General features: G+C 64.7%; 56 protein-coding genes and 4 pseudogenes (2 of these 60 only partly in view). 32 read left to right on the top strand and 28 right to left on the bottom strand.

The features are described from left to right. The 5 genes from AUC69_RS09445 to AUC69_RS09425 all read right to left on the bottom strand — a co-directional run. On the bottom strand, window positions 1-2,462 hold the start of the coding sequence (locus AUC69_RS09445; RefSeq protein WP_083239275.1) for an ATP-binding protein. 3,445 nt of this gene lie to the left of the window's left edge; only the first 2,462 of its 5,907 coding nucleotides appear in the window; its start codon is at window positions 2,460-2,462; its stop codon lies beyond the left edge, outside the window. Between the two features lie 176 nt (window positions 2,463-2,638). Next, window positions 2,639-3,256 carry a DUF1353 domain-containing protein gene (locus AUC69_RS09440; protein WP_158008066.1) on the bottom strand — a complete coding sequence of 206 codons (618 nt, stop codon included), beginning with the start codon at window positions 3,254-3,256 and terminating at the stop codon, window positions 2,639-2,641. A gap of 17 nt (window positions 3,257-3,273) precedes the next feature. Next, the gene (locus AUC69_RS09435) at window positions 3,274-3,708 is read right to left on the bottom strand and encodes a hypothetical protein (RefSeq protein WP_069441934.1); all 435 of its coding nucleotides are present in this window, start codon (window positions 3,706-3,708) and stop codon (window positions 3,274-3,276) included. Then, window positions 3,660-5,441, bottom strand: coding sequence for a hypothetical protein (locus AUC69_RS09430; RefSeq protein WP_141700706.1), 1,782 nt, complete (start codon window positions 5,439-5,441; stop codon window positions 3,660-3,662). Before AUC69_RS09430 ends, AUC69_RS09435 begins: the two co-directional genes overlap by 49 nt. Window positions 5,442-5,675: 234 nt before the next feature. Continuing rightward, window positions 5,676-6,266: an SGNH/GDSL hydrolase family protein gene (locus AUC69_RS09425; protein ID WP_193427416.1), complete on the bottom strand. Its 591-nt coding sequence runs from the start codon at window positions 6,264-6,266 to the stop codon at window positions 5,676-5,678. A 441-nt stretch (window positions 6,267-6,707) separates the two neighbouring features. Between AUC69_RS09425 and AUC69_RS09420 the strand changes: the two genes are divergently transcribed. From AUC69_RS09420 to AUC69_RS09395, 8 genes are all read left to right on the top strand, one after another. Beyond that, entirely contained in the window at window positions 6,708-8,897 is a 2,190-nt protein-coding gene (locus tag AUC69_RS09420; RefSeq protein ID WP_069441932.1) for a TIR domain-containing protein, read from the top strand. 104 nt (window positions 8,898-9,001) lie between these two features. Continuing rightward, a complete protein-coding gene (locus AUC69_RS17435; RefSeq protein ID WP_158008065.1) occupies window positions 9,002-9,154 on the top strand; it encodes a hypothetical protein in 153 nt (50 codons plus the stop codon). A 107-nt stretch (window positions 9,155-9,261) separates the two neighbouring features. Continuing rightward, window positions 9,262-10,422, top strand: a complete 1,161-nt coding sequence (locus AUC69_RS09415; RefSeq protein ID WP_158008064.1) for a Crp/Fnr family transcriptional regulator — start codon at window positions 9,262-9,264, stop codon at window positions 10,420-10,422. Beyond that, a complete protein-coding gene (locus AUC69_RS18510) occupies window positions 10,419-10,841 on the top strand; it encodes a hypothetical protein (RefSeq protein ID WP_244500194.1) in 423 nt (140 codons plus the stop codon). Before AUC69_RS09415 ends, AUC69_RS18510 begins: the two co-directional genes overlap by 4 nt. Continuing rightward, window positions 10,781-11,518: a hypothetical protein gene (locus tag AUC69_RS09410; RefSeq protein ID WP_069441930.1), complete on the top strand. Its 738-nt coding sequence runs from the start codon at window positions 10,781-10,783 to the stop codon at window positions 11,516-11,518. The genes AUC69_RS18510 and AUC69_RS09410 overlap by 61 nt, the downstream gene beginning before the upstream one ends. Then, window positions 11,443-11,949 carry a hypothetical protein gene (locus AUC69_RS09405; protein WP_069441929.1) on the top strand — a complete coding sequence of 169 codons (507 nt, stop codon included), beginning with the start codon at window positions 11,443-11,445 and terminating at the stop codon, window positions 11,947-11,949. Before AUC69_RS09410 ends, AUC69_RS09405 begins: the two co-directional genes overlap by 76 nt. Before the next feature lie 11 nt (window positions 11,950-11,960). Beyond that, window positions 11,961-12,503: an FHA domain-containing protein gene (locus AUC69_RS18505; RefSeq protein WP_069441928.1), complete on the top strand. Its 543-nt coding sequence runs from the start codon at window positions 11,961-11,963 to the stop codon at window positions 12,501-12,503. Continuing rightward, window positions 12,500-13,741 (top strand): S1 family peptidase, encoded by a 1,242-nt coding sequence (locus tag AUC69_RS09395; protein ID WP_342018567.1) that lies wholly within the window; start codon window positions 12,500-12,502, stop codon window positions 13,739-13,741. The genes AUC69_RS18505 and AUC69_RS09395 overlap by 4 nt, the downstream gene beginning before the upstream one ends. Here AUC69_RS09395 and AUC69_RS09390 read toward each other — a convergent pair. After that, window positions 13,722-14,909: a serine/threonine-protein kinase gene (locus AUC69_RS09390; RefSeq protein WP_069441926.1), complete on the bottom strand. Its 1,188-nt coding sequence runs from the start codon at window positions 14,907-14,909 to the stop codon at window positions 13,722-13,724. The genes AUC69_RS09395 and AUC69_RS09390 overlap by 20 nt on opposite strands. 38 nt (window positions 14,910-14,947) lie before the next feature. On the opposite strand from AUC69_RS09390, the gene AUC69_RS09385 reads away from it, so the two are divergent. The 5 genes from AUC69_RS09385 to AUC69_RS17430 all read left to right on the top strand — a co-directional run bounded on the left by AUC69_RS09385 (window position 14,948) and on the right by AUC69_RS17430 (window position 18,873). Continuing rightward, window positions 14,948-15,277, top strand: a complete 330-nt coding sequence (locus AUC69_RS09385; protein ID WP_069441925.1) for a hypothetical protein — start codon at window positions 14,948-14,950, stop codon at window positions 15,275-15,277. Between the two features lie 483 nt (window positions 15,278-15,760). Then, window positions 15,761-16,642, top strand: a complete 882-nt coding sequence (locus tag AUC69_RS09375; protein WP_069441923.1) for a S1 family peptidase — start codon at window positions 15,761-15,763, stop codon at window positions 16,640-16,642. 36 nt (window positions 16,643-16,678) lie between these two features. Beyond that, the gene (locus AUC69_RS09370) at window positions 16,679-17,611 is read left to right on the top strand and encodes a serine protease (protein WP_069441922.1); all 933 of its coding nucleotides are present in this window, start codon (window positions 16,679-16,681) and stop codon (window positions 17,609-17,611) included. 11 nt (window positions 17,612-17,622) lie between these two features. Beyond that, complete coding sequence (locus AUC69_RS09365) at window positions 17,623-18,621, top strand: S1 family peptidase (RefSeq protein ID WP_083239271.1); 999 nt, start codon at window positions 17,623-17,625, stop codon at window positions 18,619-18,621. A gap of 90 nt (window positions 18,622-18,711) precedes the next feature. Continuing rightward, complete coding sequence (locus tag AUC69_RS17430; RefSeq protein ID WP_158008063.1) at window positions 18,712-18,873, top strand: hypothetical protein; 162 nt, start codon at window positions 18,712-18,714, stop codon at window positions 18,871-18,873. On the opposite strand, the gene AUC69_RS09360 is transcribed toward AUC69_RS17430, so the two are convergent. From AUC69_RS09360 to aat, 3 genes are all read right to left on the bottom strand, one after another. After that, window positions 18,870-19,712, bottom strand: coding sequence for a lipopolysaccharide biosynthesis protein (locus AUC69_RS09360; protein ID WP_069441920.1), 843 nt, complete (start codon window positions 19,710-19,712; stop codon window positions 18,870-18,872). The genes AUC69_RS17430 and AUC69_RS09360 overlap by 4 nt on opposite strands. Beyond that, entirely contained in the window at window positions 19,637-20,068 is a 432-nt protein-coding gene (locus AUC69_RS17035; protein WP_141700704.1) for a hypothetical protein, read from the bottom strand. Before AUC69_RS17035 ends, AUC69_RS09360 begins: the two co-directional genes overlap by 76 nt. A gap of 192 nt (window positions 20,069-20,260) precedes the next feature. Then, on the bottom strand, window positions 20,261-21,220 hold the full coding sequence (gene aat, locus AUC69_RS09355; RefSeq protein WP_069441919.1) for a leucyl/phenylalanyl-tRNA--protein transferase: 960 nt from the start codon (window positions 21,218-21,220) through the stop codon (window positions 20,261-20,263). 191 nt (window positions 21,221-21,411) lie between these two features. Here aat and AUC69_RS09350 point away from each other — a divergent pair. Next, a pseudogene (locus AUC69_RS09350) lies at window positions 21,412-22,457 on the top strand (NADP(H)-dependent aldo-keto reductase). A gap of 31 nt (window positions 22,458-22,488) precedes the next feature. Beyond that, window positions 22,489-23,111, top strand: a pseudogene (thpR, locus tag AUC69_RS09345) (RNA 2',3'-cyclic phosphodiesterase). Window positions 23,112-23,113: 2 nt separating this feature from the next. Here the strand turns inward: thpR and AUC69_RS09340 are convergent. Continuing rightward, window positions 23,114-23,611: a low molecular weight protein-tyrosine-phosphatase gene (locus tag AUC69_RS09340; protein ID WP_069441917.1), complete on the bottom strand. Its 498-nt coding sequence runs from the start codon at window positions 23,609-23,611 to the stop codon at window positions 23,114-23,116. A gap of 130 nt (window positions 23,612-23,741) precedes the next feature. On the opposite strand from AUC69_RS09340, the gene AUC69_RS09335 reads away from it, so the two are divergent. Beyond that, window positions 23,742-24,143: a YkvA family protein gene (locus AUC69_RS09335; RefSeq protein WP_083239295.1), complete on the top strand. Its 402-nt coding sequence runs from the start codon at window positions 23,742-23,744 to the stop codon at window positions 24,141-24,143. A 91-nt stretch (window positions 24,144-24,234) separates the two neighbouring features. On the opposite strand, the gene AUC69_RS09330 is transcribed toward AUC69_RS09335, so the two are convergent. Then, a complete protein-coding gene (locus tag AUC69_RS09330) occupies window positions 24,235-25,590 on the bottom strand; it encodes a ferredoxin reductase family protein (protein WP_069441916.1) in 1,356 nt (451 codons plus the stop codon). 590 nt (window positions 25,591-26,180) lie between these two features. Then, a pseudogene (locus AUC69_RS09325) lies at window positions 26,181-27,155 on the bottom strand (NADPH:quinone oxidoreductase family protein). Window positions 27,156-27,358: 203 nt separating this feature from the next. Between AUC69_RS09325 and AUC69_RS09320 the strand changes: the two are divergent. From AUC69_RS09320 to AUC69_RS09305, 4 genes are all read left to right on the top strand, one after another. Then, window positions 27,359-27,910 carry an RNA methyltransferase gene (locus AUC69_RS09320; protein WP_069441915.1) on the top strand — a complete coding sequence of 184 codons (552 nt, stop codon included), beginning with the start codon at window positions 27,359-27,361 and terminating at the stop codon, window positions 27,908-27,910. Window positions 27,911-27,982: 72 nt separating this feature from the next. Continuing rightward, window positions 27,983-28,486, top strand: a complete 504-nt coding sequence (locus AUC69_RS09315) for an invasion associated locus B family protein (protein ID WP_141700703.1) — start codon at window positions 27,983-27,985, stop codon at window positions 28,484-28,486. Between the two features lie 120 nt (window positions 28,487-28,606). Next, window positions 28,607-29,785 carry a dual-specificity RNA methyltransferase RlmN gene (gene rlmN, locus AUC69_RS09310; protein ID WP_069441913.1) on the top strand — a complete coding sequence of 393 codons (1,179 nt, stop codon included), beginning with the start codon at window positions 28,607-28,609 and terminating at the stop codon, window positions 29,783-29,785. Window positions 29,786-29,861: 76 nt separating this feature from the next. After that, window positions 29,862-30,347 (top strand): peroxiredoxin, encoded by a 486-nt coding sequence (locus tag AUC69_RS09305; protein ID WP_244500189.1) that lies wholly within the window; start codon window positions 29,862-29,864, stop codon window positions 30,345-30,347. Window positions 30,348-30,350: 3 nt separating this feature from the next. Here AUC69_RS09305 and AUC69_RS09300 read toward each other — a convergent pair. Further along, a pseudogene (locus AUC69_RS09300) lies at window positions 30,351-30,958 on the bottom strand (DsbA family protein). Between the two features lie 76 nt (window positions 30,959-31,034). On the opposite strand from AUC69_RS09300, the gene AUC69_RS09295 reads away from it, so the two are divergent. Together AUC69_RS09295 and AUC69_RS09290 are read left to right on the top strand one after the other, a co-directional pair. Beyond that, window positions 31,035-31,478, top strand: coding sequence for a hypothetical protein (locus AUC69_RS09295; protein ID WP_069441912.1), 444 nt, complete (start codon window positions 31,035-31,037; stop codon window positions 31,476-31,478). 423 nt (window positions 31,479-31,901) lie between these two features. Next, entirely contained in the window at window positions 31,902-32,726 is an 825-nt protein-coding gene (locus AUC69_RS09290; protein ID WP_158008062.1) for a phosphatase PAP2 family protein, read from the top strand. Between the two features lie 82 nt (window positions 32,727-32,808). On the opposite strand, the gene AUC69_RS18500 is transcribed toward AUC69_RS09290, so the two are convergent. Next, window positions 32,809-33,147 carry a hypothetical protein gene (locus AUC69_RS18500; RefSeq protein ID WP_244500188.1) on the bottom strand — a complete coding sequence of 113 codons (339 nt, stop codon included), beginning with the start codon at window positions 33,145-33,147 and terminating at the stop codon, window positions 32,809-32,811. A 245-nt stretch (window positions 33,148-33,392) separates the two neighbouring features. Between AUC69_RS18500 and AUC69_RS09280 the strand changes: the two genes are divergently transcribed. Beyond that, a complete protein-coding gene (locus AUC69_RS09280; protein WP_083239266.1) occupies window positions 33,393-34,604 on the top strand; it encodes an argininosuccinate synthase in 1,212 nt (403 codons plus the stop codon). 5 nt (window positions 34,605-34,609) lie between these two features. Beyond that, window positions 34,610-35,686, top strand: coding sequence for an NAD(P)H-dependent flavin oxidoreductase (locus AUC69_RS09275; protein ID WP_069441910.1), 1,077 nt, complete (start codon window positions 34,610-34,612; stop codon window positions 35,684-35,686). A 26-nt stretch (window positions 35,687-35,712) separates the two neighbouring features. Here the strand turns inward: AUC69_RS09275 and AUC69_RS19015 are convergent, their stop codons facing one another. The 5 genes from AUC69_RS19015 to AUC69_RS09250 all read right to left on the bottom strand — a co-directional run bounded on the left by AUC69_RS19015 (window position 35,713) and on the right by AUC69_RS09250 (window position 40,312). Beyond that, a complete protein-coding gene (locus AUC69_RS19015; RefSeq protein WP_342018564.1) occupies window positions 35,713-36,216 on the bottom strand; it encodes an asparagine synthase-related protein in 504 nt (167 codons plus the stop codon). Beyond that, on the bottom strand, window positions 36,170-37,711 hold the full coding sequence (gene asnB, locus AUC69_RS09265; RefSeq protein ID WP_069441908.1) for an asparagine synthase (glutamine-hydrolyzing): 1,542 nt from the start codon (window positions 37,709-37,711) through the stop codon (window positions 36,170-36,172). The genes AUC69_RS19015 and asnB overlap by 47 nt, the downstream gene beginning before the upstream one ends. 252 nt (window positions 37,712-37,963) lie before the next feature. Beyond that, window positions 37,964-39,037 (bottom strand): cupin domain-containing protein, encoded by a 1,074-nt coding sequence (locus tag AUC69_RS09260; protein ID WP_204377306.1) that lies wholly within the window; start codon window positions 39,035-39,037, stop codon window positions 37,964-37,966. Between the two features lie 109 nt (window positions 39,038-39,146). Next, the gene (locus AUC69_RS09255) at window positions 39,147-39,650 is read right to left on the bottom strand and encodes a pyridoxamine 5'-phosphate oxidase family protein (protein WP_069441906.1); all 504 of its coding nucleotides are present in this window, start codon (window positions 39,648-39,650) and stop codon (window positions 39,147-39,149) included. Window positions 39,651-39,814: 164 nt separating this feature from the next. Beyond that, the gene (locus tag AUC69_RS09250) at window positions 39,815-40,312 is read right to left on the bottom strand and encodes a pyridoxamine 5'-phosphate oxidase family protein (RefSeq protein WP_069441905.1); all 498 of its coding nucleotides are present in this window, start codon (window positions 40,310-40,312) and stop codon (window positions 39,815-39,817) included. A gap of 211 nt (window positions 40,313-40,523) precedes the next feature. Between AUC69_RS09250 and typA the strand changes: the two genes are divergently transcribed. The 3 genes from typA to AUC69_RS09235 all read left to right on the top strand — a co-directional run bounded on the left by typA (window position 40,524) and on the right by AUC69_RS09235 (window position 45,100). After that, on the top strand, window positions 40,524-42,353 hold the full coding sequence (gene typA, locus AUC69_RS09245) for a translational GTPase TypA (RefSeq protein ID WP_244500187.1): 1,830 nt from the start codon (window positions 40,524-40,526) through the stop codon (window positions 42,351-42,353). Between the two features lie 68 nt (window positions 42,354-42,421). After that, window positions 42,422-42,928, top strand: a complete 507-nt coding sequence (locus tag AUC69_RS09240; protein WP_069441904.1) for a GNAT family N-acetyltransferase — start codon at window positions 42,422-42,424, stop codon at window positions 42,926-42,928. Window positions 42,929-43,021: 93 nt separating this feature from the next. Beyond that, window positions 43,022-45,100 carry a putative bifunctional diguanylate cyclase/phosphodiesterase gene (locus tag AUC69_RS09235; protein WP_069441903.1) on the top strand — a complete coding sequence of 693 codons (2,079 nt, stop codon included), beginning with the start codon at window positions 43,022-43,024 and terminating at the stop codon, window positions 45,098-45,100. A gap of 12 nt (window positions 45,101-45,112) precedes the next feature. On the opposite strand, the gene AUC69_RS09230 is transcribed toward AUC69_RS09235, so the two are convergent. Continuing rightward, window positions 45,113-45,685: a hypothetical protein gene (locus AUC69_RS09230; protein WP_069441902.1), complete on the bottom strand. Its 573-nt coding sequence runs from the start codon at window positions 45,683-45,685 to the stop codon at window positions 45,113-45,115. A gap of 146 nt (window positions 45,686-45,831) precedes the next feature. On the opposite strand from AUC69_RS09230, the gene dapB reads away from it, so the two are divergent. Beyond that, the gene (gene dapB, locus AUC69_RS09225) at window positions 45,832-46,650 is read left to right on the top strand and encodes a 4-hydroxy-tetrahydrodipicolinate reductase (protein ID WP_193427415.1); all 819 of its coding nucleotides are present in this window, start codon (window positions 45,832-45,834) and stop codon (window positions 46,648-46,650) included. A gap of 209 nt (window positions 46,651-46,859) precedes the next feature. Beyond that, a complete protein-coding gene (locus tag AUC69_RS09220) occupies window positions 46,860-47,513 on the top strand; it encodes a 2,3-bisphosphoglycerate-dependent phosphoglycerate mutase (RefSeq protein WP_069441900.1) in 654 nt (217 codons plus the stop codon). Here the strand turns inward: AUC69_RS09220 and AUC69_RS09215 are convergent. After that, window positions 47,510-47,959, bottom strand: a complete 450-nt coding sequence (locus AUC69_RS09215; RefSeq protein ID WP_069441899.1) for a DUF2244 domain-containing protein — start codon at window positions 47,957-47,959, stop codon at window positions 47,510-47,512. The two genes, AUC69_RS09220 and AUC69_RS09215, sit on opposite strands and share 4 nt — an antisense overlap. 288 nt (window positions 47,960-48,247) lie before the next feature. Between AUC69_RS09215 and nth the strand changes: the two genes are divergently transcribed. Further along, window positions 48,248-48,874 carry an endonuclease III gene (gene nth / locus AUC69_RS09210; RefSeq protein ID WP_244500186.1) on the top strand — a complete coding sequence of 209 codons (627 nt, stop codon included), beginning with the start codon at window positions 48,248-48,250 and terminating at the stop codon, window positions 48,872-48,874. Between the two features lie 180 nt (window positions 48,875-49,054). On the opposite strand, the gene AUC69_RS09205 is transcribed toward nth, so the two are convergent. Then, window positions 49,055-49,741, bottom strand: a complete 687-nt coding sequence (locus tag AUC69_RS09205) for a sulfate transporter family protein (protein WP_280136637.1) — start codon at window positions 49,739-49,741, stop codon at window positions 49,055-49,057. 121 nt (window positions 49,742-49,862) lie between these two features. Here AUC69_RS09205 and AUC69_RS09200 point away from each other — a divergent pair, with 121 nt between their 5' ends. Together AUC69_RS09200 and AUC69_RS09195 are read left to right on the top strand one after the other, a co-directional pair. Then, complete coding sequence (locus AUC69_RS09200) at window positions 49,863-50,861, top strand: adenosine kinase (protein ID WP_069441896.1); 999 nt, start codon at window positions 49,863-49,865, stop codon at window positions 50,859-50,861. A 178-nt stretch (window positions 50,862-51,039) separates the two neighbouring features. Beyond that, entirely contained in the window at window positions 51,040-52,080 is a 1,041-nt protein-coding gene (locus tag AUC69_RS09195) for a hypothetical protein (protein ID WP_069441895.1), read from the top strand. A 6-nt stretch (window positions 52,081-52,086) separates the two neighbouring features. Here AUC69_RS09195 and coaA read toward each other — a convergent pair whose 3' ends face one another. From coaA to AUC69_RS09165, 6 genes are all read right to left on the bottom strand, one after another. Continuing rightward, the gene (coaA, locus tag AUC69_RS09190; protein ID WP_069441894.1) at window positions 52,087-53,040 is read right to left on the bottom strand and encodes a type I pantothenate kinase; all 954 of its coding nucleotides are present in this window, start codon (window positions 53,038-53,040) and stop codon (window positions 52,087-52,089) included. A gap of 25 nt (window positions 53,041-53,065) precedes the next feature. Continuing rightward, window positions 53,066-53,386 carry a phosphoribosyl-ATP diphosphatase gene (gene hisE / locus AUC69_RS09185; RefSeq protein WP_069441997.1) on the bottom strand — a complete coding sequence of 107 codons (321 nt, stop codon included), beginning with the start codon at window positions 53,384-53,386 and terminating at the stop codon, window positions 53,066-53,068. A 105-nt stretch (window positions 53,387-53,491) separates the two neighbouring features. After that, window positions 53,492-54,268, bottom strand: coding sequence for an imidazole glycerol phosphate synthase subunit HisF (gene hisF / locus AUC69_RS09180; protein ID WP_069441893.1), 777 nt, complete (start codon window positions 54,266-54,268; stop codon window positions 53,492-53,494). Window positions 54,269-54,270: 2 nt separating this feature from the next. Further along, window positions 54,271-55,029 carry a 1-(5-phosphoribosyl)-5-[(5-phosphoribosylamino)methylideneamino]imidazole-4-carboxamide isomerase gene (gene hisA, locus AUC69_RS09175; RefSeq protein ID WP_069441892.1) on the bottom strand — a complete coding sequence of 253 codons (759 nt, stop codon included), beginning with the start codon at window positions 55,027-55,029 and terminating at the stop codon, window positions 54,271-54,273. A 16-nt stretch (window positions 55,030-55,045) separates the two neighbouring features. Next, a complete protein-coding gene (gene hisH / locus AUC69_RS09170) occupies window positions 55,046-55,696 on the bottom strand; it encodes an imidazole glycerol phosphate synthase subunit HisH (protein ID WP_069441891.1) in 651 nt (216 codons plus the stop codon). Window positions 55,697-55,702: 6 nt separating this feature from the next. Further along, window positions 55,703-56,057 carry the 3' portion of a DUF2628 domain-containing protein gene (locus tag AUC69_RS09165; RefSeq protein WP_083239264.1) on the bottom strand. The gene runs 170 nt beyond the window's last position, so only the last 355 of its 525 coding nucleotides appear in the window; its start codon lies off the right edge, out of view — the gene reads right to left on this strand; it ends in the stop codon at window positions 55,703-55,705.

The raw sequence follows: 56,057 nt of genomic DNA, 5'->3' as shown, positions 1-56,057 counted from the left end.
TCGGCCAGGCGCAGCTTGATCTCTAGGCTCCTGGCGGTGCTTTCCGCCGCTTGCGCGGATTCCCCCTCGGCCGTGTGTGTCGAGGCAAACTCCTCGAACATGGTGGCCTGCATGCCGAGCAGTTGCGCGTCGTCCGGCGAGGCCCCCACGGCATCGTCGAGCGTCTTGCTCACCTGGGCGAAGATCTTCTTGCGGCTTTGGACGCCCATTCCCTCGACGTTGCGCAAGCCTCGCGCGATGTCGGTCACGAGCGCGCTTGCCACGTCGAAGTTTCGCTTGGCCCGTCGCTCGGCCTGAAGCGCCAGCACACCGGCAACGGTGGCGCCAACCGCCAGCACGGCGAAGACCACCGCCGCGCTGCCAACGAGGCGTTGCCTGAATCGCGCCCGCTTGCCCGAAGCGGCGATGAAGCCAAGCGTCGGGGGTCCCAGCTCGCCGGGATAGCGTTTGGCGATGCTCTCGGCTTCCGCCAACGGTACGCCTTTGGGTATCAGCAGATCGCGCGCCTTGTTGGCGTTCTCCCAGCGGCGGCGCAAGCCATCGACATCGTCGCGGATGCGATAGAACTCCGCGTTGGCGGCGACAATCTCCTGTGCCCGTCGCCAATTCTCCAGCACACGCTGATGCGCCAAGCGGATGGTCGCCTTCTGCTCGCTCCCTGAGGACAACAGGATGCGCGCATCGACCAGCGCGCGAACCAGCCGTTCAGAAGGCGGATCGTAGGCCGCCGCCTCGAACGGCACTGACAAAATGGAAAGCCCCGCATTGGCGCCGCCTCCACCGGGCTCGGCCGTGTGCGCGGGCGTCGCCAATTGCCGCAACAGGCGCGGCAGACGCTCATGCTCCGCCGCGCCAAGGCCGGCGATGGCGCGCTCGCCTTCCCGGTCGATGGCACCGGCCAGCCCTCCGAGTTCGTCGTATGCTTTCAAGGTGAGCGTGGTCTCGCCGTCTTCCGTGACCCGCTTCTCGAACAGGAAGTTGAGCGTGAACTGAAGCAGTGGCAGCATGTCGGGCCGGTCGATGTCGGCAATCAGACGATCGTCGAGCCGGTCGCCGGTCTCGGGGTCCGTCTCGTAGACGAGGCCTGCGGCGGCGGCCGGACCGCGAATGATCTCGTCGATCTCCACCGCACCGGGGGGCGCCAAATCATAGGTCGCCCCCTTGCTCTTCAGGGCAAGCAGATCGGGCTCTTTCAGGAAACGCTCATAGAGATCCGCGCGCAGTGTGGCGATGACCCACACGCGTCCCGTGTCGACGAGAAGGGCAAGGAGTTTGGCGAAACGCGCCCGTTCCTCGGCATTGACTTGCCCGGCGAACAGTTCGTCGAGTTGATCGACCACGATCAGCAGGTCGGCCCGCACCGCCCGGTCGTGCCCGCTCGCTTTCGCCTCCGCCTCGGCAACCCGCTCGAGCGCGCGCAAGATTGGCTTGGCGCAGGTCTCGTCGGCATGGGCGAGCAGGCCCGCCAATTCATCCTCCGACGCATAGTCGCTTTCGGCGATCTCCGGCAACGCTTGGAGCCGGCCCATATCGTCGTCATCGAGATCCTCGCCCCCTTGTAGAAGCGCGGCGGCGAGCCCGGCCACGGGACCGTTTGGATGCTCTCCAGGCCGCATCACCGAGACCCGCCACTGATCGACGGACGGGACGACGCCGGGCGTCGTCAAGCGCGGCTCGAGACCCGCAAGGGCCAGCGAAGATTTGCCCGCACCGCTGGCGCCCACCACGAGCAGGAAGGGCGATCCACGCTCGCCCGCGTCCTTCAGGCCGTCGACGGCTTTGGTGATGTCGCGGGAGCGGCCAAAGAATACCGGCGCATGCTTGGCGCCAAATGCCGCCAGCCCGCGGAAGGGCGAGCCCTTGATATCGACCGGCCACAGAACCGAGCGGCCCTTGAGGATCTTCTCCTCCAGCCAGGTCCTCAGCAGCTTGTCGACATCGGCCTCGAAGGCATCGGTGTTCTGAAAGGTGTGAAAGGCAAGCTTGAACTTGCCGTCCGCCGTCTGGAACCAATTCTTGAAGAAGGTCTTGAGCCGTTCCCATTGATTGGTGACGAGGCGGTTGGTGCTCTCGTCGTCGAGGCGCACGGTCGGCGGCTCGCTGTAGCGGAACACATAGACGTCGGGAACCGACTTTTCCTTGCTCGCTTCGATAGCTGACAGAATTTCATAGGCCGTCCCCGATGGATACGGCTCGCCATTGGGCATGGTCTGAAAGTCTTCCGGCAGTTCCGTGCCCAGGCGGTGGCGCAGGATGGCGACCACGATGTCGCAATCCGATGCTTCGGGAATCTGCTGCTGGAAGGTGGCGTGCGCCTTGTAGTGTTGGCCTTCCCAGCGGATGGCCTCAAGGCGCGCGATGCCGGCGAACTCGCCGTTCAGGCGTTCGACGACCCGCTCGACGCGCATTCTTTCGAAATGCGTGTCGCCCGGGGAGGAGACGAATACTCGAACCGATCGCATGCGAAGACGGTCCCAAGCTGCGGCAACCCAGTAATCGACTAACCGGAAGTATAGTCGCTACCGCCGCCTCCCCCTAGACGTCAGGTTGCAGGTTTTGTCTTCGCTCCTGCAGCCATCTTGTCCGCGAGTATGGCGGCAAAACGGCCTGGAAATTAAAAGCCGTCCACGTTCGACCCTTACTCGCCGTCTTTGCGCAAGGGCATGATGGGGCCACTGCTCATCCGCTTTGCATGAGCCTCGAGGCTGTCGAGATCGGGATTTTCCGTCTCCACGAAGGTCTTGAGCTTTTCGACCATCTCTTCTTGTTGCTCAGGCGTCGCTTTCGGCGCCGCGTTGCGCTGCCCCGGCGCGGTCCCCGGTCCCCAGCGCGGACCGAACAGATAAACCGCGCCATACATGATCTTGGCCGTGTTCTCGTCCACGTCCGCCGCGCGCATGGCGTTGTAGAAGACCTTGTGGGTGTCCTGCCAACTGCGCTGCTTGTTGTCGCAATAATAGTCGTGGATCACCGCGGCCGATCGGTAGGCGCCCGTGAAAGGCGGATACAGCGCCCACAAGGCCGAGGGCACCGAGGCCCCGTCGGTGAGATAGCCGGCGGGCACGTCCCACTGCTCTCCAGCGGGGTCGACATAGCCGTAAGGCTCGATGAGTTTCACCTTGCGGCCGTCGCCGCCAAACTCGGCGACGAACTTGCCGACATAGTGGCCGAATCTCGAATCGGCCCAAGACGCAGATACCCCGGCCCCGGCGGAGATCATGGCGGTGAGCAAGAGATATCGGAGTGTCATCGTCATGGGCATGTGTCCCGGGCTCACGAGGCGGGCTGTTTTCTCTGGCTGATATGCATTGCGGTCGCAACATAGCGGAGGCAGCCGGTCTCAGCGAGGAAGGGTTGCTGCGCCCACATGCTGAAACAGGGCGGCGCGGCATATTTCATCACCATGCTCTTGGCCGGCAGCCGTTCATCCAGTTGGCGGCTATAGAAGCTGCGCTCGACGCTGAGCTTGCCGAGTTCCTCGTCCGCTCGCGCGAGCGCCCGGTCGAACGCGCTTTGTGTCGAAAAGTCCGCGTTCTGCACGATGCTCAAGAAATTCTGATAGGCGGCGACCATCTTGGCCTTGTCCGCCTCGTTGGTGACCTCGTTGAGGCCAGACTTGGCGAGCAGCGAGGCGCGTACCTGCTCGCTGGAAAGCAGCCCTAGCAAGAGACCCGTGGCGGCCTTGGCGGCAAGCCCGGCAAGTGCCACCTGGCCTTCGCGCGTCTGGGGATCGCGCCCGCAAGCAAGCTTTCGACCGTGGCCTTCACGCCTGCATTTCCCTCGGCATGGGCGCGTGTGATATCGGCGGCGACGGCTCGCGCGACCGCATCGCGCGGCATATAGAGGCGCAGCAGCCCCCAAGCCAGCGTGGCAATAGTCATGGGCCGAGCGATCAGCGCTTCGGCATTCTTCGGCCCATAAGCCTGCCAGCCTTTGATGTCCTCGGGGATCCACTCGAGCGCGATGCCGTGCCGGTCGGTCGCCTTCAAGACGAGCGCCTGGCCACCGCTAATGCCGCCCTGCTCGGGCCCGAGCTCCAGCAGATATTCCCAGCCGATCGCCGGATTTTTTCGTCGGTCCTCCGGCCCCATGCCGTTATAGCCGGGCGCCGCCTGGAAATTCTCGATCAGGCGGCCGAGCGGCGTGGCGCCATAGCGGGATTTCTTGAGCAGCGTGCCGCCCGTCTCGTCCTCCTGCGGGCCGAGATTGGCGACGACATATTGGCCTTCGGCGCAATAGAACGCGCCGTGCTCGTCGAGAAAGCCCTTGCTGTCGAGGGTGGCGAGCGAAGCCGCGATCTCACGCGCCGACGCCTGATCGAACACTTCGAGCGGATTATATTGGTAATCGCGGAATTTTGGGTCCGGGTCCTGATCGGCGAACGGCACCAGCATCGCCGCGCAGCAATCCCACATGTCGGCATTGCGGTAATAGGCGGCCAGCGTCTGGTCGGGAATCGGCGCCTCGGTGCCGGCGGCATAGTCTATGGCGATCAGGTGGGCGTTGTAGGTCTTGTTGTTGTTGCCAAGCCATCCGTAACTGCTCGGCCAATCGCTCTTCACGGCGATCGGCTTGCCGTCCAGGCTATAGCCGGCCGCGAAGCCGCCGGCGTGGGTGGAGCCGCCGACGCCGTCGGCGACGATGGCGTCTGGCGTGCCGCCTTGGGACTGCAGGTTGAAATGCACCATCTGCTTGATGAGCCGCAGATTCTTGGACGACAGCGCGGTCACGAGCTTGTCGATATGGCTGTGGCCGAGATCGACCATCTCGCCGTTGATCGAGGTCTCGCCGTAGAACACCACGCGGTTACCGAGACCATTGCCGAGGTGGAATTGATGCGCAGGCGTGCGGATCGCCACCGTCTCGCTCAAACTGGCGAGGAGGGGTTGCGTGGCCTCAGGCGGCAGTCCGGCAGCCTTCAGCATCTGGCCCATGATGAGCCGCACCGGCAGGAACGTCTTGCCCTCGTAGACTTCCCCGCCCTCGTCGAACGGTCCGATCAGCGGCTTGCCGTCGGCACCGACCGGCCCATCGATGAACGGATTGAGGTCCGTGTTGACCGCCTCGAGACTGAGTGCCTCGTCGGCCGGCCGGACGATGTCGGCGACCGCGTCAGGCAGTTCCACCGGATCGCCGACCGGGTCGAGATGCCCGGTCTCGATCGTGCCGCTGCGGCCGACGCGGAGGCCGGCCACGTCGACCGGCGCACCGCCACGTAAGCCCAGCCGCATCTTGGCGGCGAGGCTGCGCTCCACCGTCTGCCATTGCTTCGGCTCGACGAAGGTCCAATCCGCGGGCAAGCCGTGACCATCGCCCGTAAGCGGGATAAGCGGTGGAACATCGGCGGGCTTGGGCGCGGTTTGCGCGATGGCCTGGCGGACGAGCCCGGAGCAAAGAGCTCCGGAAACCGCCAGCGTTTTTAGCACCTTACGACGATCCATAGGGTCTTGCGGCTCCTTCGGCATCCGCGCATCGTCTAGCCTCGGCCCCCGCTCCCATACCTCACCACTATATCGCGGCGTCGCCTTGGGCGAACACCTCCGACCGGCCGCGCTTCCTGTCATACTCGGCGGCGAAATCGGCGATGGCGCGGGCGATTTTCGCCCCGCCTATGACCGACGGCTCGATAGGATTGGCGAGGTCTTCCGCCTTGCAGCAGATGACGCGCAGGTCGATCAGGGCGAAGCCGCGCGCGCGGCCTCTCGCGTGATGCAGTCGTTGAAGATGGTCAGCCCCACCGAGGCAAGCCGCCGCTGCTTCTTGTCGGGAAAGCGGGCGTCGTAGATCGTGCAGCACGCCGCAGGCAGACCCCGCGCGGCGACCGCGTCCAACATCTTGCCGTAGTCGGCCGTAAACCGCTCGCGCACAGCGCCGAGCTTGTCCAGCGCCTCGCTCACAGAGTTGGCTTTCTCTTCGAGGACCTTGGAGTAGTGCAGCGCGTCGTTGCCGCCGGCGCTCACCACGAGATGGGTGGCATCGTCCGGCACGAGTTGCAACTGGACCCGAACGCCGTCGGTGATCGAACCATCGACTGCCTCCAACGTGGCGGTGTCACCCGCCGGCAGCCGCATGCGGAGCTGCTGCGCCACATCGGGTCCGTTGCCCACATAGGCGCCGTTATCGAGCACCGAATCGCCGAGAAGGACGATGTGCTTGGGGCTCTTGGTGGGTTCGGCGCGCGCACCAGCGGTGAACGTCATGGCGGCGGCGGTGGTGGCGATGGCGCCGCCTAGGACGGCACGGCGGCTCTGTGCGTGTTTGAACATGGTCTTGCTCCGGTCTCCCGTTATCTCACCCACGCTCCTTGAAGGAAATCCCATCGTAAGAAGGGCGCGGGCGCAAGGTGGGGGAACCGTTGCGCCCGCCTAGGCTGAAAGGGAGGGATGCTGACAGGCCAGGGCAGGAGCGGACCCGGACCCTTTTCCCCTTTCAGCTCGCCGGTGCTCGGTTGGTGGGACAAGCCTCGCGCCGATCGTGTTCCACGAACCGAACACGTCAGTTTTCGTTGGCCATTGGGAGGAGAGCCCCGTTGGCAAGGACGGAGATAAGGGTGCTTGCGCGCGCGCATTGTGAGCCTCGTCACACAGCGGCGCCGCCCCGATGGCCTATAGCTTCTGGCCCGTAAACGCTGGCGGGCCGGCTGCGGGACCTAGCCCCTCGCGGTCTTGCGACTTAAGGTTGGCCCAGTCGAAGCAGAGAGATGTTCCGTGCCGGTCTACGACGCCTTCATTTCCTACAGCCACGCCAAGGACAAACCGGTCGCCGCGGCGCTGCAATCGGTGATCCAGAAGCTCGGCAAACCCTGGTATCAGCGGCGTGGGCTGCGGGTGTTCCGCGACGACACGAGCCTGTCGGCCACGCCCCAACTTTGGCCGTCGATCGAAGAGGCGCTCAGCCAGTCGCGTTACCTGATTCTGCTGACCTCGCCCGAAGCGGCCGACTCGCCCTGGGTCGGCAAAGAGGTCGAGTATTGGCTCACCCATAAGAGTCCCGACACGCTGTTCATCGGGGTGACCGACGGCGAGATCGATTGGGACAACAAGACCGACGATTTCAGGTGGACGGCGGATACGCCGCTGCCCAGCGTGCTGAAGGGCCGTTTCACGGCCGAGCCGAAATGGATCGACCTCCGCCCCTATCGTGAAGGCGCCGACCCGCGCAAAGCCGCGTTCATCGAACTCGGCGCCGACTTCGCCGCCGCCATTCACGGCATGCCAAAGGAGGATCTCCTGTCGCAGGAGGTCCGCCAGCAGCGGCGCGCCCTTACCCTTGCGGTCAGCGCGTCCGTCCTCCTTTTCGTGCTGGCCATCGGCGCGGTGACCGCCGGCATCATCGCCCGCTACCAGCAGGACAGGGCCGAGAAAAACTTTGCGGCCGCCAAGGACACCGTGAACGGCCTGATCTTCCAGATCGCGCAAGGTCTGCGCGACGTGGAAGGCATCCGCGTCGAAAGTCTCGACAGGATTCTCGGCCAGGCCCGCAGCACGGTCGAGCGTCTTACCGAGACGGATCCTGAGAATCCCGAGCTCGTGCGCAGCAAGATCGCCATGCTCGACGAGTTCGCCCAGACCTATCGCGCCGCCGGCAATCTCGACGCCGCCCTCAAAAATGCCGATGCGGCGCTTGCCGTTTCCAGGAACGCGATCGCCGAGGAGCCGAACGACAGCCACGCAAAGCGGCGACTCTCGGTCGTGCTAGTGCATGTTGGGGACGTCAAGCGCGACATGGGCGAAAGCGCCGAAGCGCTCGCCGCCTATCAGGAGAGCTTGGACATTCGCCAGGCGCTGGCCGCGCGCGATCCGGACAATCCGCAGCTCGAGCTCGACGTCAGCGTGAACTTAGAGCGGATCGGCGACCTCAAGGCGCAAACCGGCGACACGGCAGGTGCCCTCGCCGCCTATGAGGAGAGTCTGGCGGTCCGGCGCCGCCTCGGCGAAACCGACCGCGACACATTCGAATGGCGGCAATACATTCCCGTACCCCTCGGTAAGATTTGCGACCTCAAGCGGGACACCGGCGACGCGGCGGGGGCGCTCGAAGCCTGCAACGAAGCGCTCGACCTGGACCGGCGCCTTGCCGCGTCGGATCTGAGCAACACCGAGTGGCGGCGGGGCGTCGCCATCTCGCTTGAGCGGGTGGGGCATCTGAAGCTGCAGAGCGGCGATGCCAAGGGCGCGCTCGAGGCCTTCCAGGAAAGCTTGGCGATACGCCTCTCACTCGCCGAACTCGACCCGGGCAACACCACCTGGCAGCGCGACGTCGCCTCCATGTACAGCTTGGTCGGTCAGGCGCAACAAGACCTCGGCGATAACGCCGCCGCTCTCGCCGCTCAGGAGAAGGCTCTGGAGATCCTGCGCCGTCTTGCCGAAGGCGACTCCAACAACTCGGTTCTACTCGAGGACATCGCGATCACGCTGAATCGGCTCGGCTACGCCAAGATCGCCATGGGCGATGTCGCTGGCGCACGCGAGGCCTGGGAGGCGCGGGTGAAGATCGCGCGGCGCGTCTCGTCGCTCGACCCGGACAATTTGACCTGGCAGCGCGGCGTCGCGCTGGCCCTCAACACCATGGGCACGCTCCGGCAAGCCGGCGGAGATCCCGCCGGGGCGCTCGCCGCCTATAGGGAAAGCTTGGAAATCTTCCGCAAGATCGCGGCTGCCGACCCCGACAACATCATGGCTCAGCCGGACCTCAATGTGGTCCTGCAAAAGATCGGCGCCATCCGGCTGGGCGCGGGCGATTGGGACGGCGCGATCGCGGCCTATGACGAAGCGCTGGAGATCGCGCGCACGATGGCCGAGGCGTTTCCGGACAAGGCCGTGTGGCGGGACGATGTCGCCGCTACCCGCAACAAGATCGAAGAGATCCGGCGTCAAGCCGAAGCGACCGAGCGCTGATACCGACGCTGCGATCCTCGCCGACAGTGAGGAGCCTCACAGAAGCCCCGTCCCGTCACGTGCCACACTCTGGTTCGATGTTGGTGCAACGCGAGGGTTGGCCCATGAGACAGCTGGACGATCTCCTGATGACCTACCTCGCCGCGGCGGTGATGGTCTCGCCGTTCGCGGGTCTCGAACACCTTTTGGCGCCGCTCGAGGCGCATCGTCTGGCGTGGGTGTTCGCCGTATCCGGATCCGGCACGCTGTGGGGATGACGATGAATATCGCCTTGCATCCCGCGGGGCGGTTGGTGGGAACCGCCGAAATAGACTACCCTCTCGTTCCGTCGGCCAAGATTCCGATAGGCGTTGCTCCTAAAGGCATGAACGAGACCCTCGAAGATCTGGTCGCGCGATCCGCGCTGATGCGTGGGACGAGCGACGCAGCCCGCGCGCATCTCCGCCGCGCACGCCTCTCCATACGCACGCTCGATCCCGGTGAATGTGTGTTCCGCCCGGGGGATGCGGCGGATGCCGTCTATTTTCTCGTTGGCGCACGGGCAAGCGGCGATGGACTCGACGTCGATCCCTTGGTGCAGATCGAGTTGCCGTCCGGTAAGCGCACGCTGCGCTTCGAACGCATCGTGCATGGCGAGATCTTCGGGGAGCTCGAGCTGCTGGAGCAGGGTCTTCTGCCGAAGCCCGTCAAGCGCTCCACTTCGGCCATCGCGCTGACGCCCGCGGCGATCGTGCCACTGCCGCTGTCGCTGCTCACCGATCTCATCGCCGAAGACGCGGTGTTGCGTGCCCGTCTCATCCGCATCGGCTCACAGCGTCTCCTGTCGGCCCTAAAGCAGGAGCACGACAAGGTGCACAGCTTTCCCGATCTGGTCCTGGCCGATTGGCTGGTCGAGCTCTCGGCCGATAGCGGCATTGCCGAAGGTAATCGTGTTCGCTTTCCGCGCAAAATCGCTCAAAGCGATATCGCCGCCGATCTCGGCGTCAGCCGCGAGACGATCAGCCGCCGCCTCAACGAGTGGGAGCGCGCGGGGCTGTTGCGGACCGGCGCGCGCAGCCAGCAGATCGAGATCATCGACTATCAGCGCATCAGCCGGCTCGCGAGCCTGCGCGCCGCCCGGAGCCGCGCGGCGCTGGAACGCACCATCGCCGATATCGACGCGGCGATTGCCCATGGCGATTTGATCCGCGCCCGCAATATCGGCCTCGACATCATGCGCTACTATCCGTCGAGTCCGGAATTGCAGCACCGCACCGCGCTCGCGGCCGCGCGCAGCGGCGACGCCAAAGGCGCGCTCGATCTGCTGACCCGCTCTGGCCTGCCCATGAGCGGCGACTTGAGCGTGCTGGAAGACGCGGTGCGTAGGCCCGGCGCAATCCGTTTCTCCCCATGGACCGCATCATCGCCGATCCCTTCGTCGATGAGGGCTATGGCGAAGACGAGCCGGAGCCTGTTCGCCGTGACGATACCCAATGGGAAGCGCAGCTCGTCGAGGATCTTGCCGCACTCCACGCGCGGGTTCTGAAAGAGCGCGCCTTCGCAGCCGCGACCAAGGACGCCCGGCGCAAGCAGGCAGGCGCATCCTTCGAGGCTTATCACCGTCTCCACCAAGCGAAGCAGGGCTACTACCCCGGCATCAACGCCGCCACCATGGCGCTCTGCGCCGGAGATACCGTCACCGCGCGGAAGATCGCCGCACTCCTCACCGCGACCGTGCCGCAGGATTCGGAGGAGTATTGGCCGCTCGCCACCCTGGCCGAGGCGCTCCTGATCGTGGATCGCGGCGGCGAAGCCAAGGACGTGTTGCTCAAGGCGCGAACCGCGCGCGGCGCCGATGACGGTGCCAAGCGTCCACCATTCTCCAGCTCCGCCGTATCGCCTCCGTGCTCGACAGCAATCTCGACGTGCTCATCGATGCGCTCCATCCGCGCAATGTCGCGGTGATCTCGGGACATCTGTTCAGAGGCTCCGAGCTCGACGCCGCCGCGCAAGACGCCACCGAATCCAAGATCCGGGAAGCGGCCGAGAAGCTGTTCGCCGCGCACAATGTTGGCTTCGTCTATGGGGCGCTCGCCAGCGGCTCCGACATCATTCTCGCCGAGACCGCCCTAAAGATGGGCGCCGAGTTCGAGGCGGTGTTGCCGTTCAACACCGAGCGCTTCGTCGACATGTCGGTCAAGATCGGCGATCCACCGGGCGAGCCTGGCAAATGGGAGAAGCGCTTCCGCGCCATTCTCGATGGAATGCACGGCCCGTGTTCGCTCACCATCATGGATACCCAAGACCCGGCCGAGCGCGATGTGGATGGCTACTTCTTCTATGGCTTTCGCTACGCCGCTGGCTGCGCGCTTCAGCGGGCGGCCATGCTGCAGACCGCGTGCGGGCTTATCGTCGTGTCCGACAACACCGAGCCCGATACGGTCGCCGGCGCCAATCGCGTATTCGCCGATTGCGCGGGGCCGGCCGGCCCTTCGACCTCATTCCCTATCCGCACAAGCGGCCCCCGCGCCCCAAGCGCGGCCGGGGCGAAACTGCGTTCCGGCCCGTGGTGTTTCTGTGGGACGGCGCCCCCGGCGCCAAGGCGGGCAGCGCTACGCTCGACAAGCTGTTCAAGAAGCTGACCAAAGGTCTGGAAAGCATCGAGCGCACCCATCGTGACGGCCGCCGGGGCTGCTGCTTCCTGACCGAGACCACACAGCAGGCGCTGGAGCTTGGCCGCGCCGCGGCCGAAGCGGCGCGCAAGGCCAAGCATCCCTTACGAGTGATCTGCGATTTCGGCCTCGTGCTCGGGACCAATCTCAAGCCTGACAAGAAGCTCATCGCCCGGCTTCAGTCTGCCGACGATCTGCCCGGACTTCCGCTGGACTGTGTGCTGGCCACCGAGGCCTATGCGGCGCAGGCCAAGTTCGACCAAGGGAACGACGTGCGGCTCGTGCCGGTCGGGCGGGCCGAAGCGATCCCGTCCGCTGATGATGGCGAACGCCAGGCCCTCCGGGGCCGCCCGTCGCTACCGATCTTTACCGTAGAACCCGTGAAGCCTGCCAAGACCTGAGAAGAAAGACCATGACGATCACCATCACCCATCTCGATGGACCGCTCAAAGGCGAGACGCAAACCTACGGCGATAACGTCGATGCGGTCGTCTTCGGCCGCGACCGCGAGACGGCGCAAGTCGTCTATCCACCTGAATACGATGTGGTCGGGCGCCGCCATTTCGAACTGCGCCGCACCAAGGCAGGCGACTATTCAGTCGAGCTATTTGGGACCCGCTACGTGGAGATGGACGGCAAGCCCGCCGACAACGGAACGCCGGTGAAGTCGGGCAGCACCTTCCGTCTCGGCCGCAAGGTCGGACCCACCTTCAAGGTCGAGATCGGCGCCCCCTCGGTGGAGGGGCTCCCCGTGACAGCCGACCAAAGCCAGATGACCACCTCCAGCCAGCGGTTGGGCCGCAAGGTCGCGACCGGCGGTGGCCTCCTCGCCGTCTTGCTCATCGGCTTGTTCGGCTATTTCACCTATCTCCATTCCACCCTTGCCGACCAGATCGAGCTGCGCGGGCCGAAGCCGCCGAGCGCGCATCCAAGGAATTTTCGCCGGCGACGCTGAAGACCCTCGAAGAAGCCGTCTATCTGGTCGCCCAGGAAGACGGCGGCGTCGAGAAAGCGCAAGGCACGGCCTTTGCCTTCGCGCCCGGCAAGCTCGCGACCAACGCCCATGTGACCGAGGCGATCAAGGGCAAGGAGAAGGAGTTCTTCCTGGTGGCGCCGAACGGCGACAAGATCGAGATCCAAGGTGTCCTCTCCCACCCCGGCTATCTCGCCTTCAAGGCCTACAAAGCGACGCAAGGAACGACCCGCTGGGGCGAGTTCACCCCGCTCGATCTCATCAACGAATACGATGTCGGCATCATCGAGATCGATTCCGAGATCGCGCTACCCGCCACGCTGTCATTCGCCTCGCAAGAGGAGTTGGAGGATCTCGCCCCCGGCACGCCGGTCGCCTCGGTGGGATTTCCCGTGGAGGGCCTGGCCGGCGGCGCCACCGCCACTAAGGCTCCCGGGACGCTGCATTTCGGCCATATCAGCGCGCTCACCGACGTCTTCATGGTGCGTGCCGACCCCGAGCACCGCCTGCTGATCCAGCATTCCGTGCCGGTGACCGGCGGGGCCTCGGGCAGCCCTCTCATCGATCCGAGCGGCAAAGTCGTCGGCATCGTCAACGGCGGCAACACCACCGTGTTCAAGGACAAGACGGAATCGGCAACAGCCAAGGTGCGGCTGCCGAGCGCGGCGCTGATCAACTTCGCCCAACGCGCCGATCTCCTGCAGGCGCTCGCCGAGGATAAGGCGGAGCAGGAACTCGCCGAGGACGAGCTCTATTGGACCGCGAGCGCGCATGCCTTCGACGACTATTTCGATGTGGCGGTCGACGACTTCGAGGCGCTGGCCAAGAAGCGCTATGCGGTGAGCAAGGCGTCCAATGAGGTGATCGGCGCCGGCAAGCTCGACGCCGGCAAGGTGCAGTCCTTCAAGCTCGTGTCAAAGAGCTACCCGTTCAAAGCCGTGCCAGGAAAAGTCTACGGCTTCATCGCCGATGCGGAGAACGGCGTGCCCATCGGCATCAATGTCAAGAATCAGGCGACGTCGCAGTTCCTGCGCGACGCGAAGGACAAGCGCCAGACGAGCGAACTCGAGCTGGCGCCCACCGCATGGGTCACGGTGACCGAGCCCACAACCCTCGACGTGATCGTGTGGAGCCTCGTTGCCCAACCCGCGAAATACGAGCTTCACGCTTATGAATGGACGGCCCCGAGTGATGAGCCCGCTACCGAGCCTGCGCCCTGAGCATCTCGGCGATCGCCTTGAGGTCGCTCAACCGGCGTGCCGGATCTGGCAGCAGCATCCGGCGCACCAGCTCGGCGATCTCGTGCGGCATCCCGCCCGGCGCATTTCTCTTCCACAACTTGCCGATCCTGTAATGAGCGGGAAGTTCTCCCCCCCAGATCTCAGCGATCATCTGACCAAGCGCATAAATGTCAGCCCGCGCATCGACCGCTGCACCGGCCGCCTGCTCCGGCGCCACATAGGGGGCCGTACCGAAATGCTTGAGCGCATCGGGGCGTCCCGCCACCAGCGCGATGCCGAGATCGATCAGCACGGGCATCTCGCCGCCGCGCCCATCGCGCGCGACGATGACATTCTCCGGCTTGAGATCGCGATGGACGATTCCACGGGCGTGTAGCACGGCCAGCGCGTCCGCGGTCCCCGCCAGCAGGGCCAGCAGACGTTGCGGCGTCGCGCCGGACTCATAGACCTCGCGCAAGGTCGGGCCGGCAACGAAACGCTGCACGATATAGAGCGCGCCTCCCGGCGCCATACGCAGATCGAGCACGCGGGCGAAGCGCGGATCGTCGAGCGATCCGGCCGCTGCATACTCGGTCTTGATCGTGTTGATGACGGCTTGCCGCTGATCCGGGGCGTGTCCTCTGAGATCGATCGTCTTCAGCGCCACATGGCGTCCGTCGCCGAGGTCGATGGCGCGGCAGACGTCGCCCATGCCGCCTTTGCCGAGCGGGCACACCCGGATGAAGCGGCGCTCGAGCGCTGTGCCGCCACCGATGAGGTCGATCGCCTCCGCCAGCTCCTCGAGGTGATCGGCGCCGGCACTCTTCAGCATGTCGGCGCGGATATCGTCCGCAACCTCCACGAGATTGTTGCGCAGCGCCTTGCGCAATCCCTGCGCCAGGACGTCCCGTGCCCGGTCGTTCTCGTCGAGCTGGAACAGGGCGCTGGCCAATGCCCGCCGCGCCACGGCCTCCCGCACCACCAGATTCTGCTCGTCATATTCGGAGATGAGGTGTTCGAGACTCTTGACCGCGGGCGGTCCGCCTTTGACCTCCTGCAGCTCGGTCACCGCCTGAATGAACTCGGCATGCTCGAAGGCGCTGTCCTTCGCCGGCAGCAGCGCCTCGGCATCCAACAGCGCGCGCTCCGCCTCATCGAAACGGCGCAAGCGGCGAGAGCCTTGGCCTCCTCGAGCCGTGTCAAGAAATGCAGGCGCGTCTCCGACTCCGGCAGATCGTCGCGCAAGGCGGCTACGTGGTGCAGCACTTCGTCATGGGAGCCGAGCCGATTGAGCGCCTGGCAAAGATTGATGCGGATGCGCTGCGCCTCGCGGAAGGACAATTTGCTGCTGTCGCCCTGGGCCACGAGATGGCGGAACAGCATTGCGACGTTGCGGAAACGGTGCGCCTCGAGCTCGATCCGGCCGAACTCGGCGATGATCTTGGCGGCTTCACGGTCATCGCCGGCGAGCGTGGCGAAGGCCAGCGCCGGCAGGAGCTCGGCCGCCGCGGCTTATCGTCGCCGCGCCAAGCATAAACGACCGCGGTCTCTCGCCCGATCTTGGCGAGTTCGCCGAAATTCGGCGGCGTGACAGCCTCTGCCAAGGCCTTGGCTTCGCGCAACAAGCGCAGCGCATCTCGGTCGAGCTTCAGGCGGTTATGCACCACACCCATCAGCCGGTGCACGCGCGGGCGATAGATCGAGTCTCCCTGAAGGCTCAGGAGCACGGTCGCGAGCTTCGGCATCAGCACATCGGGATCGGCGCGCCTAAGCTCGACGTCCTTCTCGATGGCGTCGAGCGCCGCTTGCGCGTCCTGGGGTTCAGTGGTCATCCCGGTGGGTATCCCAGTGCCTCGATGAACAACTCGCGACAACGGCGTAAGATGCGGCGGGAGTTCTCGTTATCTCAACAAAGTTTAATGTACAGCGCAATTGAGCATAGTTAAAATGGCGGCAAAACAAACCGAGCGGTCAAGAGATCGAATCTCACATAACAACAAAAACGAGCGGAGAAGTTAGATGAAGCGCATCCAACTGCTTGTTTCCAATTGTTTGTTGGCCGTCTCGCTTCTGTTCGGCCCGACCGCGCAGGCCGAGACCGACACGGAAATGATCGTCGGCGGGCAGCCGGCGGCACAGGGCAAGTATCCCTGGCAGGTGCGTCTCTATGAATCGATGGACGACGAAATCGGCTTTTGCGGCGGTTCGATCATCGCGCCGCAATGGGTGCTGACCGCCGCCCACTGCCTGGTCGACACCGATAAGGTCATCATTGGCTTCGGCGACGTCGACCGCACTCAGACGACGAAGATCGCCAGCGAGAAAGTCATCGTGCATCCGGCCTATCTCGAGGGCAAGAAGGCCGACCTCGCGCTGGTCAAGCTGGCCGAACCGATCGACGACGCGCCTGCCGTCCCGATTGCCGAACCCGGCGCCTCGCGCAGCCTGCTGAAAGCTGGCGCCAAGGCGACGGTGACCGGCTGGGGCGCCATTTGGGACTTCCAGGCCTTCAACAACGCCATGGACGTAATGGCGGGCCGGCGCAGCCTGTCCGAACGCCGCCTGCTGAATGACGAGGAATTGCAGGCGCCGCGCAAATTGCATGAGGTCGACATCGAGGTGATCGATCCCGGCGAATGCAAGGCGATCTACGACTCGTTGCAAGTCTCCGCCTTCACCATCGGCGACACGGAGATCTGCGCCACGGGGCCGAGCGGCGGCAAGGACTCCTGCTTCGGCGATAGCGGCGGTCCCCTCGTGGTTCCGTCCGGCGGCGATGGCTATGTCCAGGTCGGCATCGTCAGTTGGGGGCCGCAATGCGGCAATCCGCTGTTCCCCGGGGTTTACACCCGCGTGTCTTCTTTCTCGGACTGGATCGACGGCACCATGGAGTCGAACTAAGCTCGATTTTAACCGTCCCCGCACGGAGTCCTAAAGATGAAACAGATTCTTCTTCTGACCTTGGTGTTTATCGGCGCGATGTCCGCAGGCGGTCTCGTTCTCGCCGAGGAGGACACCGAGATGATCGTCAATGGCAAGCTCGCGCCGGAAGGGAAGTTCCCCTACCAGGTTCGCCTTTACGCGTCACCCGAGGACGAGAAGGGCTTTTGCGGCGGTTCGATCATCGACCCGCAATGGATCCTGACCGCGGGTCACTGCGTCGTTGCCGACAGCAGCGTGGCCGAGAATCTTCAGCCGGCGGAGACCGTCTTTGTCGGCTACGGCAGCACCGACCGCACCAAGACCACGAAGATCGAGGCGGAGGAGATCGTCGTTCATCCCCGCTATCTCGCAAAGGCGCTCGCCGGCGGCGGTGACGTCGCCCTCATCAAGCTGAAAGAACCGATCCCCGAAGCCAAGACGATCGAGATCGCCGATGACGATGCCGAGCAGAAGCTCGTGACACGCGGCGTCAAGGTCACCGTCACCGGTTGGGGCGCCATCTGGGATCCTCAAGACAAAGAGGTGGTCGCGCTCTTGTCGAAGATTGACCCGCAAGCCGACATCTCCGAGAAGCTGAATTTCCCGAAGAAGCTCTACGAGGCGGACATCCACGTCATGGACCGCGAGGAATGCCGCTCCGTCTACGGGCCGCAACAGCTCAACATCGCCGACAGCGAGATTTGCGCCATGAAGCCTCGTTCGGCGTCGAACTCCTGCTACGGCGACAGCGGCGGCCCGCTCGTCATCCAAGCCGACGACCCAAAGCGCTATGTGCAGATCGGCGTGGTGAGCTGGGGCGATCGTTGCGGCCGCGCCGGAAATCCCAACGTTTTCGCGCGGGTGTCGAGCTTCTCCGACTGGATTGCAGACACCATGGAATCGCATGCCGGTCCGTCCGAGGCGCCCGCGGCCATGACGGCCGAATAGGCGGGTTCGTCATGGCACGTACAGCAATCGTTCTGGCTGGTCTCTTATCGCTCGGTTCGTTTGGCGTGCAGCACACGGCTTTCGCCGGCGACGACACCGAGATGATCGTGGACGGGAAACCCGCGCCGGAAGGTAAATATCCGTATCAGGTGCGCCTCTACGATTCCCTTGAGGATGAGAAGGGTAGCTGCGGCGGCTCGCTCATCGCCGCGCAATGGGTGCTCACTGCCGCGCACTGCATGTATGCGGGCCGGGGCGATGATAAGCGTGCCATCGAGGCGGGCGAAGTGGTGATCGGCTACGGCAGCAACGACCGCAAGGAGACTGCCAAGGTCGAGGTCGCCGAGATTTTCGTCCATCCGAAATACGCGGCTTGCGCGGGCGACACGCAATGCGCCGACGAGTCCAAGGCGGACATCGCGCTCCTCAAGCTGGCCGAGCCGGTCGCCGATCCCCAGACCGTGGCGCTGGTCGAGCCGGAGACGGAGAAAGCGCTCCTCGTTCCCGGCGCCAAGGTGGTAGTCACTGGCTGGGGCGCCATGTGGGACCCCTACGATGAGGATGTCGGCAAGCTGTTGACGGCCTTCGGCGGCGGCGACGCGCTGAAGGACAAGGTGAACTACCCGCGCAAGCTGCACGAGGTCGAGGTCGACTGGGTCGACAACGCCACCTGCGCCGCGGCCTTCGACGCGGGCGACGCTGGCAATATTGCCGACACGGAGATCTGCGCCATGCGTCAAGGCACGCGTAAGGACTCCTGCCAAGGCGACAGCGGCGGCCCGCTTGTGGTGCCGGCAAAGGATGGCCATGGCTTCGTTCAGGTCGGCGTGGTGAGTTGGGGCCGCGGCTGCGGCGGCGCACTTCCGGGCGTCTATTCGCGGGTCGCCGCTTTCTCTGACTGGATCCACGAGACGATCGACACGGGTGGCGCGGCCACCCCAGAATCTCCCGCCCCGGCCGCCGAATCTCCTGCGCCGGACGAGCCTCCGGCCCCGGCGCCGGAGGAGTAGCGGCCAGCTTGCTCCTCGCCCAATTCAATTGATCGGAAGGGCCCCTTTGGCTACGGTCGCCGCCTCGGCAAATCGCTCAAGGGGAATCGCATGCCTCTGTCTTTCGGCATATTCGGCAAAACCGTCGCGGTTCTCATCGCCGTGGCCTTCGCACTGTGGCTGATCTTCACTTATGTGTTCGCCACCGAGGAGGTTGCGGACGAAGAAGCGGAGCGCGTCGGCGCGATCGAGATGATTGTCGACACCGCTTAGGCTTTCGCCTGACGCGCCGCGATGAGCCGGCCAAGAAGATAGACCGCGTCCGTCCTGAGCCCGCTTAGGCGCGCCAGCACGATCGAGCAGGCCCCAAGCCAGAAGACCGTGGCGACGGCCACCGCGAGTGCTGCCCCGAGCACTCCATAGAGAGGCGCCAGCACCAGATTGCTGAGCCCAAGCACGACGAGCGCCGCGACCGCGAGAGCGGCGTTCTGGCGTTGCGCCCCGATCACCGTCAGCAGCGGCACGTTCGGACCGAACACGGCGCGGGCAAGCTGGCAGACGAGCAGGATGAGCAGCGGCAACTTGGCGCTGGTGAACTCGGGCCCAAACAGCGACAGGATCGTCTCGCCCCACAGCGCCACGATGACGATCGCGGCGATTGTCACGGCGAGCGGAAAGGCGAGTGCCTTGAGCACCACGTCGCGGATGATGCTGTGATCTTTACGCGCGTGCGCGTCCGCAAGATCTGGCACCACCACCTGATGCGCCACTTGAACGGCAAAGCCAACTAGCAGTGCCAGTTTCAGGCACAGCCCGACGATGGCCGTGTCGGCGCTGGCAAGCAGCGGCGTGACCATGAGGATGTCGACGTCGGCGAAGAAATAGGTGAACAGCGCCACCACGATCAGCGGTGTCGCCTCGCGGCGCCAAATCCTGACGAGGCGCGGCGGCGCCACTGGAGCGGCCCCTGCCCTGACCGGCACGTCCTTGCGCAGCAAAAGATACTGGGTGAGCGCCAAGCCGGTGAACACGACGGTCAGCAGAAGCGTGACATTGCTCGCCGTGAGCGTGACGCCCGCCGCGATGAGCAACAGCACGCCACCGAGCAGCACGAACGGCCTGAAGCAGGTGTCGGGCAGATAAGCCAGCGCGAAGCGTCTGATGGCGGCGGCGAGCGAGCCGTTGAGACGGAGCGCGGCGTAGCTGGAATGGACAAGGCCGCGGCAGCCGTAGCCAGCCGCGCCTCAAACGAAAGCGAGGGCCACCAAAGCGCAATGGCAAGCACGCCCGCCGTGGCGAATGCGACATAGACCGCCGCGTCCTTACGCGCCCGCGCCACGAAGGCGGCAATCAGCCGGTCCTTGCCTTGCTCGCGATAGCGCGACATGAAGCGCGGCGCGATGGCAGGATAGCCGTGGGCGGCGACGAGACCGACCACGGCGGCGAGACTGGTCACCGAGTAGAACACACCGAGCGCCGAGGCTGGAGCGTCCGTGCCAGCACGACCTGGGTGACGAACCCGGCGAGCGCGCCGGCACGCGCGCCAGCGACAGCAGTGAGGATGTGGTGACCAAGCGTCCCGCCTGTGCCAAGGCCAAGGAGAGCCAGGCGCTTCCTTGCGCGCTCATACGGCTTGCGGAAGAGGACATCTTGAATAGCCTCAAGCGACCTTCAGCGACGCGGACTCACGCGAGGTCGAGCCTTCCGCCGCCTTCTCCCGCACATCGGCCAGCTCGAGCGTCGGGTCGACGTCCCAGCGTCCGACATGCCCCGGTTCGTCGACATACCACTGCAGCAAGGAGCGGAATTCGTCGCGCGGCATCACCTTGAAGCCGAGGCTGGCAAGGTCCGGCGTCATCCACTTGGCGTCGCAGAGCTTGTAGCCCCACGCGGCGAGGTGGCGATGAAGAACCGCCGTGGCCACCTTCGAGGCATCCCGCACGGCGGAGAATTTCGACTCGCCGAAATAGACTTGGCCGATGGCGACTCCGAACATCCCGCCGACCAGATTCCCCTGCTCGTCCCAGACCTCGACCGAATGGGCGTAGCCCGCCTTGTAGGCGGCCCAGAAGGCTCGCATGATTCGCGGCGTGATCCAGGTGAGCGGCACCTTGCCCGGCCGCGGACGCGCGCAGGCCTCCATCACGCCGGCAAAGTCGTGGTCCATGGTGACGGTGAATTTGTGCCGGCGGAGCAGGCGCTGGATGTTGCGGCTGACGTGACTATGCGCCGGATCGATGACGGCGCGCTCTTCCGGGCACCACCATTTCATCGGCCCCATATGGCAGACCGGGAAGAAGCCGCGCTTGTAATTGGCGACGAGGGAAGGGACCGAGAGATCATCGCTGATCCCGACCAGTCCGCGCTCACTGTAGAACCGCGGCAGCGCGGGCAGCATGTCGCGCTGGGATTTCGGCGCAAGAGCGTGGACGAGGGCGAGGCGCCACAGGCTGGGCAGCAACGCGATGCGGTTTGGCCTGAGCGCGTAGGCCGTCCCGAGGAGCCAGCGCTTGAGCCGCTGGGTCAACGTCTCATGGAAATCCGGCGGCGCCGTCTCGGACCCATTCTCGGTCGAAGAGGCCTCGGCCGCACCTTTCCTAGGATCGGTCATCACGCCCATGCACTGCATCCCGTCCGGCTAATGAACCCCCCCATCGCGCGGCATTCGCTGCGGGCGATGCTCATGGGGTTGCGGTTTTCCTCTTACATCCCCACTCCTTAACAACACGGATAAGCGCCATGGCGGGTAGCGATCTGTTAACCTTGCTCGATCGTTAAGCGCCTTTACGCGCAAGAAAAATCGGAGGACTGATGGAGTATCGCGAGCTTGGCCGCACGGGCGTGAACGTGAGCGCCCTCACCCTCGGGACGATGACCTTCGGCGAGCAGAACACCGAAGCCGAAGGCCATGCGCAGATGGACTACGCGGTCGATAGCGGCATCAACATCTTCGATGCCGCCGAGATCTACCCGATCCCGCCCAAGCCAGAGACGCAAGGGCGCACCGAGGAGGTCATCGGCACTTGGCTTGCGACGCGCAAGAACCGCGACAAGGTCCTCGTCGCCACCAAGGTCGCCGGACGCAGTACGACGATCGACTGGCTGCGCCATAAGCCCGCGACGCTGTCCCGGCAAAGTCCGGCCCAGATCCTGGAGGCGGTCGACAAGAGCCTCGCCCGGCTCAAGACCGATTATATTGACCTCTATCAGCTCCATTGGCCCGACCGGCCCATGCGCATCTTTGAGGGGCTCGAATATGTCCGGCTGCCCGGGGATGCCCACCCAATTCACGACATTCTGTCGACGCTGGGCAAGCTCGTGGCCGACGGCAAGGTCCGCTTCATCGGACTGTCCAACGAGACGCCGTGGGGTGTGATGACCTACTTGAGGCTCGCCGAGCAGCACGGCCTGCCGCGCCGGCCTCGATCCAGAACGCCTTCAACCTCGTCAACCGGTCATTCGAGGTGGGTCTGTCGGAGATTTTCTATCAGGAGCAGGTGAGCCTTCTCGCCTATTCCCCGCTCGGCCAAGGCTATCTCACCGGCAAATACGAGAACGGCGCGCTCCCGCCGGGCTCCCGCAAGACCCTGTTCGACCGGCTTGGCCGCTACGAGAAAGGCAACGGCCCGCGCGCCGTCTCGGCTTACGTGGCGCTGGCCAAGAAGCACGGCCTCGACCCGGCGCAAATGGCGATTCGCTACGCGGTTTCCCGGCCATTCGTGACCAGTTGCATCATCGGCGCGACCTCGATGGCGCAACTCGAGAGCGACATCGAGGCGATAAACATCACGCTATCGGACGATGTGCTTGAGGACATCGATCAAATCCACCTTGACTACCCCAACCCCTGCCCCTGATTGTTGACATGCGGGAAGTGAGTCGCTTGACATGCCACGGCTTTTCTCAGCTATCGAGATACCGCGCAGCGTCGCCGAGCGACTCACTGTGCTGCGGGCCGGTTTGAGCGGCGCGCGCTGGATCGATCGGAAAATTATCATCTGACTTTGCGCTTCATCGGCGACGTCGATAGCGCCACCGCGCGCGACTTCACCTTCGCGCTTGGCAAGATCGACATGCCGCCATTCGAGTTGCGCCTGAATGGTCTCGGCAGTTTTGGCGGCAACAAACCGCGCGCCTTGTTCGCCAGTATCGTGCCGTCGGAAGATCTCGATGCCTTGCACCGGGCCAATGAACGCGCCGCGCGCGAGGCGGGCTTGCCGCCCGAGGGCCGCAACTACAAGCCGCATGTCACGCTCGCGCGCTTGAGAGGCACACGCCCGGGCGCCGTCGCCACCTATCTCGAGCATCAAGGCGGCGTGGCCGGCGAGACCTTCACCGTCAATCGCTTCGTGCTCTATTCGTCGCGGGATTCCGTTGGCGGCGGGCCCTACGTCATCGAGGCGGCCTACGACCTGGATGACGCCGGCGATCATGAGGACAGCTACGACTCCGGAGACCACTACGTCTTCGGGGACGCCGACTCCGAGGACGCCTACAACTTCGGAAAGTAGGCTTACGTCTTGGCCGACTTTTCCGAGGTTTCCGCCGTGAGATCGGCGAGCAGACCTTGCGCCGCCGCCTCGATCAGATCGAGCGCGTGGTCGAAACCCTCCGGCCCGCCAAAATACGGATCGGGCACATCGTACGTCTCCCCATACGGCGCGTATTCGAGGAAGCGGCGGATCTTGTGGCGCGCGGCGTGGGGCGCGATGTCGTAAAGATCGGCCACATTCGAGGCGTCCATGGCGAGTACAAGATCGAACGCGTCGAAGTCCTCAATCTCCACCTTGCGCGCGGCTTGACCGGAAATATCGATGCCGCGGGCGCGGGCCGCTTTCTGCGCGCGATGGTCGGGCGGCTCGCCCTTATGCCAATCCCCCATCCCCGCCGATTCGATCTCGAACAGATGAAGCAGACCGGCCTCCTCGGCGGCACGGCGGAACACGCCCTCGGCCATGGGCGAGCGGCAGATATTGCCGAGACACACAAAGAGGAGACGATGCTTTGCCATGGCGGCTCCTTCGCATGGGCGGGCCGCCTGGCGCAAGCCGAAGGCGTTCGCCGCCTTGCAGGAGGCCTTCCCTCTCCCTATGTTTATCAAGGGCTTGAGCGCCCATGAGACCGTCACAAGGTGGAGACCGATGATCGCCTTCAATGATGCCAGCAGATTGCGGGAAGCGGCCCTTGGGCGGCAACTTTCGTTTAGCGCCTTCGCCGAGCGGGAGCGCAAGGTGCGTCGCGACTTTTGGGCCAAGCTGAAGCGTTTTGCCGGGCGTGTGCCCTTTGTCGACGATTTGGTCGCCGCCTATTATTGCGCGCTCGATCCGGCGACGCCGCTGCGCGTGCGCGCCATGCTGCTCGCCGCCCTGGCCTATTTCATCCTCCCGACGGACTTCATTCCCGACATTTTGGGCGGGCTCGGCTTTGCCGACGACATGGCGCTGCTCACCGCCGTGACGGGCTTGGTCTCCTCGCACATCACCCCGACCCATCGGGCGGCGGCGGCACGGGCGCTCGACAAGGAGCTGCCCAGGTCGACCTAGCGTCGGGCGCCGTGACCAACGTCTCCTCGAGACTTCGGAACCGGTGACGGCTATTCAAGCTCCGCCGTGGTTCGCGCCGACGCGGCCGGTCTTATCGCATCGCGAACAGTTCCCGATGGAAATGCTGCGCCACCGGGTATCCATTCGCCGCGAAATCCTTCTTCAGAGCCTCGCCGAAGCCGGCAGGCCCGCAGAACCAAATGCTGGCGTCGCGCCATTGGGACACCACCTTGCGGATGCGCTCGCCGGTCAAGAAGCCGTCACGCGCGTCGACCAGAAGATGAAGATTGACGTTCGCCGACTTCGCCGTCGCAGCCAGCTTGCCGAAGGCTTCCTCGTCCACATCGGGCGTGCAGTGAAATAGATCGACGGTCTGCGACGCCGCCCCGCCGTCAGCCCTGGCCCGCTGCGCCGCCAAGTGTTTCATGCGCGCGACGAAGGGCGTGATGCCGATGCCGCCCCCGATCCAAATCTGGCGCGGGCGGTCGTCCTCGAAGGTGAAGCAACCATAGGGTCCCTCGATCGTCACCGCCTGGCCGACGGCGAGTTGCTCGCGTAGGTGACTGGTATGATCGCCCAGCTCCTTGGTGATGAAGGTGATCTGGCGGGTCTCGTCATCCCAGCCCGAGGCGATGGTGTAAGGATGCGCCCCTTCGGCAACGTCAGAGGTGGCGAAGGCGAATTGACCGGGCCTGTGGCCGGGCCACCCATGCGGCACCTTGATCCCGATTTCGAGCGCCCTCACGCCCGGATAGTAGTTGAGCGAGGCGATCTCGCCCAACACCTGCCGACCGCTCCCGACCAGACCCAGCAGCACGACGACCGCCGCCCATGTACCCGCGGCGAGCAGCACCGCCATCACCCAACCGATGGGAGAGGCCCAATAGTTGAAATCCATCAGCACGACCGCGTGGAAAGCCAGCACCAGATAGGCTGGCGCGAGGAGCCAGTGCGTCTTGTTGAAGAGGCGATAGGGGAAATAGCGAATGAGCGCGATCACGATCAGCACCACGGCGGCATAGAAGGCCCATTCACCCACGCCTTCCGCCGTGCCACGCAAGCTTCTGAAGAATGCTTCGGCCGGATTGTCGATCGGCGACCGCGCGCCGCGGCGCGGACCCGCGAGCCATCCCCAGCCAACCGCCCATCGCGGTCCTTGCGCCCAAAGCCAATGAACGACCGCAACGGCAAGGGCGGCGATACCGAGCCACTTGTGCAGGCGGTACATCTTGTCGAGGCCGCCAAACCACCGCTCCGGCCAAGGGGGTCGAAGCGCCAGGATCATCGCCATGCTCATGGCCCCCATGGCGATCACACCGCTGTATTGCATCATCGCCGCGCGGAAGGCGCGGAAGCTGGCCGGCTGAAACACCGAGGGCTCGGCGACAAGCCAGAGGATCGTCAGGAGAGCGAAAGCACCCCAAAATGTGCGTTTGATGTTCTGCATGGCGACGTCGCTCTGGATAACGTTATCAACTGTTTAACGTCAGCATGACGCCACGCCGCATGACGGTTTTGACTTGAATCAGCGAATTCTGGCGCGCCTTGTCGCACCGTTCTCATCGACGCCAAGCAGGTCTTTCAGCGGTCTGGGCACCGTGCGTCGCCATGCGTTCCTAGTCGTAAAGCGGCTGACAGCTCAGATACTTACGGAAGACCCACCCAGCTTTGCCCAGGCCTATGGGTGTGATCTTCGCCCATGGTTGGCCACCGACGTAAACCAGTTGCCAAAGAAGCACCCGCGACCCGTTGTGCAGCCCACCCACGATTGGCCCATTTGGCCGGCTGCGTACATTCAGTGGCGTACCAGTCGGGTCGCTGACTGTGCATCTCATTTGCGCCAAGGTCTGGTCGCTCGTGCCGAGAAGGAGGGTAGCAGCGACTGCGAGTATCTTGGCTTTCATCAGGCCCTCCTTGTGCCGAGGGCGTGGCGTATGACCCCGGAAGAGGAGCAGAGGTCTTTCAGACCTTTGAGCGGCAGCATGAGAGTGTGCGCCTTAGCTTCGGGTTTGGGTAGTCGTTATCGAGCGTCGACGCTCACGCTTGCGGGTTGATGATCACCTTGCCAGTGACCTTGCGGCCTTCGATCTCCATCAACGCCTTCGCTGTCTCGGCCAGCGGGTAGGTGCCGTGGATATGGGGGACGATCTTCCCCTCCTTGCACCACTCGAGAAGCTGCGCAGTGTTGGCGCGATGCTGTTCCGGCTCGCGCTCCACGAACGATGTCCAGAACACGCCGATGATCGAGCAGCCTTTCAGCAGGACGAGATTGAGCGGAATGCGCGGTATCTCGCCTGACGCAAAGCCCAGCACGAGATAACGTCCTTCCCACGCCATGGCCCGCAAGGCCGGCTCGGCGCTCGCACCGCCGACGCAGTCGTAAAGCACCTCAACGCCTTTTGGCAGGGTCAGGTTCTTCAGGCGCGCTCAGATCCTCATCCGTGTAGTCGCCCTCGTCGGCGCCATGCGCCTTGGCGAAGGCGAGCTTGTCTTTCGACGAGCGACCGCGATGACCCGCGCGCCCATCAGCTTGGCGAGCTCGACCGCCGCCACGCCGGCGCCGCCCGCCGCGCCCAGCACCGCCACGCTTTCTCCGGGCTTGAGCTGGCCCCTGTCTTTCAGACCGTGCAGCGCCGTGCCGTAAGTGATGACGATGCCCGCCGCTATTTCGTCGCTGACCCCGTCGGGAATCGGAATCGCGTTCTTGACCTTGGTGACCAGACGCTCGCGGCAACCATTGCCGCCGATAAACGCCACCACGCGCTGTCCCACCTTGAATTCGGTCACGCCCTCGCCGATCGCCTCAATGGGCCCGGCGACTTCCGCGCCGGGCGAGAACGGCAACGGCGGCGACACCTGGTATTTGTCGCGCAGCATGAGCGTGTCGAAGAAGTTGAGTCCGACGGCCGTGACCTTGATGAGGATTTCGCCCGGTCCGGGCGTCGGGTCGGCGACCTCTTCCAAGTGCAAGGCCTGGGGTCCGCCAAACTCGCTGAACTGCGCAACACGCATGAAGCCGCTCCTGTGGAGCTGCTCGGGGGTGTCCGCGCGGCAGCTCTCGCTGGTGTCAGGTAAGTGCAGAGGTTTTGCAGTCGTCTTCCGGCGAGCGCAACCTTCAAACCACTCACGGGGCCAACGTTGCTATACGGGCCCCACGTCACTTCACGGGTCCGGCACCGCTTTTTTTCGGACCCAGTCTATGGCAGAGAAAGGTTGTGAAACCTCTACCTCCACACGTTCGCGGCTATTTCGGCATCGGCGCCGAAGGCATCTCCAAATCGGTCAATGTGGGCAATTTGCTGCGCTCGGCCCATGCCTTCGGGGCGAGCTTCATGTTCACGCTCGGCGCCGACGAACGTGCCCTAGAGATGCGCTCCGACACCTCCCGGGCCGAGACCCATTTGCCCGTCTATCACTGGCGGACCCTCGACGAGATGCGGCTGCCCAAGGGGTGCAGCCTCGTCGGCATAGAGATTCTCGACGGCGCGGCCGATCTGCCGAGTTTTCCACACCCTGTGCGGGCCGCCTATGTGTTGGGGCCGGAACGGGGCGAGCTGTCGCCCGAGCTCGTCGCCCGCTGCCAGCACTTGGTCCGAATACCCACAGCCTTCTCTCTCAACGTGGCCACGGCGGGGGCCATAATGATGTATGACCGTGTGCGGACGCTGGGCCGCTTTGCGCCTCGGCCGGTCACCGAGGGGGCGGCCGTGGAGGGACCGGCGCCCCACGTGCAAGGGGCGCCAAAGCGGCGAAGGCCACAGGGTTGACCTAACGGCCTGATGTAGTGAAGATTGGGGACATTCATGCCTAACGCTTGCTCACGAATCGGGGACGGGGAGATGCGCCGAGCCGTTCGAGCTGCTTGCGTGATGCTGGCGTTGAGCACGGCGCCGGCTTTCGCGCAGGAAGTCAAACTTCTCGAGAAATACAAGGACTGGTCGGCCTATACGGCCACCGGGAGCCCGAAGGTGTGCTTCGCCGTGTCCCAGCCTAAGGATTCGAGCCCGAAGAACGTCCGGCGCGGCCCCATCTACTTCTATATCTCCCACTATCCCGCCGATAAGGTCACCGGCGAGATCAGCGTGAAGATGGGCTACCCCTTCGCCGCCGGCGCCAAGGTCACCGTCACGGTGGGCAACGACAAGTTCGAGCTGTTCACCAAGGACGAAGGGGCCTTCGTCGAGAAAACCGAAGACGAGGCCAAGCTGGTCGGCGCCATGAAGGCCGGCAGCGCCATGAAGGTGCAGGGCCGATCGGCCCGCGGCACCGACACGAGCGATAACTACTCCCTGAGTGGCATTTCCGACGCGCTCGACCGCATCGTCAAGGAGTGCGGCAGCTAGATTTGCCGCGTTTCTCGGTCTTTCGGCTCCTGGACTTGGCTTTTCCGCCGTGCCGCATGATATGAGGACGATGGCCCCGGCCCCTTGCCGGTGCTCCCTCTTGAGGTGCCGTGCCATCCCATGACCGTATCGACTCTCATAGGCCTCGAGTCCGAGCCGCTGGCGAACCCGTCAGCCTCCAAAGAGTCCCTCGTCGGGCTCGACCGGTCAGCGCTTGCCGACCGGCTGGCCGGGCTCGGCGTGCCCGAACGCCAGCGCCGCATGCGCGTGAGCCAGCTGTGGAGCTGGATCTATGTGCGGGGGCAGACCGACTTCGCCGCCATGACCGACATCGCCAAGGAACTGCGCGCCGAGCTCGCGAGCCATTTCACCCTTGCGCGGCCGGACATCGTCTCCGAGCAGGTCTCCGTCGACGCACGCGCAAATGGCTGCTCGCCCTTGGCGACGGCAAGGGAGGTGGAGACCGTCTACATCCCCGAGGCGGATCGCGGCACCCTCTGTATTTCGAGCCAAGTCGGCTGCACGCTCACCTGCACCTTCTGCCATACGGGCACGCAGAAGCTCGTGCGCAATCTGACCGCCGGCGAGATCGTCGGCCAGATCATGCTCGCGCGCGATCGCATCGGCGATTGGCCCGGCGCCACGGCCGCCGACACACGCGGACTTCCCGACTCCGAGCGTAAGATCACCAATGTGGTGCTCATGGGCATGGGCGAGCCCCTCTACAATTTCGACAATGTGCGCGATGCCTGCGCCGTCGCCGCCGACGGCGAGGGACTTTCCATCTCCAAACGCCGCATCACGCTCTCGACCTCGGGCGTGGTTCCGGAGATCCCGCGCTGGGGTGAGGAGGCCGGCACCATGCTCGCCATCTCGCTGCACGCGGTGCGTGACGGATTGCGCGACGAGCTCGTCCCCATCAACAAGAAGTGGCCTATTCGTGAATTGCTTCAAGCGTGCCGCGATTATCCCGGCCTGTCCAACGCCAAGCGCATCACGTTCGAGTACGTGATGCTGAAGGGCCTGAACGATTCCGTCGACGACGCCAAGGCTCTGGTGCGGCTGCTGGCCAAGATCCCCGCCAAGATCAATCTCATCCCGTTCAATCCCTGGCCCGGCGCACCATACGAATGCTCCGACTGGGAGCAGATCGAGAAGTTCGCCGAGGTCGTGAACCGCGCCGGCTATGCGAGCCCCGTCCGGAGCCCCCGTGGCCGGGACATCATGGCGGCCTGCGGCCAGCTCAAAAGCGCCAGCATCAAGCAGCGCGCGAGCCAGCGTCTCGCCGCACCGGCGTGACCCGCCTCGACGCGCTGCGCCCGATCTGCCCCGCCCTGCCGACGATGGCGCCTGCGATCATCTCGTCGGGCTCGCCATGCCGCCTGTGCATCTCGCCTCCACCTCGGGCCGCGAGGTCGATGTCGGTGCGTTAGGCAAAGGCCGCACCGTTATCTATTGCTATCCGCGCACCGGCGTGCCCGGCGAAAATTTGCCAGACGGCTGGGATGCCATCCCCGGCGCGCGCGGCTGCACGCCGCAAGCCTGCGCCTTCCGCGACCACGCGGCCGAGCTTGCCGCCCTCGATGCCAGCCTGTTCGGCTTGAGCACGCAATCGACCGCCTATCAACGCGAGCTGGCCGAACGGCTGCATCTTCCCTTTGAGGTGCTAAGCGATGCGGACTTCGAGCTCACGAACGCACTGCGTTTGCCGACCTTCGCGGCGAACGGCATGCGCCTCATCAAGCGGCTGACGCTGGTGGTGCAGGACGACAGGATCGAGCATGTGTTCTATCCCGTGTTTCCGCCGGACGAGAACGCGAGCACCGTCATTGGCTGGCTCCGTGACCATCCTGCGCCCTAGCGCTCAGTGACGCTTCGCCCAAGCCAACGCCGCTTCCAGCCGGTCGTTGCCCCAGAACAGTTCACAGCTGCGCGTGTCGTCAACGGTGAAGGACGGCGCGCCGAACAGTCCGAGCGCCTGCGCCTCTTCCGTTTGCGCTTTGAGCGCCTCTTTGATCTCCGGCGTATTGGATGCAGCCAGCGCGTTGTCGGCGTCGATCCCGAGCCCGTCGAGAATCGCCCGTAACGTGGCCTCGTCGGAAATATCTCTCTGCTCCGCATAGTTCGCGGCGAACACCGCGCGGGTGAAGGCGGGCGCCACCCCTCGCCCTCGCCGGCGAGCGCGAGCCGCGCGGCCTTCAGTCCGTTTTGCGGAAAGCGCACCGGCGGCAGCTTGAGCGGCAGGCCGTCCACCTCGCACACGCGCGCCAGGTCGCGCCACATGTAGCGACCCTTGGCTTCGTAGATGTTGAACGGCGAGTCGTTCCAGCCGAACGCCTGGAAGATCGGCCCGAGCAGGAACGGCCGCCAGCGCACCGTGACGCCTTCCGTCTCGGCCAACGGCTCGATCCGCATGGCCGTCGGATAGGAATAGGTGCTGGCGAACTCGTACCAAAAGTCGATAGAAGTCATGGCGCAACCGTCCGTTCGCTTCGAGCCTTCTTATAGCTCTGATTCAGCCCGGGCCAGCGGGAGGAAAGGGAGAGGCGTGATCTTGCGTTATCTGGGCCGCGTGGTGTGGGTTGTGGTCGCCTTCGTGCTCGCTGCCGTCGTCGCGCTCGCGGTCCTGTACGCACTTGGCGCCATGTGGGTTGGCGATGAGCTTCGCGCCGCAGCCCCGCCCGACGATCCGATCCTCAGTCATGGCGGCGCCACGGTTTTTGGCATCGTGCTGTTCGCCGGCACCGTGACGCCGGCGTTGACAGCGCTGCCGGCCCTGATTGCCGTGGTTGTCGGCGAAGTGATGCGGGTGCGGTCGTGGATCTACTACGTACTCGCCGGCGGAGCGTCGCTGGCGGCCATTCCGGTCCTTGCCGGGCCCGCAAGCACCGGGCTCCCCGAAATTCCGGCCGGCGAATATATGACCATCTTCGCCGCGGCGGGTTTCGCAGGCGGCTTTATCTATTGGCTGCTGGCCGGCGCCCGGGCTTGAACGGCAACCCCGTTCCCTCATGGTCCAACGCCACGAGCCACGGCTCCGGCTTGTAATGGGTCACCGTGCGCCGCCAGGAGTCGGTGACCGACTGGAGCCGCTTCCGCAACACGAAGCCCGCTTCGCGGCGCGGAGCCGGTGTAGCCGAGGTTGGGAGCTCTCGAAGAATGCAGGTCGTCATCGTCCTCTCCTCCAGACAAATCGACGGCCTTGGAGAACGTCCATGTCTCACCCAGGTTCCGCCGATCCGGCGATTGTCTGAAGGATAGCTTCCGTCCACGCGTCCGCACTGACGCGGATCAACGGGTCACGAAACAGTCGGCTGCGTGTCATCGATCTGGCATGGAAACTTCACACTACACTCACGGAACTGTCTTACCCCGCCGCTAGCGTCGAATGCACTTTTGGGGTTTGGGGGTTGCCGTGACTCGCGGCTGGCTGCTTGCATCTGCTGCACTTGGTCTTGTCTTGGGGGCAATCTTCGCCGTTTATCCCCTCATCGACCTCGAAGTGGCCGGTCTGTTCTTCAACGATCAGGCGGCGAAATTCCCCGCTTCCACCACCTACGAATGGAATCTCGTTCGGCAGGTCGCCAACTGGATCCCGTTCCTGCTGGTCGCGCCGGCCCTGTTCGCGCTTCTCCGCAAGATCGTCTTTCCCGGCTCCAAGATGCTGATCGCCCCGTCGGTGGTCGTGTTCCTCATCGCCTCGTTCATCATCGGTCCCGGTCTCACCTCCAATCTCCTGTTGAAGGAGAATTGGGGCCGCCCGCGACCCAACCACGTGCATCAGTTCGCCGGGACCGCCGACTTTCAACCGTGGTGGCGCCCGAGCAGCGAGTGCAAGCGCAACTGCTCCTTCGTCTCCGGCGAGGCAAGCCAAGCCTTCTGGGTGGTCGCGCCGGCTTCGCTCGCGCCGCCTCAGGTGCGGGCGACGGCCATGGGGGCCGCCGTCGTTTTCGGCGCCGCCGTGGGCACCATGCGCGTCATCTTCGGGCGCCATTTTATCAGCGACATCATCTTCGCCGGCATCATCACCATCGCCATTGTCATGGGGCTCTACCGGCTGCTGCTCGACCCTGTCCGGCGCAACGATGCGCGCTTGGAAAAGGCTATCGAACGCACGTCGATCGCGCTCCACCGGGGCACGGCGGCGCTTCTCGCCGGTGCGGGCACGGCTTTAGCCCATGCCGGCGGCACCTTGCGCCATACCGGTCAGCATCTGCACAAGCGCATCGCCTGCCTCTAGGCGGACGAAAAAAAAGGCCCGGCGCCGATGTGACGCCGAGCCCCATGCCTGTTGGCTTGAAGACTGTCAGACGCGCTGGCGCCTAGTAGCAATAATCCCAATAACCCCTGTTCTTCGACGGGTTTGTCCAATACCAGCAGAGATTGTCGGCTGGCGGACGGGGCGCTGCCGTGGCGGCGATAATCGTGCCGAGCGCCACGCCGGCGATGACCGTGCCGTAATACGGCCGCCGGTTCCAGCCGCGTACATAGACGCCGCGCCTGGGGCCCACATAGACGTGATTATTGCGCTTCCAGTTCTTGCCGTTCCAATTCTTGTTCTTCCACTTCTTGACCGGGGTCACGAGCGGCGCGGCGGCTTGCGAGCCGGAGGCCAGCCCGGCCGGCGACACGCCCGCAATCGCCATCTGCGGCAGCGTCACTCCAAAACCAAGAAGGCCCGCCAAAGCGAGCCGAGATGCGAATAAGCTTGTCCGAGAACGATCCTTCATCGTGCTTCCTCCATTTGTACGCCGATCTTATTGTGCTGGAACGGCGGATTTTGGGCGGGCGCGCGCACGCCGATCCCCCCTATGCCCCTTGCGCAACACTTGCACAAGCGCATCGCCTGCCTATAGTCGCGGCGGCTTTAACCCTCTGACCCCGGCCACCCGCGAGGCCTGCTTCCATGAAGACCGACATCAAGAAGGTGGTGCTTGCCTATTCCGGCGGGTTGGACACCTCGATCATCCTCAAATGGCTGCAAGAGACCTATTCTTGCGAGGTCGTGACCTTCACCGCCGATCTCGGCCAGGGCGAGGAGCTCGAGCCGGCGCGGAAAAAAGCCGAAATGCTCGGCATCAAGGAAATCTTCGTCGAGGATCTGCGCGAGGAATTTGTGCGCGATTACGTCTTCCCGATGTTCCGCGCCAACGCGCTCTATGAGGGCGTCTATCTGCTCGGCACGTCCATCGCCCGGCCACTGATCGCCAAGCGGCAGATCGAGATCGCGCGGGAGACCGGCGCCGATGCCGTGTGTCACGGCGCCACCGGCAAGGGCAACGACCAGGTCCGCTTCGAGCTCACCTATTACGCACTCAACCCCGACATCAAGGTGGTGGCGCCCTGGCGCGAATGGGACTTCGTCTCGCGCAGCGACCTCATCGAGTTCGCCGAGAAGCATCAGATCCCCGTCTCCAAGGACAAGCGCGGCGAGGCACCTTTCTCGGTCGACGCCAACCTGCTGCACTCCTCGTCGGAAGGAAAGGTGCTGGAGGACCCGGGCGCGAGCCGCCGCCTTACGTCTATCAGCGCACCATCTCGCCCGAGGAGGCGCCCGACAAAGGCGACCGTCGTCACCATCGGGTTCAAGCACGGCGATCCCATCTCCATCGACGGCAAGGCGATGTCGCCGGCGACCCTGCTCACCAAGCTCAACGAGCTCGGATGCGACAACGGCATCGGCCGTGTCGATCTGGTGGAGAACCGCTTCGTCGGCATGAAGTCGCGCGGTGTTTACGAGACGCCGGGCGGCACCATTCTCTATGCCGCACATCGGGCTATCGAGTCGCTCACGCTCGACCGCGAGGCGATGCATCTAAAAGACTCGCTGATGCCGCGCTATGCCGAGCTGGTCTATTACGGTTTCTGGTTTGCGCCGGAGCGCGAGATGCTGCAGGCGCTTGTCGACAAGAGCCAGGAGCATGTGGAAGGCGAAGTGACGCTCAAGCTCTACAAGGGCAACGTCATCGTCATCGGCCGCACCAGCCCGAAATCGCTTTATTCCAGCGAGATCGTCACTTTCGAGGACGACGCCGGCGCTTACGACCAGAAAGACGCGGAAGGCTTCATCAAGCTCAACGCCCTGCGCCTGCGCCTGCTCGGCAAGCTGCGGGGCTGACCGTCATGTCCTGGCCGGACACGCGTATCATCGACCTATTCGGCGTCGAGGTCCCCATCGTCCAGGCGCCGATGGCCAACTCGACCGGGATCGAGATGGCGATTGCCGTGGCCGAGGCTGGCGGCCTTGGCTCTTTCCCGTGCGCGACCATCGACCCTGAAGCAATGCGCGACGGCGTCGGCGCATTCCGCGCGGCGACGGCCAAGCCACTTCATATGAACTTCTTTTGTCACGAGCCGGAGCCGGCCGATCCGGAACGGGATCGCGCCTGGCTCGCGCACTTGGCGCCGTATTTCGATGAGCTCGGTGTCGTGCCGCCCGCTCTGCCGCTGCCCACGGGTCATGCGCCGTTCGGCGAGACCGATTGTGCGGTGGTCGAGGAGCTTCGCCCCGAGATCGTGAGCTTTCATTTCGGTCTGCCGGCCGAGCCGCTGCTGGCGCGCGTCAAGGCGGCCGGATGCAAGGTGACGAGCACGGCGACGACGCTGCGCGAAGCCAAGCACCTTGCCGGTCGTGGCGTCGATGCGATTATCGCCCAAGGGGCCGAGGCCGGCGCCCATCGCGGCATGTTTATTGAGACCGATGTCTTCTCCCAAGTGGGAACTTTTGCGTTGGTGCGCGCCATCGCCAGCGCCGTCGACGTGCCGGTGATCGCGGCCGGCAGCATTGGCGACGCGCACGCTATCGCCGGCGCTTTCGCGCTCGGTGCCTCGGCCGTGCAGATGGGCACGGCTTATCTCCTCTGCCCCGAGGCCTACACGCCGCCTTTGCACCGGGCCGCCCTCGGCGATCCGATGCGCGAGACCGCCATCACCAACATTCTAACCGGCCGGCCGGCGCGCGGCGTGGTCAACCGCTTCATGCGCGAGCAAGGTCCGATGAATGCCGCCGCACCGGTGTTTCCGTTCGGCAGACCGGCGATCGCGCCGCTACGCGCCAAGGCCGAAGCACAAGGCTCCGGCGACTTCTCGCCGCTCTGGTCGGGGCAAGGGCCCGCGCCCATCGCCGGCGTCGGCGCCAAGGACCTCACGAACCGGCTCGCAGGCGCGGCACTCGGGCTCTTCGACGAGCAACGGTCGTAGTCGACGATGCGTGCCTGCCTGGAGGACTACGGAGCAGCCGCACCGCCGGCGACAGCTCGCGGCTGGCGTGCGGGCGCGACGGCCTTGGGTGCGTAATCGAGATTGGGCAGCTCGCACAAGTCACCGCCGAGATAGAGGTGATGCCAAAGCTGGGTGGCGACCACGCCGCCGAGACCGAGGCTATCGAACGCGCCGAGCTTGTCGCCTTCGCCCCGGGCCACCAGCGCACGGTCCCGCTCCACCGCGGCCACGTCGAAATAGCCGGTCCGCTTCAGACTCTCCGCGCTCAGCAGATCGCGCACGAAGTCGGGCGGATTGACGAGGAAGGTCTCGGCAGTGGGCGCCCGGAACATGTTCTTGGGCCGCCAGGCGACGTCACGGGGCAACCGGCGCAAGGCCGCTTGCCGCAGCAGATATTTGTCCTTGAGAAGCGGACGGAGCTTCCACCGCGGATGCATGCGCGCGGCGAGCGCGATCACGTTCTCATCGAGGAACGGGTAGCGCGTCTCCACGCTGTTCGCCATTGCCACCCGGTCGCTTTGGGCCCAACAGCAGCCCCGACAGATGAACCTTGTATCCAAGATAGAGCGAGCGGTTCAGCGGATGCCAGCGCGCCATGCGTTCCGTATCGAGGTCGAGATCCTCATAGGCCACATGGGCGCCGATCTCTTCCTTCATGCCCGCGCTGTAATAGCGGCCGCGCGAGCGCGCCACGAGATTGTAGAGAATGGACTGGGCGTGCGGTCCGCCGATCATGCCGTCGATGCGGGCAAGCTCGGCGAAGCTTTGATCGCGTGCCGCCCATTTGCGGGCGGCACGGCTGATCGCCGTGCTCGGACGAAAGGCGTCGCCCACATCGAGCCGGCGCGCGATTTCCCTGATCTTGTACCAAACATAGCCGGCGAAAGCCTCGTCGGCGCCTTCGCCGGTGAGCACTACCTTGTAGCCTTGCGCCCGCACCTCGCGCGATAACGCCAACAGTGCGGCGCAGGACGTGTCGAGCACCGGGCATTCCGCCGCGGTGGTCAGTGCCGCGTAATTCTCGGTTATGATGCCGGCGCATGCCTCGACGACTGTCGACTGGCCGCCGATGGCGCCGGAGGCTTCAAGTGCTTCCGTCGTCTCGTCGAGACGCGGATCGGGCACCCGCAAGGTGAAACTCGGCAGCGGCTTGCCGGCAATGCGCGCGGCGGTCGCCAGCACATAGGCCGAGTCCACACCGCCGCTGAGATAGCCGACCACCGGCACGTCGGCGCGCAGCCTGATCTCGACGGCACGCGCGAACGCCTCCTCGAAAGCATCGATGGCCGCCTCTTCGTCCGAAGGATCGTCCTCCTCTCCCCAATCGGGAAAGTCGAAGTCCCAGTATTTGGTCTCGACCGGCGTGGCCGCCTTGTCGTCGCCGCCCCAGGCGATCTTCAAATAATGACCCGGCGCCAGTGCTTGCACGCCGTCGAACGCGGTGCGGCGTCCGCCCAGCGCGAAGAAGGTGAAGAGATGGTCGAGACCGCGCGTGTCCGCCTTGGGGGTGACGCCGCCGGAGGCGAGCAGCGCTTTGATCTCGGAACCGAAATACAGGAAGTCGCCTTGGCGCGACCAGAATAAGGGGCAAATGCCGACCCGGTCTCGCGCCAGCAAGACGATGCGCCGCTTGAAATCCACGAGCGCGAAAGCGAATTGGCCGGTGAGGCGCTCGATGAACCCCTCGCCGTATTCTTCGTAGAGATGGACGATGATCTCGACGTCGCTATGGGTGCGGAACACGTGCCCCTTGGCTTCCAGCTCCGCCCGCCATTCGGGGAACTCGAACAGCTCGCCGTTGCAGACGACGGCGACGCTCTGGTCCTCATTGAAGATCGGCTGCGCGCCGTCGGCCAAACCGACGATGCTGAGGCGCCTGTTGGCGAGGCCGATGCCGGGCGCAACCAGGAAGCCGTCGTCGTCGGGCCCGATGGGTGAGCGCGGCGGCCATGCGTTCCAGCATGGCCTGATCGGGCTTACGCCGGCCTTTGAGGTCGAGCACACCCGCTACGCCGCACATGGAGCCTCCTTCGTGAAAAATGCCAGTCGTGAGCTAGCAATGGGACGCCGCTCGTCGTGGCGGCGGATTAGCAGGCACCCGGGAGAGGCGCCAAGCGGGGAATCGCGCTGAATAGTACCGGCAGATACCAGGATGGGTTGAAAATTATCAAGTTCAATGCCTTGCGCTTACCGGAGGGCGCAGTTTCCCTGGGTAATGGCCACCCTCTAGAGCCCAGCCATGGCCGAAGCAGGGCGCTAATCGGGCATGATCACCGCATCGCCCGGCATGTTCTCGAAAATGCTCTCCTTCACCCCGAAATTGGTGGCAAGCAGGAGGTCCGGCGTACCGGCCATCCAGGCCGTGATCGACACGGATTCATAGGTGCCGTTGTTGAGCACCACGATCACCTCGAGATCGTCCTTGCCCGTGTTCTCGATATAGTGGCCGTAGCCTTGCGGCACGTAGCCGACATCGCCGACGGCGAATTCATCCGTTCGCGCGCGGCCGCCAGAGCCGAACACGGTCATGCGCGCACTGCCCTTCAGATAATATTGCCACTCCGCTGCGTTGGGATGCCAGTGCAGCTCCCGCATGCTGCCGGGCGCGATGGTGAGCAGTGCGCCGGTCATCGTGGTGGAGATGGGGAACTCGACCTCCGAGGCGATGCGCATCTCTCCGCCGGCAAACGGCTCCGGTGCCTGGGCCAGAAGCCGGTAGCGGTGGCTCAACGGCGGCGCGTTCAGCGAGGCCGGTGCCGGATCCTCGGCCAGCGGCGGCGGCACGGGACCCCTCGCGATATAGACTTCCTTCTTGGGAAAATCGGCGAAGTCCGAAGCGGGCAGCCCGAAATTCTTGGCCAGCACCTCTGGCGGCACATGTCCCAACCAATCGGTGATCGAGAACGTGCCGAACTCCGAGAAGTAGCCGTTGTCGAACACGAGGATGAAGGTGCAGCCGCCGTCCAGCCCTTGAATCGAGTGGCCATGACCGCGCGGGAAGTACCAGACATCCCCGGCCCAGAAGTCCACGACCTCCGCTTGGTTCTCCGGATCGATGGTGGTGACGCGCGCGCGCCCATCGATCATATAGGCCCACTCGGCGGCATTGGCGTGCCAATGCAACTCGCGCACCGCGCCCGGCTCGAGCGTCATGTAGACGCCGGCGAGCTTGTCCGATACCGGGAACTGGACGACCGTCGCCTCCTTGGCGGTGCCGCCGTCGAATTGCTTGGTCGGCTGCGCGCCGAGCGGATAGCGAAAGGAAGGAAGCTCCGGCCCAGCGAGCGGCGGCGGCGCGGGCCCGAAGGGCGGCTGCATGGATTCGCTCAATTCATCCCCCAAAACCAACGGCGACACGTTTGCGAGTTTCGCCAATCCGATTGGGCGCAGCAATGATTAGTTCAAAGCCGCCAGATGAAATTTCTTGGAAGCGCGCCGGCTAGAACAGCTCGACGGTGACCTTGTCCGTCTCGCCGAGATTGGCCTTGATGCCGAACAGCCGCGCCTTGGCGAACTGGAAATCGGCCACCGCGCAATTCAACGGGCCGTCCCACATCTCGGCGCGCCACAGCTCGACGCGAATCGCCATGAGGTTCGGATCGTCGGGACCGCTCAGCCATCCGTCCTGCTGCCGGTCCCACAGCGCCCGCGCGCACTCCGGGTCACGGCTGACGAAGGCCTCGCCGGTCAGGGCCAGATAGACGTTCTCGTTGGGGTACACGAAAGTGAGATAGACCTCGGGACGGATTTCGACCTCGTCGTCCTTCAGCCCGCGCTTGTCGGTGAGGAAGTAGATGACGTTCTCGTCCCGCTCCGGCAGGGCTTCCATCGGCCGGACGCGCATGCCCTCGGAGAAATGGGTCGCCATCATGCAGACCCGGGCTTTCTCGATGATCTCCCAGATCCGGTCGATGTTGGCCTGCTCGTTAATGTGCTGGTCCATGAAGCTGGAACCCCCGTTTATGACACAAGCTCCTACCCTGGCCGAACCAAGCCCGCGATGCCGCTCAATCCAAACGTCGTGGTAAATCAAATGCTTGCATCCTCAACGCTGAGTTGCGCGCCGTGGCGCCGCAGCCTGGATACTGCGGATCGGTGTTCGGGCCGTCACCGCATGTCGACTGTCGCCTTGCGGTTTTCGCCGAGATCGGGCTTCTCGCCCGTGACCCGTGCCTTGGCGAATTCAAAGGCGGCAACCGCCGAACTCGCCGGACCGTCCCAGATCTCACCGCGTCGCGGCTCCACCTGAAGCACGAGGAGGTTCGGATCGTCGGGTCCGTTCCACCAGGCCTCCTGCTTTTTGCTCCATAGCGCTTGCGCCTGGGCGGGATCGCGGCGGGCGGATGCTGTGCCTGTGATAGATAGATAGACGCGGTCCTCGGGACAGACGAAGGTGAGGCAGACCTCCGGGCTTGCTTCGATCTCGTCATCCTTCAATCCGCGAATATCCGTGAGGAACCAGATCACGTCCTCCTCGCGGCTGGGCATGGCCTCCATGGGCCGCGCGCGAAGGCCTTCGGCGAAGTGGGTCGTCATCATGCAAATCCGTGCCCGATCGACGACCTCCCACACCCGGTCGACATGAACCTGTTGAGCCTCGGTCATGAGACGCCAACGCGGGCACCGGCCTCGGGTTCCAATTTTCCCTGGAATCTGCTTCCGTTGGCCGGCTGGCGTGCCTATATGCCGGCGATCCGGGCCCGCTTAACCCAGACGGTGCATTGCCCTTCGCGTCGCATTGTGGTTGCAGCCGGAATGAGTATAGTGCGCCGCACAATGAACAGGCCGCCGCGCGGCTGAAAGAACATCTCCGACAATGACGCTTCGCAACATCGCCATCATTGCCCATGTCGATCATGGCAAGACCACCCTCGTCGACCGCTTGCTCCAGCAGTCCGGCTCGTTTCGCGACAATCAGCGGGTCGACGAGCGCGCCATGGACTCCAACGATCTGGAGCGAGAGCGCGGCATCACCATTCTCGCCAAGCTACGTCGATCGTCTGGGACGATAACCCGGATCAATATCGTCGACACGCCGGGCCATGCCGATTTCGGCGGTGAGGTCGAGCGCATCCTGAACATGGTGGACGGCGCACTGGTGCTGGTGGACGCCGCCGAAGGCCCTCTGCCGCAGACCAAGTTCGTGGTGTCGAAGGCGCTCAAGATGGGCCTCAAGCCCATCGTCGTTATCAACAAGGTCGATCGCGCTGACGCGCGCGCCTCCGAGGTCTTGGACGAAGTGTTCGACCTGTTCGCCGCGCTCGACGCTAGCGAGGAGCAGCTCGACTTTCCGATTCTCTACGGCTCGGCCAAGGAAGGCTGGATGGCCGCGAGCCCGAAGGGCCCAAGGACGCCGGCATGCGGCCGCTCTTCGATCTCGTCCTGGAGCATGTGCCGGAGCCGCACGTCGGAGGACGGCCCGTTCCGCTTGCTCGGTACCATTCTCGAGGCCAATCCGTATCTTGGCCGCATCGTCACCGGCCGCATCACCTCGGGCTCCATCGCCCCGAACCAGGCGGTCAAGGTGCTCGACCACGACGGCAATCTCGTGGAGCAGGGCCGCGTCTCCAAGGTTCTCGCATTCCGCGGGCTCGAGCGTGTGGCGCTCGACGAGGCAAGCGCCGGCGACATCGTCTCGCTCGCCGGCCTGCCCAATGCCACGGTGGCCCATACCATCTGCGCGCCCGAGGTCATGACGCCGCTGGCTGCCCATCCCATCGATCCGCCCACCCTGTCCATGACCTTCCGAGTCAACGATTCGCCGCTCGCCGGTACCGAAGGCAGCAAGGTGACGAGCCGGATGATTCGCGACCGCCTGCTGCGCGAGGCGGAAGGCAATGTCGCCCTGAAAGTCACCGAGTCCAAGGAGAAGGATTCGATGGAGGTCGCCGGCCGCGGCGAGCTTCAGCTCGGCATTCTCATCGAGACCATGCGCCGCGAGGGCTTCGAGCTTTCGGTGTCTCGGCCGCGGGTCCTGCTGCGCGCGGCGGAGGACGGCACACTGCTCGAGCCGATCGAGGAAGTGGTCATCGACCTCGACGAGGAGCATTCCGGCGTCGTGGTGCAGAAGCTGTCGGAGCGAAAAGCCGATCTGGTGGAGATGAAGCCGTCAGGCGGCGGCCGTCAGCGTTTGGTGTTCCACGCCCCGACGCGTGGGCTGATCGGCTATCAGGGCGAGCTCCTCACCGACACGCGCGGCACTGGCATCATGAACCGCCTGTTCCACGGCTATGCGCCCCACAAGGGCGCCATCCAGGGCCGGCGCAACGGCGTGCTGATCTCGACCGACCAGGGCGAGGCGGTCGCTTATGCGCTGTTCAACCTGGAGGACCGCGGACCGATGATGATCGACCCCGGTGTCCGCGTCTATCGCGGCATGATCGTCGGCGAGCACACCCGCGAGAACGACCTTGAGGTGAACGTGCTCAAGGGCAAGAAGCTCACCAATATTCGCACCACCTCGAAGGACGAGGCCGTGCGCCTGACGCCGCCCATGCGCATGATTCTCGAGCGCGCCCTGGCCTATATTCAGGACGACGAGTTGGTCGAGGTGACGCCAAAATCGATTCGTCTGCGCAAGCGGTATCTCGATCCCAACGACCGCAAGAAGGCCGAGCGTCAGCGCATGGCCGAAGAGGTCGCCTAAGCGCGAAGGCCGGGATAACCGCAACGTCCCCTTTGCCCGGCGCCTCGATCCTGCGCTAGGCTGACGCCATGTCCGTCGATGTCGCACACATCAGACCTGCCCGGGCAAAGGACGCGCCGGCCCTCTCGGCCGCCTATGAAGAGGCATGGCGCAACGCCTATCAGGGCATTATCCCGCATCTCTCGCTCGAACGCATGATCGCCCGCCGTGGCCCGCGCTGGTGGGAGAGCACGCTGCGCAAGCGCGCGCCGCTGCTGGTGCTCGACTTCGGCGGCGACGCTGCGGGTTATGTGACGTTTGGCCGCTGCCGGCTGGGCCGCGCGCCCTTCCAAGGCGAGATCTTCGAGCTCTACCTCCATCCCACCTATCAGGGCCTCGGCCTCGGCGCGAAGCTGTTCGAGGGCGCGCGCATCCGGCTGGCGGAGATGAGATTAAAAGGTCTGTTGGTTTGGGCACTTGCCGATAACGAAGCGGCCTGCGGCTTCTATCTGAGCCTTGGCGGCAAGCCCACTGCCGAGGGCGCCGAGAGCTTCGGCGACACTTCCTTGCGCAAGATCGCCTTCGCCTGGCGCTAGGCGTTAACCGCTCATTAACCGCAACCGTTGGGCGAGCCTTAACAACCACCGCTTAGGGTCACGGTTTCTCTTGTCGTATGGGAACACGTGAAAATGACAGAAGTCGGCGCTCGGGATCGGCTGATCATGGCCGGTCTGGTGATTCTTGGTCTCCTCACCGTCGTAGCCGGCGTCATGTCGGGCCGATCCACCATCAATTACGTCCTCGGCCGGGATGCCCGCGAGGCGGCGCTGGCCTGGACGGCAGAAATCGACGCGCGCCTGAGCGAGCCGGGCGTGCCCGAGCGGGTCCTCGACAAGAAGCTGCAAGTCCTGAACGCGGTCGCGCTGAGCGAGGCGTCGGCGCAGTCCGCCGATGTGAGTCTGCCGGCAAGCCCCAGTTTCCGTGAGGACGGTCTCAGCCTGGTCGATGGCCTCGACCGGCTCACCCGCGGCTGGTTCCTCGGCAATATCGATGAGACGCAGGGCCAATTTGTGAGCAAGCTGGATGGCTTTGCCGTGCTCACGCCCGGACGCAAAGCGATCGCGGTCGGCGGCAGCCTCTCTCCCGACGCGCTTGCCGACATTCTTGGCCAGAGCGATGTCGAGACGGCGATCGCGCAATCCGTTCGTGACGACAAGATCGAGCTGGCGGACCTTCCCGGCGGCGAGGACACCCGCTTGGCACTGGTGCCGGTCACCGAAGACGGCAAGGTTGCCCGCCTTTATGCATTCGCCGTCGATCAGACGGCTGCCGCTTCCCTCACCAATATGGCGCTCACCGTGGTGACGCTCACCACCGTGCTGCTCATCGTCATGGGCTTCACCGTGCCCGCGGCTATCGCCTCCCGGCGCATCCGCGAACGTTGGCTTGCCGAGGACAAGATCCGGTTCCTCGCCATGCACGATTCGCTGACCGGTCTGCCCAATCGGGTGCAGTTTCATCAGCAACTCGAGCGCGCCGTGGCCCGCGCCAAGCGCCACAACCAGCTCATGGCGGTTCTCTGTCTCGACCTCGATCGCTTCAAGCACGTCAATGACACGCTCGGTCACGCCACGGGCGACGCACTGCTTGAAGAAGTCTCCGCGCGCCTCAAGGAGAATACCCGCGAGGTCGATCTTGTCGGCCGGCTGGGCGGCGACGAGTTCGCCATCGTCGCCGAGGAGCTCGACACGCCAGAGGACGCCATGCGTCTCGCCCGGCGCGTGTGTAGCGCGCTCAGCGCCGGTTATCGCGTCAACGGTCACGAGCTGACGACGTCGGCGAGCATCGGCATCGCCATGGGCCCCGTCGATAGCGAGCCCATCGAGGTCTTGATGAAGAACGCCGATCTGGCGCTCTATCGCGCCAAGGAAGACGGCCGCAACACGTTCCGCTTCTTCGAGCCGGCCATGGACGCCGCTCTCCAGAAGCGCCGCCGCATGGAGAACGATCTCCGCAACGCCCTACGCAAGAATCAGCTCTACCTGGATTACCAGCCGCAGTTCGGCCTCGATAACGGCAAGCTCACCGGCTACGAGGCGCTGGTTCGCTGGTGGCATCCGTCCGAAGGCGAGATCCCGCCGACGACCTTCATCCCCATCGCCGAGGAGACCGGGCTCATCGCGCCGCTCGGCGAGTGGATCCTCAAGACGGCCTGCACCTACGCCACCACCTGGCCGCTCGACACCAAGCTCGCCGTCAACCTCTCACCCGCGCAATTCAAGACCCAGGACGTTTACGGGCTGGTGCGCCGTATCCTCGCCGAGACCGGGCTCGAGCCCGAGCGTTTGGAGCTGGAGATCACCGAAGCCATCATCCTGCAAAACACCGATGCGGTCATCGATACGCTGACCAAGCTCGATCAGCTCGGCGTGTGCATCGCCATGGACGATTTCGGCACCGGCTATTCGAGCTTGAGCTATCTCACCCGCTTCCCGGTCAAGAAGATCAAGATCGATCGATCCTTCATCGACACCCTCGGCACCAGCGAGCGCACGAGCGCCATCGTGTCGTCCATCGTCGGTCTCGGCCAATCGCTGCATGTCACCATCACCGCGGAAGGCGTGGAGACCGAAGGTCAGGCCGCCATGCTCAAGCAATGGGGCTGTGACCAAGTGCAAGGCTATTACTACGGCCGGCCGGAGATGGACGTCACCGACGAGGACGAAAATCGGCCGGCCCAGCCGCTGGACCGCCCGCTCGTCGCTTAGTCGAATCGCTGCCTAGTCGACCTGGGTCCCGTCGGGACCGTAGTCGCGGATCTTGTCGCGCTGGCAATCGAAGCCACGCGCCTGGCTGTCGGCGATCTCCCGCGCGAGCACGTTGGCGTTGGGATTGCCGGTCGCCATGACATGGGCGACATGGCAGGCATCCGTTTGGCCGAGCTTGGTGATGACAAGCGTCGAGCCCTTGGCGCCGTCGGAGTCCCAATGAAAGCGAAGAATGGTCGCGAACGGCACCCCGTCCGCCAAACGCCATTCGAGCGTCTCGCCGGTCGTGTTGAACGCCGGCAGGGTCTGAGTCGCAGCGGTCTGGCTGTCAGCGCCCGGCCCATAGGACACGAACATCCGCAGATCGCCTTCGGCCACCCGCACATCCATGCCGCCATAGCCTTTGCACCGGAACACGCCGCCGACTTCCTCGTCCCCAGGCGGGGTCACGGTCCGGCAGGCCTCGAGCTTGAGGGGCGTGTAGGCGCTGACGATCTCCTCGGCGGCGGCTTCGAGCGGCAGAAGCGGCGAGACCGAAGCAGCGGCCAGCCCCACGGCGAGAAGGAGGTGCGACTTTTTCGCCATGGGCAGTTTGACTCAAATCAGATCGGGTCTTCGACCGTTACGGGACTTGTGAGCGATGCCCCGGCGGCCTAGAAGGACCTGGGGATCTTTGGAGCACCTTCCTACCATGGCGGCGGCTCCATCGCATCAAGGGTGGCCGATTCACGATGAGTGACATGAGGATCGCCGTGCTGGGCGCCGCCGGGCGCATGGGCCAGGCGTTGACCCGGACCCTGGCGGAGACGCCGGGCTGCACCGTCGCCGGCGGCCTCGAGGCCGAGGGCTCGCCCGCCATCGGCCAGGATATCGGCACACTCGCTGGCCTTGATCCGCTCGGCGTCGCCATCACCGACGATGCCTTGCATCTCTTCGCCCATGCGGACGGCGTGCTCGACTTCACCTCGCCCGCCGCCACGGTGGCCTTCGCCGGGCTCGCCGCCCAGGCCCGCATCGTTCATGTCATCGGTACCACGGGCTTTTCGGAAGACGATCTCATCAAGCTCGAGGCGGCCGCCCGTCATGCGGTCATCGTCAAGGCGGGCAATATGAGCATGGGCGTCAACCTTCTGGCCGCGCTCACCGCGCGCGTGGCGGCGACGCTCGGGCCCGAATTCGACATTGAAATCCTCGAGATGCATCACCGTCACAAGCGCGACGCGCCGTCGGGCACCTCGCTGATGCTGGGCGCCGCCGCCGCCAAGGGGCGCGAGGTGTCTCTCGCCGAGCACAGCGTCCGGACCCGCGACGGGGAGACCGGCCCGCGCCGCACCGGCGATATCGGCTTCGCGGCGCTGCGCGGTGGCGACGTGGTCGGCGAGCACCGGGTGATCTTCGCCGGCCGGGAGCGTATCGAGTTGGCCCATATCGCGTCCGACCGCGGGATTTTCGCCCGCGGCGCCGTGACGGCCGCCCTGTGGGGGCGCGGCAAATCCCCTGGCCTATATTCCATGGCCGACGTCCTTGGCTTGCAAGTCCTTGGCTTGTAACCCGCCCGTTGATATCTGGGTCATTGCCATTGGCAAGACCACGGGTGAACGCCTAAAACCGGGGTCCGCATGGTCGGAAAGTGGCCCTAAAGAGAGGCGATGGTGAGCCTGAGTTTAACCTTCCCCTCCTATGCTGGCGGCGATCCCAGTGGGCCGCGCAAGCCCGTCGGGGCACCGGACACACGATGACAGGGCGCCTTCCAAAGGACATGCTCCAAAAGGCAAGCGACACGCCGCCGAAAGCCGAGAATGTGCTCGTGCTGGTCCGTCATGGCCAGAGCGAGTGGAACCGGCTGAATATGTTCACCGGCTGGAAGGACGTGGGCCTCAGCGAGGAGGGCATGGCCGAGGCGCACGGCGCCGGCGCCCGCCTGAAGGAGGAGGGCCTGCATTTCGACAGCGCCTTCGCCTCGACCCTGAAGCGCGCCCACAACACCCTCGACATCATTCTGGAGGAGCTCGGCCAGGACAAGCTGCCGATCATCAAGGCCGCCGCCCTCAACGAGCGCGACTACGGCCAGCTCGTCGGCATCAACAAGGAAGAGGCGCGCAAGCGCTTCGGCGCCGAGCAGGTCCATATCTGGCAGCGCTCTTACGACATCGCCCCGCCCGGCGGCGAATCCCTGAAGGACACCGCCGCGCGCGTCTGCCCTTTTTACGACAGGTGGATCGTGCCTGAGCTGCAAGAGGGTAAGAACGTCATCGTCGTCGCCCACGGCAACTCGCTGCGCTCGCTGATCATGGAGCTGGACAAGCTCACGCCAGAGGAGGTGAAGGACTATTCGCTCGCCACCGCCGTGCCCGTGATCTACCGCATCAATGCCGACGGCAGCGTCGCGGAGAAGCGCGACCTCGCCGCCTAGACGGCGCCCGGGTTTCGCGCGCCGCCGAGCGCGGCCTTGAGCGCCGCGGCGAAATCCTCGCGCTCCGGGTCGGTCAGGAAGCTGCCGAACACCAGACGCTTTCCGTGGCTGACGATCGACAGCTCCGACATGCGGCCCACCCGCTCCTCGAGATCGAGCCGCACCCAATAGGGATTGAATTGCCAGGATTGCGCCCGCCCATTCGGCGCGACGCGCGTCACCGTCAGCGCCTCAGCGGCAAGCTCCACCGTCTCGTAGACGCGCAGCGCGCGGAAGTTGAGCTTGAAGCACACATAGACGAGCAGCACATCGAGCCCCATGAAGCCCATCACCGGCCAGGCGCCCATCAGGTAGAACATGAGCCCGGTGCCGAAGCTGATGGCGCTGATCGCCGCCATGAACACCATGAAGCCTTTCGGGCCCAAAGAGCGGTGCGGCGTCAGCACGGCCCTGAATTGGGGGGCCGGGTCTGTGAATGGTGGCCCGAAGAGTCTTGTGGGGCGGGGCGGGGCTCTGTCATAGCAGTGAAGCTAATACAACTTGGGCGGTAGGCAAGGGCCTGTGGCAGTTCGATCGAAAGCCAAAAAGCCGGTGAACAAGAGGCCGGCGAAAGCGCCCCGGCGGAAGCCCGTCACCGGCAAACGGGCTTCGGGTAAGACGGCCGATGGCAAGACCGCGTCGAGTAAGACGGCGTCGGGAAAGACGGCGCCCGGATCGCTGCTGACGGAAGCCAGGTGAATGAGATTTTCGCCCGCTTCCAGGCGGCCGATCCCCACCCCAAGACGGAGCTCCGCTACAAGGACACCTTCACCCTGCTCGTGGCCGTGGTGTTGTCGGCGCAGGCCACCGACGAATCCGTCAACCGCGCCACGCCCGCGCTGTTCGCCGTGGCCGACACCCCGCAAAAAATGATCGCCCTCGGCGAGGCCGGCGTCACCGACAAGATCAAGACCATCGGGCTCTACCGCAACAAGGCCAAAAATCTGATCGCGCTGTCGAAGAAGCTCATCGAGGAGCATGGCGGCAAGGTCCCCGCCGCCCGCGAGGCGCTGGAGACTTTGCCCGGCGTCGGCCGCAAGACCGCGAATGTCGTGCTCAACGTGGCCTTCGGCCAGCCGACCATCGCCATCGATACCCATATCTTCCGCGTGTCGAACCGCACGGGGCTGGCGCCCGGCAAGACGCCGCTCATCGTCGAAGAGACCCTGAACCGCGTGGTGCCCGACCGCTACAAGCACAACTGCCATCACTGGCTGATCCTGCACGGACGCTATGTGTGCAAGGCGCGCAAGCCCGAATGCTGGCGCTGCATCATCGCCGACATCTGCCTGTTCGAGCCGAAAACGGCAGCCCCGGCTTAGCGGCTCGCGGGGGGCGGGCATATGCTAGAATGCAGACTCATTCCTTTTGCAAACCAAGGGGATGGCCATGCGAGACTACCTCATCGGCTTGGCCGCGACGATCATCATCGGCCTCTACGCGACCTACTTTTTCGCGCCCGACTTCTTTCACCACTGGGTGGATCGCCTGCTGTTCAGCGGCTAGCCCACCACCCGCGACGAGAACCCGCCGCGCACCGCCATCCGCTTGTACATCCGCACCATGAAGCCCGTGGCGAAGAGCGGCGTCACCAGGTTGAGGATCGGCACCGAGGCGAGACCGGCGATGAGCAGTCCGCACAGCAGAACCGTCAGCCGGTTCGACTTGCGCAAGCGTTTCGCCTCCGCCGCCGAGACATGGCGCATGGCGGCGAGCTCGAAATATTCCCGGCCGAGCAGATAACCGTTGCCCACATAGAAGGCGACGAGGTTCACGCCGGGAATCAGCAGTAGGAACAACGCCAGCAAGTTCACCGCCAGCACCACGGTAAAGAACTTGATCGCGAGCCAAATGGACTTCGCGGTGGGCAGTTCGCGCCCGGGCGGATCGGACGGGAAGGCGGATCGCTCCACCTGGCCGGCGATGTCGTCGAGATAGAGACCGGCGATGAGCGAGGTCACCGGTGGAATGAGGAAGATCGAGGCGGCGACCAGCGCCAGCCCGCCGAGCCACTGGATCGCGGTCTCGATCCAGTCGGGCCAGGCGACGAAATGGGTGAACGACCACTCCACCGCGACGATAAGCGCGGCGAGCAGGGCCAGGGTGAAGCCCACGCATTTTATCATCACCGCGCGGAATGGCGGCGTGAACAGCTCTTGGAAGCTTGACCTGCGGCGGCGAGCATGAATTTGTCCCCTGAACTTCCGGCAGGGCGAATATAGGGACGCCGGCGCGCCAGACCAGCGCCGCTCTCGCATTCACAGGCCCGCGCCAACTGCAAACAAGCGAAGAACAGGGACCCGCGACCGAATGGCTGAAAAAACCTACGACGTCGTCGGCATCGGCAACGCCATCGTCGACATCATTGCCCGCTGCGACGAGGGCTTTCTCTCCAAGCACGATCTCGACAAGGGCTTCATGCGCCTGATCGATGCGGACGAGGCGGCGAGGCTCTACGAGGCCATGGGCCCGGCCATCGAGCGCTCCGGCGGGTCGGTCGCCAATTCCATCTCCGGCCTCGCCTCGTTCGGCGCCAAATGCGGCTTCATCGGCCGCGTCGCCGCCGACCAGTTCGGCGGCATCTTCCGCCACGATATCCATTCGCTCGGGATCGCCTATACGACCGAGCCGGCCACGGACTCGGCCCCCACCGCGCGCTGCCTCGTCCTGGTGACCCCCGACGGCGAACGCACCATGAACACGTTCCTCGGCGCGAGCGTCGATTTCGCGCCCGGCGACATGGACACCGGCATGATCGGCGCGGCGAAAATCGTCTATTTGGAAGGCTATCTGTTCGACAAGGACGCGGCCAAGGCGGCCTTCCGCGAGGCGGCGAAGCTGGCCAAGGCGGCCGGCGCCAAGGTGGCGCTTACCCTGTCGGATCCTTTCTGTGTCGACCGCCACCGGGACGATTTCCAGAAATTGGTCAAGGAGGACGCCGATATCGTCTTCGCCAACGAGAAGGAGATCACCACGCTCTACGAGGTGAATTCCTTCGATGAGGCGGCCGATGCGGCCCTTCAGGACTGCGAATTGGCGGTTTTGACCCGTTCGGAGGCCGGTTCGGTGATCGTGGGCCATGGCGAGACCATCGAGGTGCCGGCCGATCCGGTGGCCAAGGTGGTGGACGCGACCGGCGCCGGCGATCTCTATGCCGCAGGTTTCCTCTACGGCCTGACGCAAGGCTTGGGCTTGGAGGCCTGCGGACGGCTCGGCAGCCTCGCGGCGGCCGAGGTCATCTCCCATATCGGCGCCCGGCCCGAGACCTCGCTGCGCAGCCTGGCGGATGCCCGCGATCTCTTGGGATAGGATGCCGGCTGGACCGCTTTGGATGCGATTCGCCTTGTGGCCATTCTGCCACGCAAGGCCAAAATCGTATTATGTGAGCTATAGATAGGTCCTCGGTAGGCTTTTCCCCTGATATCTTAGCCTTGAGTTTTGAGATGCGATTTTTGGGGGCCCTTTCATGCCGAGAACGTCATTCGTAGTGGCAGCCACACTGCTCGGAGCCGTTGCGCTGGCGCAACCCGCTGCGGCGCAGGACTTCACCACGGCGACATTTGGCGGCACGACCATCTGGGCTGGCGGCGGCGTTCAGTTCCTGTCTCTCCCCGACATCAAATTCGTCGGCAAGGGCTCGTCACCGACGAGCGCGCGCCGGCAGCGGAATAGCGAAAGCGACTGGCTCGACTTTGGTGGCGCGACGGGCGGCGGCATCGAGACCGCGCTCGGCTATTGGGGCGGCTATCGCGTCAGCGGCGTGGTCAAGGGCTTCTGGGCCAATGTCGAGGACAATGATCGCACCGCCTGTAAAAATCAGACCTGCTTCGTCTTCGATCCCTCGGGCAGCGGCACCTTCGCCTTCGGACCCCCGACGTTGGTCACCCACACCGATCGCAACGCCGATTATTGGGGCGCCCAGACTGAGTTGAAATTCGCCACTGGCGCGCCGCAAGAGGTGAAGCCTCAGATCTACCGCAACGACTATTTCATCGCCGGCTTCGACGTTCGCGGCATCGACCAGACCAACAAGCTGCGCGGCAAATTCGGGAATGTCGACGTCTACAACTACAAGGAGACGCTCGATACGACCTATGTGGGCGGCTATGTAGGCTTCGGCGGTGAATACAGCTTCGGCTTTATCCCTGGCATCAAGAATGTCGGCGGCTTCTACGACCGGCTCGGACTGCGCACCTTCATCAACGCCACGGCCGGCCTCTACAACGCCGACACCGATTATCGCGGCGTGACCCGCTTCCCGTTCGCCGCGTTCAACTCGTCGATCTCCAAGTCGAATGACGAGCTTGCCTTCATCGGCACCGTGTCACTGGAGACCCGCAAGCAGATCGGCCCGCGGACCAGCCTGTCGCTCTGGACCGACTACGAATACATCTCCTCTGTCCCGCAGATGCAGTACGCCAACACGCAGCATGCCACGCGGATCGACGAAGACAGCGTCTTCGCCACCCGCACCATGCTGAGGCTCAATATCGGTCTCGGCTCGCAGGGCCTCTATCCGGCGCAATAAAGCGGACTAGAGCTTCCGCAGCGCCACGCTTTCCACCGCGTGGCCCGCGCCTTTGCGCAGGATGAGATCGGCGCGTTGGCGCGTCGGGAGAATATTCTCCGTCAGATTCACGAGATTGATCGACCGCCAAATGGCGAGACCGGTCTCGCGCGCCTCCTCTTCGGAGAGCTTGGCGTAGCGGTGGAAATAGGATGCCGGGTCGCGGAACGCGGTCTGCCGCAAGCGTAAGAAGCGCTCCACATACCACTCTTCCACCAGCCCCTCGGCCGCGTCGATATAGATCGAGAAGTCGAAGAAGTCGGAAACGAAGGGGATCGCCTCGCCGTCTTTCGGCAGCTTCGCCGGCTGCAGCACGTTCAAGCCCTCGACGATGACGACATCCGGCCGATCGACCACGAGCTTTTGGTCGTTGAGCACGTCGTAGACGAGATGCGAATAGACCGGCGCCTCGACCCGCTCCCGGCCCGACTTCACGTCGCCGAGAAAATTGAGAAGCGTTTCCAAGTCGTAGCTCTCGGGAAATCCTTTGCGCGCCATCAGCCCGCGGTCTTCGAGAACGGCGTTGGGAAACAAGAAGCCGTCGGTCGGCACGAGCTCCACATTGGGATGGCTCGGCCAGCGCGCCAGCAGCGCTTGCAGCACGCGCGCCGTCGTGCTCTTGCCAGCGGCGACGCTCCCCGCAAGACCTATGATGAACGGCACCTTGCCGTCGCCCTTGTGCAAGAAATTCTCGCTCTCGCTGTGCAGGCCTTGCGATGCCTCCACATAGAGATTGAGCAAGCGGCTCAACGGCAGATAGATGTCGACGACTTCTTCCGTGGACACCCGCTCGGTCAGACCTGAAAGATTTTCCAGGTCAGCCTCACTCAGCGTCATGGGCGTGTCGGCGCGCAGCCGCGCCCAATCCTCGCGCGAATATGTGGCATACGGGGAATACGCAACGGTGGGTCGCGGGTGCATTGTCGGGGGCCCGGCGCCGGCCTCGCTAGGCCGAGGCGGCCTTTCGCTGCTTCTGCTGCTCGCTGGCCGCCATGCGGCGCTCCAGCTCGGCATAGACCTCATCCAGCGTCACGTCGCGGGACTCGAGCACCACGAGCAAATGGTAGAGCAGGTCGGCCGTCTCGCCGATCAGCGACGGCTTGTCCTGGCCCACGGCGGCAAGCGCCACCTCGACGCCCTCCTCGCCGACCTTCTTGGCCGGCTTGATGGGCTCGGCCAACAGCCGCTTGGTATAGGAATCCTCAAGCGTCGCGTTGCGCCGCGCCTTGATGGTGGCGGCCAAGACGTCCAAGACGTGGTTGCTCATGCCTTTGCTCATGCCCTGGCTCATACACCGTGGCGGGCGGGCTGGGAAGCCGCCAGCGCCGCGATCGCGGGAAAATAAGCGCCTAGAACACCCAAGAATGGCCTCCTAGGGGTCGAGCCGCATGGGCAGGCCGGCCGCCGCCATGTAGCGCTTGGCCTCGCCGATCGTGTGCTCCCCATAGTGGAAGATCGACGCCGCCAGCACGGCCGAGGCGTGCCCCTCACGCACCCCTTCCACCAGATGCTCGAGCGTGCCCACCCCGCCCGAGGCGATCACCGGCACCGACACCGCGTCGGCGATGGCGCGCGTGAGCTCGAGGTCGAAACCGGCCCGCGTGCCGTCGCGGTCCATGGAGGTCAGCAGCAATTCGCCGGCGCCCAGCGCCACTACCTCTTGGGCGTAGGCGACCGCCTCGATGCCGGTGGGCTCGCGGCCGCCATGGGTGAAGATCTCGAAGCGCGGCGCGGCTCCGTTGGCGCCGACTCGCTTGGCGTCGATGGCGACGACGATGCACTGGGCGCCGAATTTCTCCGCCGCCCGTTTCACCAGGCTGCGGTCCGTCACCGCCGCGGTGTTGATCGACACTTTGTCGGCACCGGCTTCCAACAGCGTGCGCACGTCCTCGACCTTACGCACGCCGCCGCCCACGGTGAGCGGCATGAAGCAGCGTTCCGCCGTGCGCGCCACCACGTCGAGAATGGTGCCGCGCTTCTCGTGGCTTGCGGTGATGTCGAGAAAGCACAGCTCGTCCGCGCCCGCCTCGTCGTAAGCGGTCGCCGCCTCGACGGGGTCGCCGGCGTCGCGCAGGTCGACGAAGTTTACGCCTTTGACGACGCGGCCCTCCTTCACGTCGAGGCAGGGGATGACGCGGACTTTCAGCATGCTCAATATTGGCCCGTGTGACCGTGGCGCGCGTAACGCTCGGCGATCAGCGCCAACGCCTGTTGTGCGTCGAGCGAGCCGTCATAGAGCGCGCGGCCCGTGATGGCGCCGTCGAGCTTCGCGTAGCGCGGCTCCAAAAGTTTGCGGATATCGTCGATCGAGGCGAGCCCGCCGGAGGCGATCACCGGGATCGTCACTTGGTCGGCGAGCTCCGCGGTCGCGTCGAGATTGAGGCCTTCGAGCACGCCGTCGCGGGCGATGTCGGTATGGATGATGGCGGCGACGCCGGCATCCTCGAAGCGCCGCGCCAGGTCGAGCACGCTCATCTCGCTCGTCTCCGCCCAGCCCTCGATGGCGACCTTGCCGTCGCGCGCATCGATGCCCACGGCGATGCAGCCGGGAAAGTCGCGTGCCGCCTCGCGCACCAGGTCCGGATCGCGCACCGCCGCCGTGCCGAGAATGACCCGGTCGATGCCCTTGTCGAGCCAGGCGGCGATGGTGTCGATATCGCGGATGCCGCCGCCGAGCTGGATGGGAACGTGCACCGCGTCGAAGATGGCTTCGACCGCCGCGCCGTTCACCGGCTTGCCCTCGAACGCGCCGTTGAGATCGACCACGTGCAGCCACTCGAAGCCTTGGTCCTCGAACTGCTTGGCTTGCGCGGCCGGGTCGGCGTTGAACACCGTCGCCTGGTCCATCTCGCCCTGGCGCAGGCGCACGCATTGTCCGTCTTTCAAATCGATGGCGGGAAACAAGATCATGCTGTCGAAGTCTCTCTTACGGCTGCCAATTCAAGAAATTACCGATCAGCGCCAGTCCGAGCTTTTGACTCTTCTCCGGGTGGAACTGGCTGCCGGCGATGTTGTCACGCGCCACGAAAGCGGTCACCGGACCGCCATAGTCGGTGGTGGCGACGAGGTCGCCCGCGTCCTCCGGCACCAGATGATAGGAGTGCACGAAGTAGGCGTGCAGGCCATCGGCGCCGGTCGGGATGCCGGCGAGCAGCGCATGCTCGCGCGCGACGTTCAAGGTGTTCCAGCCCATATGCGGGATCTTGAGCGATCCGTCGTCGGGCTCGATGGCGCGCACCTCGCCCGCAACCCAATCGAGCCCAGGGGTCACCCCATGCTCCAGCCCGCGCGTCGCCATGAGCTGCAGTCCGACGCAAATGCCGAGGAACGGCTTGCCCTTCTCATGCACCGCCTCTTCCAGCGCTTCGATCATGCCGGGGATGCTGGCGAGGCCCGCCTTGCAGTCGGCGAAAGCGCCCACGCCGGGCAGCACGATGCGTTCGGCGCCAAGCACGTCTTCGGGCGCCGCCGTCACCTTGACGGCGAGCTTCGAACCACCCTCGCGCGCCGCGCGCTCGAACGCCTTGGCGGCGGAGTGGAGATTGCCGGAACCGTAATCGATGATGGCGACGTGCATGCGACTTCAGCCCTGCGGGAACAACCCGATCACGTCGTCACCATCGCGGCGGCGCGGCGGTGCCGCCGGCTTGGTGCCGGGCGTGATCTGTTGCGGCGGCGGAACGGCGTAGCGCGGCCGATCCTGTTGCCGCAGCCACCGGGTGAAGAACGAGCGCTCCGCCTCTTGGCGGGAGCGGCCCGTGGCCACCCCGGCGAAGCGGTAGCCGCGCCGCTCGAGCATGGCGCCGCGCAGATCGTTCGCCTCGAAAGCGAACAGCACCGTGACGGCGAGGCTCAACCAGCCGACGATCTCCGGACCCTGCCGGCCCGCGCCGAACGCCCACTCCAATCCGAAGATGATCGCCATGAAGACGATGAAC

The sequence above is a fragment of the Methyloceanibacter superfactus genome, from assembly GCF_001723305.1.
Lineage (GTDB): Bacteria > Pseudomonadota > Alphaproteobacteria > Rhizobiales > Methyloligellaceae > Methyloceanibacter > Methyloceanibacter superfactus.
Note: the sequence above shows the minus strand (reverse complement) of the source record. Positions and strands in the feature narration are given on the sequence as shown.

Excerpts from the sequence above, each read along its gene's own strand:
- AUC69_RS09365 (WP_083239271.1), top strand. The coding sequence starts at position 17,623 with ATGGCACGTACAGCAATCGTTCTGGCTGGTCTCTTATCGCTCGGTTCG.
- AUC69_RS09430 (WP_141700706.1), bottom strand. The coding sequence starts at position 5,441 with ATGGATCGTCGTAAGGTGCTAAAAACGCTGGCGGTTTCCGGAGCTCTT.
- AUC69_RS09330 (WP_069441916.1), bottom strand. The coding sequence starts at position 25,590 with ATGCAGAACATCAAACGCACATTTTGGGGTGCTTTCGCTCTCCTGACG.
- AUC69_RS09315 (WP_141700703.1), top strand. The coding sequence starts at position 27,983 with ATGCGCCGAGCCGTTCGAGCTGCTTGCGTGATGCTGGCGTTGAGCACG.
- AUC69_RS09415 (WP_158008064.1), top strand. The coding sequence starts at position 9,262 with ATGAACGAGACCCTCGAAGATCTGGTCGCGCGATCCGCGCTGATGCGT.
- coaA (WP_069441894.1), bottom strand. The coding sequence starts at position 53,040 with ATGCACCCGCGACCCACCGTTGCGTATTCCCCGTATGCCACATATTCG.
- AUC69_RS09440 (WP_158008066.1), bottom strand. The coding sequence starts at position 3,256 with ATGACGATGACACTCCGATATCTCTTGCTCACCGCCATGATCTCCGCC.
- AUC69_RS17430 (WP_158008063.1), top strand. The coding sequence starts at position 18,712 with ATGCCTCTGTCTTTCGGCATATTCGGCAAAACCGTCGCGGTTCTCATC.
- AUC69_RS09340 (WP_069441917.1), bottom strand. The coding sequence starts at position 23,611 with ATGGCAAAGCATCGTCTCCTCTTTGTGTGTCTCGGCAATATCTGCCGC.
- hisH (WP_069441891.1), bottom strand. The coding sequence starts at position 55,696 with ATGCACGTCGCCATCATCGATTACGGTTCCGGCAATCTCCACTCCGCC.
- AUC69_RS09335 (WP_083239295.1), top strand. The coding sequence starts at position 23,742 with ATGATCGCCTTCAATGATGCCAGCAGATTGCGGGAAGCGGCCCTTGGG.
- AUC69_RS18505 (WP_069441928.1), top strand. The coding sequence starts at position 11,961 with ATGACGATCACCATCACCCATCTCGATGGACCGCTCAAAGGCGAGACG.
- hisF (WP_069441893.1), bottom strand. The coding sequence starts at position 54,268 with ATGCTGAAAGTCCGCGTCATCCCCTGCCTCGACGTGAAGGAGGGCCGC.
- AUC69_RS09230 (WP_069441902.1), bottom strand. The coding sequence starts at position 45,685 with ATGGCGAAAAAGTCGCACCTCCTTCTCGCCGTGGGGCTGGCCGCTGCT.
- AUC69_RS09305 (WP_244500189.1), top strand. The coding sequence starts at position 29,862 with ATGCCGCCTGTGCATCTCGCCTCCACCTCGGGCCGCGAGGTCGATGTC.
- rlmN (WP_069441913.1), top strand. The coding sequence starts at position 28,607 with ATGACCGTATCGACTCTCATAGGCCTCGAGTCCGAGCCGCTGGCGAAC.
- AUC69_RS09385 (WP_069441925.1), top strand. The coding sequence starts at position 14,948 with ATGCAGGCGCGTCTCCGACTCCGGCAGATCGTCGCGCAAGGCGGCTAC.
- AUC69_RS09200 (WP_069441896.1), top strand. The coding sequence starts at position 49,863 with ATGGCTGAAAAAACCTACGACGTCGTCGGCATCGGCAACGCCATCGTC.
- AUC69_RS09220 (WP_069441900.1), top strand. The coding sequence starts at position 46,860 with ATGCTCCAAAAGGCAAGCGACACGCCGCCGAAAGCCGAGAATGTGCTC.
- AUC69_RS09240 (WP_069441904.1), top strand. The coding sequence starts at position 42,422 with ATGTCCGTCGATGTCGCACACATCAGACCTGCCCGGGCAAAGGACGCG.
- AUC69_RS17435 (WP_158008065.1), top strand. The coding sequence starts at position 9,002 with ATGAGACAGCTGGACGATCTCCTGATGACCTACCTCGCCGCGGCGGTG.
- AUC69_RS09235 (WP_069441903.1), top strand. The coding sequence starts at position 43,022 with ATGACAGAAGTCGGCGCTCGGGATCGGCTGATCATGGCCGGTCTGGTG.
- AUC69_RS09275 (WP_069441910.1), top strand. The coding sequence starts at position 34,610 with ATGTCCTGGCCGGACACGCGTATCATCGACCTATTCGGCGTCGAGGTC.
- aat (WP_069441919.1), bottom strand. The coding sequence starts at position 21,220 with ATGGGCGTGATGACCGATCCTAGGAAAGGTGCGGCCGAGGCCTCTTCG.
- dapB (WP_193427415.1), top strand. The coding sequence starts at position 45,832 with ATGAGTGACATGAGGATCGCCGTGCTGGGCGCCGCCGGGCGCATGGGC.
- hisA (WP_069441892.1), bottom strand. The coding sequence starts at position 55,029 with ATGATCTTGTTTCCCGCCATCGATTTGAAAGACGGACAATGCGTGCGC.
- AUC69_RS09280 (WP_083239266.1), top strand. The coding sequence starts at position 33,393 with ATGAAGACCGACATCAAGAAGGTGGTGCTTGCCTATTCCGGCGGGTTG.
- AUC69_RS09255 (WP_069441906.1), bottom strand. The coding sequence starts at position 39,650 with ATGGACCAGCACATTAACGAGCAGGCCAACATCGACCGGATCTGGGAG.
- AUC69_RS09375 (WP_069441923.1), top strand. The coding sequence starts at position 15,761 with ATGAAGCGCATCCAACTGCTTGTTTCCAATTGTTTGTTGGCCGTCTCG.
- AUC69_RS09425 (WP_193427416.1), bottom strand. The coding sequence starts at position 6,266 with ATGTTCAAACACGCACAGAGCCGCCGTGCCGTCCTAGGCGGCGCCATC.
- AUC69_RS09250 (WP_069441905.1), bottom strand. The coding sequence starts at position 40,312 with ATGACCGAGGCTCAACAGGTTCATGTCGACCGGGTGTGGGAGGTCGTC.
- hisE (WP_069441997.1), bottom strand. The coding sequence starts at position 53,386 with ATGAGCAACCACGTCTTGGACGTCTTGGCCGCCACCATCAAGGCGCGG.
- typA (WP_244500187.1), top strand. The coding sequence starts at position 40,524 with ATGACGCTTCGCAACATCGCCATCATTGCCCATGTCGATCATGGCAAG.
- AUC69_RS09370 (WP_069441922.1), top strand. The coding sequence starts at position 16,679 with ATGAAACAGATTCTTCTTCTGACCTTGGTGTTTATCGGCGCGATGTCC.